Genomic DNA, 57,671 nt, shown 5'->3' on the forward strand with positions numbered 1-57,671 from the left:
AAAGGCACCAAGGCACAAAGAGACACAGAGGTTTTCGTCTATAACATAAAAATATAAGCACGGTCTTAAATTGTGCAACAGTCACATCGCGCTTGTGCTATCTAATAGTCTTAATAATGAGAGGATGAGATGATTTCATAATCGCAAGGACGCGTACTATAAAATAATTGTCCATTGTCAACTGTCAATTAAATAAATAGTAAAAGAAATTAATTGCCTTATACCAATCCAAAAAATTTACCCTGCCAATTTGTTTTTGTTATTTGACTGAATTGTATGACATAATTTTGTAGGTTTACCGCGATAAATTTCATATTATGGTATGTTATAAAAATAAGTTTTATTGATTAAACCGGATTCAAAATATGGGTTGGAGTAATTACATTCCAAATGACATTGCTTATCTTTATGAAATACATGACTACAAACACGCGGCGGCAATTTTATCTAAAGAATTTCCTAAAGAATTTGAGGAATTATGTAATGCACTAAGGGAATTCAGATTCACTGAAGATGACCTGAAAGCCGCCGGAGGCAGTGAAAGCAGAATTCCAAAATATTTCTCAAAGATTTTAAGAGGGCTGGGATGGCATGAGAAAAATTTAGGAGCGGAGCTGAATGTTTACGAAATTGGGAAAAAATCAGGCAAAAGTCTCAAAAGTTCTTTTAATCATGGGTCCCATAAAGTGGATTATCTGAAGGGAAGGGTGGCATTTGATTTGGAATGGAACAGTAAAGATCAGACCTTTGACAGGGACCTTTATGCTTTCAGGGCATTTTTTGAATACAATGCCATTAGTCTGGGGGTTCTTGTTACGAGAAGTAATGAGCTTGATCCTATATTTAAAAAGTTAGGAATATATCCGAAGTACGGAGCTAGTACAACACAAATGGGAAAGTTGATCCCTCGCTTGGAGGCGGGCAGAAATGGGGGCTGTCCGGTTTTGGTTTTTGGCATCACGCCGAGGTTAATCATAAAAAGTGTAATGGCATGAATCCATCAGATGATTTATTAAGATTTGCTCAGAATAGAAAGTTTTCAACAATACTGGCTGATCCACCCTGGCAGTTTCAGAACAGAACCGGTAAAATGGCGCCGGAGCATAAAAGACTGTCGCGGTATCCCACTATGACGCTGGAGGAAATCAAGGTATTACCTGTTGACGCTATAACGGAGGATACGGCGCATTTGTATCTTTGGGTACCTAATGCACTTTTGGCTGAGGGTTTGCAGGTCATGGAGTGTTGGGGGTTTAAGTATAAAACCAATCTCATCTGGTATAAGACCCGAAAGGACGGTGGGCCTGACAGACGTGGGGTGGGTTTTTATTTTCGCAATGTTACGGAAGTTATTTTGTTTGGGGTAAAAGGTAAAAATGCCAGAACGCTCCAACCCGGCAGAACACAGGAAAACATCATAGTACAGCGAAAAAGAGAACATAGCAGAAAGCCGGATGAGCAATATAATTTAATTGAAACCTGTAGCTGGGGCCCTTACCTGGAATTATTTGCACGTGGGAACAGACAAGGCTGGCATTGTTGGGGAAATCAGGCTGGTGATTATTACCCGGATTGGGAAACTTATAAAAACCATTCGCAAAACGGGAAGTCTACCGGCGATTCCGATAAAATGCCTGATGATAATTCGGCGCATCATCTCAGGCTAATGTCCCGGTAGATGCCCTAAAACCGGTTATGCTTCTTATATAACTTATTCCCAAACCGGTGTGAATGTCTGGCGCTGACGCCCAACGTTTTCGACAAAATTCTTTGTGTCTCTTGGTGTCTCCTTTTTCGATTTGCCATGGCACAATGGTGATACCTTGCAGGGAGAGGTTATTGTATTTTTTAACCAGATACCTTATCGAAGCGCCAACCCCACATCCCGTATCCAGTATGCCGGCCCTTTATCCGGATCCAGCTCAAGCCGGTTAAATACCTCCTGCGTCATCTGATTAAGCACCGGCTCCCTGTGGAAAGGGTTCATGCCCTTCCGGAAATACCCATAGTGCATGTTAAACGCTTTGCTCCAGGTTTCATAGTCTGGTCCGGCTTCACGGCACTAGGTATCGATTTGACTTTTTTGCTGTTTATCTATGCCGGCAACCCTCATTTCTGCAGGTGTACTATTTAATGTTTCCGTGGAATTTGTCATTTCCCAATTTCTGCGGGCTCTGCCATTACAATCAGGGTAATGGATGGTTTTAATTCCGGTACCACCCGTAGGGATATTTTTTCGTTTCATGATACGTGAATTTTAGATTTGATTTAAAAGCTTAAGGTGAGGTAAAAAGCCCCCTTTGCGGCCTTGTTACTTGTGGTATCTTTTGATTCTCAAATAAGACAGCACATAGTAAAACAAGGCTAAAAGCCATGGTATGACGGTAATCCATATGTGAAAAAAACATCGCTTATAAAGTCTATGAGTAATAAAGTAAGGAATAAGTAGATTGTAGAGGCGGTTAGGTGTATCGATATTAATGATTTAAATAGGGAAGAAGGTTGTTTCAGGTTTTTTATCCAGGTAATCAGCGACCCAAAAAATTGCCACGGGCCGATGAACAGTTGTGCATATAAGAGCTCAGTTAACGGCATTCCCGGATTCCCGATGATGCCTGCCAGCAGGAATATCGGGGCCAGCATAATCATGAATGTTTGAACAATGAAATCAATCTTTCTCATAGTTATATTATTTATGGAACTTTCAATAAATAATGAAAAAAATATCTAAAAAAAATTTTATTTCCTTTTCCGGGTGAAAAGTCCGAAAAACCAATGTTGGTCAGCCTTGACGAATATATCCAGTGTGGAGGCTGCTTTGTGGCTAAACTTTTCTATTTCCCTGGTAACTTTTTTAAATTCTTTTACTTCTTTCGATTGGTCTTCTTCCACCTTTGCTACCTGATCCAACATTTTCAGGACCGGGTCCAGTTCTCTTCTCTTCCTTTCACCGGCTACTTGCCTTGCCAATTCCCAGATGTCTTTTTCGGAAGTGAAAAAATCTTTTCTTTCGCCTGCCTTGTACACTTTGTGCACAATACCCCAATCAATTAACGCCCTGATGTTCATATTGGCATTACCCCTGGAGATATTTAATTGTTCCATAATATCTTCTGTTGACAACGGTTCGGGAGCGATTAGCAGTAATGCCTGAATCTGTGCCATGGCCTTATTGATCCCCCAACTGGTGCCATGGGCACCCCATGCCTGTATGAACTGTTCTCTTGCTTCAGGTAATTTCATGTGACAAAATTAAATATAATTCCTAAACTTTCAAAATTTTTTGAAAGAAATGTAAAAATACGCAAAAGCTGCGAGCTGCAAGGATACGGATAGGGTGTGGGTGAACGATGGCAACACCCACTGAGACATGGGGTAGGAATATTTAGCTTAAATTTAGTGCGGTAATAATAGCATCGATTTTTTGGTCCAACGCAGCCCATTCTTCATCAAAGGCTTCCTTGCTGCCCAACTTTTTATTAACACTAAAGTAAAATTTGATTTTTGGCTCCGTGCCTGAAGGCCTTGCAGAAACTTTACAACCATCTTCCGTGAAAAACTGCAGCACATTCGAGGCAGGAAAGTCCACTTTTGTTTCCTCGCCACTCAGTAAATCCCTGGCAGTGCCGCTTTGGTAGTCAATGGTTTTAACCAAAGTAGAGCCGTTTAACGACTTTGGTGGATTATTTCTTAAATCAAACATCATTTTTTCAATCTCTTCGGCTCCGCTTTTACCTTTCTTGGTGATTGAAATCAATTTTTCTTTATACAAGCCAAATTCAACATACATTTCCAGTAGAAAATCAAATATACTTTTGCCCTGATCTTTGACATAGGCGGCCATTTCGGCCAGCATAGCGCATGAGGCGATAGCATCTTTATCCCTGACAAAATCACTGATCAGATACCCATAGCTTTCTTCCCCGCCGCCTATAAACTCCATGTTACCTTCGAGCTTTTTGATAAGCGCCGCAATATATTTAAAGCCGGTGAGGGTATCGTAGCACTCGACGTCATAAGTTTTGGCAATTTCGTTGATCAGATCACTGGTTACTATGGTTTTGACAATGTATTGCCTGCCGTTTAACTTTTCGTGTTCTTTCCATTTTTTTAACAGATAATAGATTAAAAGGCAACCGGTTTGGTTCCCATTGAGCAGTTGAAAATCACCATGATTGTTTTTTACAGCTATTCCTACCCTGTCTGAGTCGGGGTCAGTCGCCATCACCAGATCAGCATCGATTTCCGCGGCCTCTTTCAGGGCAATACCCATGGCTTCGGCTTCTTCAGGATTGGGGTAAACAACCGTTGGGAAATTACCATCGGGAACAGACTGTGCTTTAACCACATGTACATTTTCAAAACCAAATTTTTCCAAAACATGAGGAACCATTGTGATCCCTGTGCCGTGGATGGGCGAAAAAACTATTTTCAGGTCTTTTTGCCTGCTGATTGCCTCCGGAGCGAGCGACAGGTTCTTTATAGCTGACAAATAGCGCTCGTCTAGTTCTTTTCCTATTACTTCTATTTTCCTTTCATCTTTGTCAAACTTCACCTCGTCGATATTCTTAATAGCTGCTACCTCATTCATTACATTTTTATCGTGTGGCGGTACCAACTGCGCACCGTCGTTCCAGTAGGCTTTGTAGCCATTGTATTCTTTGGGGTTATGAGAAGCCGTCAGGACTACACCACTTTGACAACCCAGGTGACGGATGGCATATGAAAGCTCCGGAGTTGGCCTTAAATCCTCAAAAAAGTAGACCTTGATACCGTTTGCTGAAAATACCGAGGCTGTAATTTCAGCAAAAAAACGGCTGTTGTTTCTGCTGTCATGCGCAATAGCCACCTTCAATGGTTGGGAAGGAAATGATTTTAAAAGGTAATTCGCCAGTCCCTGGGTCGCCATACCAACTGTATATTTGTTTATTCTGTTCGAGCCAACGCCCATTATTCCTCTTAGTCCTCCGGTGCCAAATTCCAGATCTTTGTAAAAGGAGTCCGTCAACTCCGTCTCATTTCCGGGAGATAATAAGTCTTTTATAGCCACCTTGGTGTCCTCATCAATATTGCTGTTAAGCCATTTTTCTGCCTTGTCGACGATCATTTGTTCCATTATTCCAATGATTAAGTTGTACGATTTTTGGGTTGATTCCCTGGCCTCCGGCTAATCAGGAATTGTGTACTTCAACCGGGTTTTTACCAGCCCTGATTATCAGATGTAATATTAAAAAAAAATAAGACACAGAATGCAAATTAACCAAAATTTCAATGACTATATTTATCTGCCCAGCATTCCACGCTTCCAAATATTCCACATCTCCAACATGCTATTCCTCCAATATTCCGTTTTCCCAACTTCCATTTCCCCTCTCCTTAAATCATCACCGCCGATCCCACCCCTTTATACCACCCCCAATTCCCTCACGAAATTTAAACCAGGTATTATTTTGATACATTTTAACTTGTATGTTATATTTAGTCTTTAGAGTTTTGCAAAATATGATATCAAATAACGTAAACTAATGGATATAAAAGCTTTAGATGAAGCGCTCATCTCAATTGTAGAAATGAAAAATCAACTGAGTACTATTGACTATAATGATGAGAGTTACGACCACATCGAGGAGGAATTACATCGATTAGAAGATGATTTTGGGGAAAAATTTGGGGATTATGTTGAAGATGCTTTGCATTATGTGCATGATGAGTTTTGCCCGGATAACGAAGTGCTTCTGCCTATTGCCTACCTGGCCAATAAATACATCGAAAGAGGAAAGAATCCCGATGGCTCAACAGCTTTTGATGTTGAAGTAAATGAAGGAGTTATCGTGGATGTTGATGACTTCCCGGGGCAGGAAACCAGGTTGGTATTGATACCAAATCCTACAAGAATAATTTTGCAGGTAGGCAAAGATCAGAGAGAGGAAGTGTGGAAGGCAGGTTAAAAAACGCCCTGGCTCAGATTTTGCCTTGTTTTTTATACATACCGACTAGCAGTTTGTATTTTTTGTACGTGCATTTGAACTCTTCATAACATATACGGAGTCCGAAGCCCCCGTCCAGAAAACCAAGCCTTATAATATACATAGAAAAAAATTTGGAGATTGGACTGAACAACATTTTCAGAACGGCGGTATTTTTGTGCAATCCATGCTTAAACTTATAGTTTGCAGCTATTTTAGCATAGTTTTCGGTTTGCCTTTTATGTTCTTCAAGGCTGTTTAAGGTGTCATGGTACAGATCACCCTGAAGGTGGAAAGTATAATCTTCATTATCTATTACCACCAGATCATGCGGGTTTTCACCGCCCCATCTGGCCTTTTCCTTATTAAAAAGCCTTATCCTCGAGTCGGGATACCAACCACTGTGGTTAATGTCTTTGCCCCTGTAAAAGTTACGGCGGTTCATAGAGTAGCCTTGATAAGTGAGTTGGTTTTTCACTTGTCGGATAGAAGATTGTAATTCCCTCGAAAGATGTTCATCGGCATCGAGGCTCAGCACATATTGGTATGTTGCCTGGGAAAGTGCGTACTGTTTTTGCTGTATATGGCCTTCAAACGGGTTCTTGATAAAGGTGATGGGGTATCTTTTGCAGATATTTTCAGTTTCATCATCAGAATAGGAGTCCACCACCACGATTTCATCTACTATGCCTGTCAAAGATTTGATACACTTTTCAATGTTTTTTTCTTCATTGTAGGTAATAATCGTGGCAGATATCTTTCCCTGAAGCGATCTGAGGAACGCATCTTCGGCTTCCTGCTCAGTTAAATCGAGCAAGCCATGCCGGCAATATTTTACTTGGTTAAGCCTTGTTTTTTCAGCCATATCCGCTTTCTCTGGCCATGATTCCTCAACGGCACCGTCCCGGAACAGTTGAAATTGTATCGCACTGAATTTAAGATTCATCTGTCCGATCTTGTTATTAATAAACCTTGCCGCCAATTCCGCCTCCCCCGACGTCTGTTCATTTATGTTTTCGTCATAGCCATTTACCTTCACAAAATCCTGCCGCCAATAGGCCGTTATCTTACCCTGCCGCCTGGCTATATCAAGATGAGGCCTTAATAAAAACAGTGTAATTGATTTGATATGTAATGCGTTGAGCCGTTTTTTAATATGGCTTGAAAAAGCAGATAATTGCCAGTGCTTGTTTGACAATATATCAGAAGAGAGGCGTTTATCGATAAAAGCGCTCTTTCCTGTTACAAAGCACATGGGCCTGGCAAATTGCAGATGATCCTTGATAAAACACGGGTGCAGGATGGTTCCGCTATCGATCTGTATAATATATTCCGACTGGGATTTTGCCACTGATTTATTTAGCATAGTTGCGCTCCGCCAGTTATCGGTGACCGACAAGACGTGAATCAATGAGGTGTTAAATCCGGATTTTAAGCTATCGATCAAAGTACCGGTGGTCATAGCCGATTCATAACCGACGATAATTATTTCGTCAGGCATTTGCTTTTGCTTCAGCAGGCTCAGGAGTGTAATTTCAAGTGCCTCCGGCCAGTTACAGGTGGTGATTATTAATGAAACGGATGGAAGCTTTTTCATATAATTCCTGGGCAAAAGGCTAAAATTAGTTTATTTCGTTTTCTGATTACCATTGTTTTCCGGAGTCTTGTTAATTGTGTAATCTCGTATATACTTTCATTAAATTAGCAGCTATTTTAATATCACTGAATTTTTGTACAAATTGAAATCCCCTTTCCACCATTTCTTCCTTTTTTGCGGCGTCTTCCCAGATCGCCGAGATGGCGGCTGACATTTGAGGCACATTGTATGGGTCTACATATATGCTTGCGGGGCCTCCCGACTCTGAAAAACAGCTTCCTGTTGAGGTTATTACCGGCACCTTGCTAAACAATGCTTCTATGATTGGAATGCCAAACCCTTCGAATACAGACGGGTAAGCAAACATGCTGGCGTTTTGATAAACTCCTGCCAGATCGTTCAAATCAATATTTTGCCTGTGAAGTACGTGTTCACTCATGTTGTTTTCCCTGACATATTTAAAAACGCTGTCAGCATACTTGGTTTTTTTACCGATTACCACCAACTTAATATCTTTAAACGGTTTTATAGCCTTTACTAATGAGAGCAGATTTTTTCGCTTTTCAATAGTTCCTACATTTAATATGTATTTTTCAGGTAGCGCGTGCTTATTTCTGATTCTCAGCAGTTCTTCTTCCGGCAGGGATTTCTGAAATACGGAATGGCAGCCCTGGTAAACCACCTCAATTTTTTCTTCTTCTATTCCAAAATATTTCACGATATCCGCTTTTGTTTGCTGGCTGATAGCAATAATTTTGTCGGCAACATGGCAGGCATGCTTAAATTTATACCGGTAAATGTTGCGATCGACCACCGGGTATAGTTCCGGGAACCTGATGAAAATCAGATCGTGTATGGTCACCACTGTTTTGACCGAAGACTTGTGAATGCCAAAAGGTAATTCATTGGTAAGGCCATGGTAAATTTGTACCTTGTTTTTGACAATAGCATTCACTATAGGTCCTATTCTCCAAAAAGAGGACATTTTCCTGTAAAAGGCCCCTTCAGGGTTGATCTCCTGTATGTTTGTCCGGTCTGAGAGAAATTTTTGGCCACTTGCAGGCTTTGGATTAAACAAAAAATAGGAGTTTTCAGGGTAATAACCAGACAGTATGCTAACTGTGTCTCTGCTGTAGTTACCTAGTCCTGTTTGATTATGAAAAATTCTTTTGGCATCAAAACCAATATTCATGTTCATGAAATTAACCGCAAAGCTAGTTAATAATTTCCTTTATGTTTTCAAAAAGTCCTGCAGCAATCATGAAGGGTTGGTGATAAAATATAAATATGGATTAAATTGATATTAGTTTTTTCAGGTTGTCGTTCTGAGAAGGTTCGAAAACTTCGAAAAGATCGAGTTTACTTAACAAAAATATTGATAAACCCCCTGTAATAGATCGTAAAATATTACATGTTGCAACACTTAATAAATTGTATTTTTCCAATAAACACTGTTTAAAAACCGGGAATTTCTGCCTTAGCCTGCACTCTTTATCGACAGAATACAATTTATATTACATTTAACCAGTATAGCAGACCCTTTATCTTTCTTGAAATATTACTATATTGAAGTTTTGAGAGGGATAAAAAAATTATTTTGGTTATGACTAAGTATAATTTGAGAAGAATAGTACCCTTATTGATATTGATGGTGGTTTATTGCTATAGTGCAAAGACTCAGCCTGTAATAGAGCATGTAAATTCAAAGGCTATGAAGAAGGCCATGGAAAGTGAATCAAATGTGGTGGTGCTGGATGTGAGGCAGCCTGGCGAAATGGTGGAAGGAAAAATTCCAGGTGCTGAAAACATAGATATCAAACAGGATGAGTTCTGGCTGAAGCTCAAAGCGTTGAGCAAAGAAAAAAAGTATTTTGTGTATAGCAGCGACGGCGGTCTTAGCACCAGCGCGGCAAGGGTGATGAAGCAAATGGGATTTCAAAACGTCTACAATTTGTTAGGAGGATTTGAAGCCTGGAAGTCAGCGGGATACTTTGTTGAATAACAAAACAGTTCAGGCATGCTTCTTATGAATAACAGTCGAATGTTCATGTATATTTGCTTTTATTAAATTTTCTAACACGATCGAAATTCCCCTGTTTTACTCGTTCCGCAACAGATCTGCCGGGATAAAAACCCCGATACCCATCGAAGTTTTATAACTAAAATCTGCCAGCCAGTTGTCCGTAAACAGATACGCGGTTGGAATAGTGATGATCACCGCAATAATGCTGGCTGAAAATGAAATACTTATACATAATGATCATTCACCGGTTTACAGGTTGTATGGGAGGCATAAATAATTCATATTTTACTAATTTCAGTGGTTTACTATTTAGGCTTAAATGTGCTACCTTTGACAAAACAATAAGGACCATACCATGATTTTAGTAGAAAAAACGGTAATCAGCGATGATATTAAAGACAATTTTTTTGTGTGCCATCTGGAAAAGTGCAAGGGCGCTTGTTGTGTGGAAGGTGATCTGGGAGCCCCGCTCGAAGATCATGAACTTGCCGTACTTGAGGATATTTATGAAGAGGTGAAGCCCTATATTTCTGAGGCAGGGAGACAGGCTATTGCCAGCCAGGGCACCTATGTATTGGATGATGAAAATGAATATTCTACCCCTACTATTAATGGCAGGGAGTGTGCGTATGCTGTTTACGATGAAAAGGGAATCCTGAAATGTGGTATTGAACTGGCTTACAGGGAAAAAAAGATTACTTTTCAAAAGCCTATTTCCTGTCATCTGTATCCGATCAGGATTACCCGGTATGATCAGTACGAAGCTATAAATTATAATCGTTGGCATATCTGTAGTGATGCCTGTACTTTGGGGGAAGCATTGCAGGTGCCTCTTTACAAATTTTTGAAAGAACCTTTGATAAGAAAATACGGTGAAGATTGGTACAGGGAGTTGGTGGAGGAAATTGAAACACTAAATCAGGATAAATCCTGAACCTGCCCGCTTTCAGGGCGTCTGTGTATTAATCTTTCAAATGCATTCTCAGTGCATTTTTGAGATCAATTCATTTTATTTGTAGCAAAATAGAATGTACATTGAAGAATAAATTTTTTCCGGTCTTTATTATAAGTGCCTTACTCGTCGGTGGTGGCCTCTATGCTTATAAGTACTTTCGCGATGCCCATGGGATTAATGCATGGATGCTGGTGCCTAATAGTGCTGTCATGGTGTACGAGTCTTCCAATACAGTGAAAGTCTGGAATGATTTGCAAAAAAAGGCCCCCTGGAGAAATCTCTTATCTATTCCCTGTTTTTACGATTTAAAAAAGGATTTCGAGTCTCTCGATAGTATTGGCGGGGGATCAGGACAACTGGATGAGTTGTTCAGAGGAAACCCTTTTTTGATTTCTATGCATGTAACCGGTGATGATGCGTTCGACTTCATGTATTATATAGAGCTGAAAGATCTCAAATCCAACGATCTGGCTAACAAAATCTTCAACAACTTCAAGAACAGGGAGGGAAATGTGTTTAGCGATAGGAAGTATAAAGGATTTAATATCAAAGAGATAAAGGCCGGAGAAGCGAATGGCTCCTTTACATTTGTTAACTATAAAAATTTTTTCATTGGCAGCTTTACACCTCATCTGGTCGAAGATGCCATTAGAAATATAACCGGAGAAAATCTGCATACATTTGAAAATCAGAACACCTCTTTGTTTAGCTTTTCCAAATTGGATAATGACGATGGCAACCTGTATGTTAACAGCAAGAAGATTACGGAGTTATATGGTGCTTTTGCCACTCAGAAAGTGGGGAATGAGTTAAGATTTTTTTCCGAGCAGGCTTTTTTGGATGTTAACATTACGGATAAGACGCTTTTGCTAAATGGCTTTAGTGAGGTGGATAAGGAGCCCAATACCACCTACCTGGGTACTTTTGCCGGGCAAAAGCCTGACAAGATTAAGTTACAGGCCTATCTGCCGAACCGCACGGCGATTTTGTTTCATTTATCCTTTAACGACGGAAAAACCTGGAAGGAAAACCTGATAAGATATTGGAGAAAAAGAGCGCCCATTCAGATGAAGAAATGGGATGATCTGGCGAACCAACATCAATTTGATGTAGATGCGTTTTTCACCTGGTTAGGTTATGAGATAGGCCTTGCCACACTCGAGTCGGTCGACCCGGAAGACCCGGAAAAAATACTGATTATCCAGGCATTGGATATCAATGAAGGGCTTAAACAATTTAATAAGCTAACTGAGAATTTATCTGTTGGCGGAGAAGATACGTTGTATGTAGAAAGCTATTCGGGAAATCAGATCAGACAAATACCTGTTGACAATTTTCCGGATTTATTATTAGGGCCACAATTTGGCGGGTTTAAAAACTGCTTTTATACAGCCATTGATAGCTACTTGATTATGGCCAACAATGTACAGGTACTTAAAGACCTGATGAATGACCGCGAAGAGGAGAATGTATGGTCGAAATCAATCAGACAAAACGCCTTTATAGAGAGCATATTAGAAGAAGCAAATGTTAATTTGATCATTAATACTTTAAGCGTATGGAATATCATGCAGGCAAATCTTCATCCGAAATGGCAAAGGTTTAGTCAAAAATATGCTTCTCAACTCAGGCAATTTGAAAATGTGGCCATACAGTTCAGTAACGTAGACAATAGATTCTTTACCAGCCTTTCGGTTGATTTTGTAGAGAAGAAACCGACAGACAACCAACCACAAAATTACATCCTGGTACAAAACGCATTTACAGAAGCGCCGATTGCAACAAAACCCTTTGTCGTGCGAAACCATATTAATAATAAAAGGGAAGTCCTGTTGCAGGACAAAATGAACTATCTGTACCTCATTGATGAAAGTGGCAAAACTTTATGGCGCGACTCTGTAGGGGATGCCATACAGGGGGTAGTTGCTCAAATTGACTATTACCATAATGGTAAATTGCAATATTATTTCATAACCGGAAATGCTTTGCATATCATCGATAGGTTAGGCAACTATGTTGAGGGATTTCCTGTGGAGGTGCCATCAGAGCTGGGTTTGTATCAGACATCTGTCGTCGATTATGATAAAAGCAAAAGGTACCGGTTTTTGGTTGCTGATAAGGAAGGGAATATATACATGTTTGACAAACAGGGCAAAAATCTGAACGGGTGGCAGCCCAGGAGGTTGAGCAACCGCCTGGCTACCGCGCCTTTTCACATAAGGGTGCGTGGCCGTGATTGCATTGTCGGTATTCAGGAAGATGGTGTGGTTAACATGATGAATCGCCGCGGGCAAATGTATCCGGGTTTTCCACTTGATTTAAAAGACAAAATAAACAATCCGCTGTTTATAGATGTGGGTACTGGCTTTTCCAAATCTTATTTTACAACGGCGACCAATAGCGGACAATTGGTAAGAATTAATCTGGAAGGTGCCATTATCGAACGCAAACAACTCCTCAGGCCTACTAAAGATGCCAGATTTAAGCTGGTCATCGATGCTCTCAACCGCAATTATGTCATAGGCAGACAAGAGCAAAACAGGGTAAGCATGCTTGACAGGAATGGTAAGGTAATTTTTGAAAAAGATTATGTGGCTTCCGGAGATATGAGGATGCAATATTATGATTTTAGCAGAGGGCAGCAGGTGTTTGCATTAACCGACAAAGACCAGGAGTTTACTTATTTATATGACATCGAAGGTAAGTTAATTAATTATCAGCCAATAGAAAGTGGATTTGACATTGGATTATTGTATTTTGAGTCACAGAAAAATTTCCGCGTATATAAAAACTACGAAAATAACTTTTCTATTCTGGATTATAAAAGATAATCATTTCATTGATAAACTAAACCGGACATGAAATTCAAGACTTTTTTCATCTTATATATTTTTTTGTATTCGTCACCTGCATTGGCCTTTTTCATTCAAGATCAGGACAATGATACGCCAGGTGTCGCAGCCGATTTATCCAGTCCGTTTGGTGCTATTTACACGCATTTTGAAAACCTGCAGGACTACAACTACCACCCTGAAATTGCCGCACAACCCTTTTTACGGGAAGGGGTTAGCCTGGCCGAAGCCCAGCAAATGGCCATCAAAGTAAAACATATTTTTGACGGTAAGGTCATCTATCTCGATGAAAATGATTTTCCTACAGACCCCTTATACCGGGATTCAATTAGCAGGAAACAAAAATACATCCTTTCAGGCCAGATACCCGAAATCTACGTTATCAGGGAAGAAGGCAGGTGGTTATACGCTCAAAAAACCATAGAAAGCATCGACAGAATTTACAAGAAAACCTATCCTTTGGGAACCGACAAATTGCTAACGTGGCTGCCTAAAATAGGGAATGATCGCTATCTGGGCTTGTATATCTGGCAATTGCTGGGATTGCTGATTATTACACTCATCTGTTTTGTTCTGCATAAAATCCTGACCTTTATTTTTGAAAAAATTCTTTTCAGGATACTGGTAAAACTAGGAAAAAGGGATGTGGTCAAAAAGGTGATTCATCCGGTAGCCAAGCCTACCAGTTTATTTTTTGTTTTCTGGCTGGCTACGCTCCTGATACCGGCTATGCAATTGCCTGTTAACACCTATTATAAATACATCCCGCTCATTCTGAAGGCGACTTTGCCAATTTTCGCTACGATGGTTTTTTACCGACTGGTTGATTTATTGTCAGAATATTTTAAGCGATTGGCAGAAAGAACCGAGACGACCTTGGACGACCAATTGGTACCTCTCGTGAGAAAAGCGCTGAAGACTTTTGTGGTAGTGATCGGTATTTTCTATACCCTTTACAACCTTAATGTAGATATTATTCCATTACTGACAGGATTATCTATCGGTGGATTGGCTTTTGCCCTGGCAGCTCAGGATACCATCAAAAATTTCTTTGGCTCGTTCATGATTTTTGTGGATAAACCTTTTCAAATAGGTGATTGGATCACTTCCGGCGATATCGACGGTTCGGTAGAGGAGGTGGGCTTCAGATCAACGCGCATACGCACTTTCAGAAATTCGGTAGTTTATGTACCGAATGCAAAATTGGCCGACAGCACCATTGACAACCATGGCTTACGTGTTTACCGTCGTTTTTATACCAAAATCGCCATTACCTATGATACGCCCCCTTCATTGATCCAGATATTTGTGGACGGCTTAGAAAAAATCATACAGGAGCATCCTGATACAAGAAAAGACTATTACAACGTGTATCTCAACGATATGGGGTCGCACTCACTGGATGTGATGTTTTATATGTTTTTTGATGTGCCTGATTGGCAAGCAGAATTAAAAGCCCGCCATGAGTTGATATTGTCTATCATCAGGCTGGCCGAGCATCTGGATGTGAGATTTGCCTTCCCTACACAAACGCTGCACATTGAGACTCAGCCTGGAAAGGAATCCCTGACGCCGGACTATATTGAAAGCGAAGAATCCATGAGGCAAAAAATGAAACATTTTTTTGTGCAAGACCAGGGAAATCAGACCTGAGCAGTAGTCGTCTAATTTTATGCTAAAAAATTTTTAGTAATCCTTGTTTTTGCTAAAATATTTGGCTATAATTATTGCCTAAACCAGATACTATAGTTAATTGAAAAGAGCAGGACATGCAGATTTACCGCTTCATCACGGACGCGTACCCATCTGGCTTGCACAGCGAATGAGTAAGCTGGCTGCGGCTATTGTCGAGGCCATTGTGGTCGAATATGGCAAATCTGAGGTAATGCGTCGTATGAGCGATCCATTATGGTTTCAATCTCTGGGTTGTGTGCTGGGAATGGATTGGCACTCCTCCGGAATAACTACTTCGGTAATGGGTGCCTTGAAAAAGGCGATTAATCCGATGTCTGGCGCCCTTGGAATTTATGTATGTGGTGGGAGGGGGAAGCATTCATTGCAAACACCGGCTGAGTTATTAACTGTGGCAGATAAGGCCGGATTGGATGGCAGGTATTTGGTAAAATGCAGTAAGTTAAGTGCCAAAATTGATAATACAGCTATTCAGGATGGGTTTCAGTTGTATTTACATTCTTTTTTGGTGACAGATGAAGGAGAGTGGGCTGTGGTACAGCAAGGTATGAATGATGGCAGCGGCTATGCAAGGAGATATCACTGGCATTCCGGCGTATTACATTCGTTTGTCGATGAACCGCACACCTGGATTTGCGGTAATAACCAGGGGAAGATTCTCAACTTTACAGATCATGGGGCAGCAGTAACCCGGGATAAAGTCATGGAAATTGTTCATGAATCCCCCAAAAGGATATTGCCGGAAATAAGGAAGGTTTACATGCCTTCGCACCATGATGTAAAATCACAGGATGTTAATTTAAAAAGACTGGGCAGTATACTGGCTTTTGCACATGACTATAACCCTGAAGACTTTGAGTCCCTTCTGTTACTTAAAGGAGTGGGTCCCCGTACGATGCAATCGCTCGCGCTGGTCAGCGAAGTGATTTACGGCACCCCTACCCGCTTTGATGATCCGGCAAGGTTCTCATTCGCCCATGGAGGTAAAGACGGGCATCCTTTTCCGGTACCGACTAAAGTTTACGATGAAACTATTCAAATTCTGAAAACCTCTGTGGAAAAAGCCAAAATTGGCTATTATGATAAACAAAGAGCCATCAAAAGCATTAACAGGATTGTCGAAAACATTGAGAGAGACTTTGAACCCAATACTAACTTCAATAGCGTAATCGCCAGGGAGCGGGCAGCGTCTTATCAATATGGCGGGATGACAGTTTTCGGAAAAGCGAAGCCACCCAAATCCGTCGCACCCCCGAAACCCAGGTTTAAGCAATTATCGCTGTTTTAGCTGGTTGTTATATCATTTTTCATTATGCAATGTCGGTCTGAATTATTTAAGCAAGGCGAAGAGCTCCGGGAGGGGTGCTCGGTTCTTGCACTATTTGTTTGAACATACGTAAGTATACTGCTAAAAGAATTGCACTTATTTTCTTGCACCAGCTTCCATACAAGCGTTACCTATTTTCATTTTAACTGTCATTTTCATTTTAACTGTCATTTTCATTTTAATTTTCCTTCCCCCGTTCTTTGCCTAGCCTGCCCGCATCCCTTAACGCTTTATGGATGATCCATTCCAGTTGTCCGTTCGTGCTACGGAATTCATCAGCTCCCCACTTTTCGACAGCCTTTAATATTTCAGGGTCTAAGCGCAACACAAACGGTTTTTTCTTGGCCATAGTTAGTAATCGATCTTTCTGTCCATTATCTCGCTCATAGCTTTTTTTAAGGCCTCCGGCTTTTGGGTGCCAATCAACCAGGTATGGCCGTCATGTAAAGTTAGCTCCAGACCATACTGTCCTTTTACAATCAACCCTGTAGAATTTTTAAAGAAATTTTTTCTATAGCCATAACCTCCGAAATCCTTTAAAGCATTAAGGCGTTTCATCTCATAACTGTTAATGTTATCCTTATGGATATATTTCCAGTTCCACACAAAAGGAAAATATTTATAATAAACGCTGTTGTCTTTAACTTCTATCTCCAGCTTTGCTCCGAAAATTATGATATTCACAAGTATCATACCTAGCAGTAAACATCCCCAAAAAATAATCAGTCCGGTATCCGACATTGGTTTATTACCCCAGGGCTCGCCTACTATAAACTGTGAATAAATTGAGCTAACCATTATGACAGCTACAATCAAATTCGTAGCGCCAATAATAAGGATAAGCCAGACCTGCGTAAATTTTTGCTTTTCTGAAAAAAGAATTCTGCTCATTGTTTTATCATTTAAACTAAGATGTGCTGTTATACTTGTTACTTTTATTCACGGAAATGTCTTTGCAGCATTAAATGGCCTATTATTCATTTCTTAATGGATGCGAAAAATAGGGTTTCTGCAAATTGCTTTTATTGATGCAAAGTTCCTGAATTGACAACAGGTGTCACGTCCTTGTCTGCACAAAGCACCACCATCAGGTTACTGACCATTGCTGCCTTTCTCTCTTCATCCAGTTCTACGACTTCCCTTTTTGACAGATCGTCCAGGGCCATTTCAACCATACTCACGGCACCTTCCACAATCTTATGCCTGGCTGCTACGATTGCAGTGGCTTGTTGCCTCCTGAGCATAGCACTTGCAATTTCCGAGGCATAGGCCAGGTATCCGATTCTTGCCTCTATTACATGAATGCCGGCAATGTCAAGCCGGGCCGTCAATTCCTTTTCAAGCGCTTCATTTACCTCCTTCATGCCTGAGCGTAAAGTAACTTCAGCCTGCTCATCGTCAAAATTGTCGTAGGGGTAACTTCCTGCCAGTTTTCTTACGGCGGCATCACTTTGTATGCGTACGAAGTTTTCATAATTATCAACTTCAAATGCCGCTTTAAAGGTATTTTTTACCTGCCATACCAATATGACGCCAATTAAAATCGGATTACCTACCTTGTCATTGACTTTTACCCTTTCACTGTCAAAGTTTCGTGCACGAAGTGAAATCTGCTTTTTGACGTAAAAGGGGTTTAACCAGAAAAAACCGTTCTTTTTTACTGTCCCTTTGTAATCTCCAAAAAGCAACAGTACCCTTGACCCATTGGGGTTTACATAAAAAAATCCAGGTGATAAGATAACCATCGCAAGAATAAAAATGGTAAATAAAGGATTTTTGGTGGCAATTATCCCAAAAATACCTGCTACCAATAAAACGAATAGCACCATTAACATGATGTAACCTGAAACAGGCGTGTTGATTTTTTCATTATTCATTGTGTACTTATTTAATTTGATATCAAAATGATATTAATATAATATACGAAAAATGGCCTGACAGGGTTACACCGGTAAAAAAAAGATGGTAAATCAAACTTTGAGAAGTGTTTGGATCAATGAAAGAATAGGTTTATTTTAGCGGGCCGTTTTAAAAAAGGTGAAATCTATGATTTTACTAAGGGATTATTTTAAAGTTTAGCAAAGGATTAAAGCGCTAGAGAATTAAATTATAATTAAATTAGAAAATCATGATGAGTGAAGACAAAGAGGAGGAACTTGAGGGAACCAGTATTCCAGTTTCAAGAATTCTCAAGGTTTCTGCTATTTTAGCCGCCGTATTACTGGCATCTTATTTTGTGTTTTTCCAACTTTTTTAATGGGTCATATTTGGAAATCACTTTTACCAAAGAATCTATCGATAAAGCACCAAACGGTGCTTTATTTGTTTTAGTCCTGAAAGGACACAGACACTATTCACCCTGAAAGAATCACCATGCCGGTGTCAAAAGGCAGAAGAAAAAATTTTCTTATCATCACAACCAGGATACTTTCGATAATAAAGACAACATAAAGGTTTTATTTCGCTTTGCACTATTTCATTATTTTTCAAAAAACTGCGTTATATTAAAGCATTGCGAAATGCATAAAAAAAACGTTTGGTGAATCTGATAACATAAATAACATGAAAGCGTCGAATTTGGATTTTGATCAGGTCAAAAGATATCTGAACGGTCAGATGGATGAGGAGGAGCGGCGGCAGTTTGAAGACCGGATTAACCACGATCCTGAATTGGCGCGGCAGGTGGACCTTGACCAGGTATTGCTGGAGGGTATCCAATTGCACTACCGGGGGCAGCTAAAAGAAAAACTACAAAGCCTGGATCGGAATGATTACAGTCGTGTAAAGCCGGTATTTCCGTTTTTCAAAGCCGTGACTATTGCAGCCGGCATCATCATGCTCATGGTGGTTGGCTTTTTTATTTTTGAGCGTAAGCCTGATACCGAGGCACTATATGCCAGCTATTTTAAACCCTACTACAAGGTGATCAGCGATATAAAAAGGGGGGAAGTTGTTCTCTCCGGCATAGAAGATCCGTTTCAATTATATGAAGCAGGACAATACCGGAAGGCTAATGAGTTATTTGAAAACCTGTTATTGGAAAATCCGGATGATTATCGACTGCTCTTCTATCATGGTCTGGCCTATCTGAATTCCGGATTTACATCTGGGGCCATCGACAATTTGTCCCAAGTGGCGGACAAAGATGATTTTTTGTTATCAGCAACAGCCAGGTGGTATTTGGGATTAGCCTATTTGAAAGAAAACCGTATGGGTCAGGCCATTGACGCCTTCAATTTCCTGGTCGAAAAAGATGCTGATTATGCTGCCAGAGCCGGTGAGATTCTTAAGGAACTTGAGTAGGCTGTCTAGCCCATATGATATTTAAAATTTCAGCCTTTGATTACACATGTAATAATCTGACATATCCGATTTTTGCGGTGCCACCACATTTATTTACCTTGGGGTTCTTTCTCAGGGGATTCGGGCTTTTATAAATTACAAACTAATTTACACTAAAACGCTTGATTCTTATGAAAAGGAAAAAGACGAATTTAAACAGATTTATCCTCAAACTTTTAATGTTTTTATTGTTTCTGATCGGCCTCAATTTTTGGTCCGAGGCGGCTAAGCTATTCTAATAACCAAGTTTATTTTTCACTCTGTTTAATACTTCCCTTCCTATTTTCCTGGCTTTGTTCTCCCCGGCTTCGAGCTTCTGGTTTAATTGATCTGGATTTTGTATGTAATGGTTAAAGACTTCACGTTCTTTTTTAAACTTGTTGACCATTAATTCAAACAATTCCTGTTTGGCATGTCCATACCCGTAATTACCCTTTAAATACTTTTCTCTCATGGCCGCTATTTGTGACGCTTCAGCCAGTAAACTATACAACGCGAAAACATTGCAGGTATCCGGGTTTTTGGGCTCCTCCAGAGGCGTGCTGTCCGTTACTATAGACATAACCTGTTTTCTTAACTGCTTGTCAGGCAAAAAGATATCGATAATGTTGCCATAAGATTTACTCATTTTTTCGCCATCGGTGCCCGGAATGGTCATTACATTTTCGTCCACAATCACATCGGGAACTACAAAGGTTTCTCCATACCTGTTATTAAAGATGGTGGCTATGTCCCTGGTGATTTCCAGGTGCTGTTTTTGGTCTTTTCCTACCGGTACAAAATCTGCGTCATACATGATAATATCACAAGCCATCAAAACGGGATAGGTAAACAAACCGGCATTTACATCGGCCAGCTTATCCGCTTTATCCTTAAATGAATGGGCATTAGCAAGCATGGGAAATGGGGTAAAACAGTTTAGATACCATGCCAGCTCACATACTTCAGGAATTTTGGATTGACGATAAAACAGGTTTTTTTCGGTATCAAAGCCAAAGGCCAACCACGCGGCAGCAATGGCGTTAACATTTTCAATCCTGACCGCGGGCTCTTTGATGGTGGTTAGTGAATGTAAATCCGCAATAAAAAAAAAGGACTCGTTGTCATCCTTTTTGGAGAGGGCAATTGCAGGAATGATTGCCCCTAAAAGATTGCCCAGATGTGGTCTTCCGGAACTTTGTATGCCGGTAAGTATTCTCGCCATTGAATTTTCTAAATTTTTGACAAAGAAAGAAATATTTTCTTAATCACACTAAATCAAAATCATTTAAGTTAAATATTCACAGAAACAACTTTCCTTTCCTATTACCATTGAAATTGTTTAATTTTAATTAACCTGACTATGATTAGCCAGTAATAATCAAACCCTTAAGATGATGAAATCAACAGATGTTTCCCGGTTTTATGCTTCAATCGTCATTTTTACTTTTCTTTTGACCTATAATTTCATCCCGGCCACAGGTTTCGCACAACAAAATGACCTTGGTAACATTGATTTTCCAACCAGTGGAAAAACAGAGGCCCAAAAAGACTTTATCATGGGTATGCTGCTGTTGCATAGCTTTGAATACGATGATGCTGTTGAACACTTTCGCGCTGCACAGCGGAAAGATCCCGGTTTTGTAATGGCTTATTGGGGTGAAGCTATGACCCATAACCATCCGATATGGTTTCAGCAGGAAAAGAGTAAGGCCCTGAGGGCTTTAAACAAAATAGCACCTGCACCTGCCGCGAGAATAAAGCAATGTAAATTGCCCATTGAAAAGGAATTTATCAGGGCGGCTGATATTTTGTATGGTGAAGGAACAAAAAAGGAAAGAGATTTGAAATACAGTGATTTTTTAGCGGACTTGTATGAAAAATATCCGGACAATCACGAAGTGGCCTGCTTTTATGCCTTGTCTTTAATGGGAAGCAGGCATAATGGAAGGCACATTCCTACTTATCTGAAGGCCGCAACTGTGACCGAAAAAGTATTAAAGGAAAACCCCAGGCATCCGGGTGCTTTACATTATACAATTCATGCCTATGATGAACCCACACATGCGCATTTGGGTTTAGAGGCGGCAAATACTTATGCCCAGGTAGCCCCGGGCTCGGAGCATGCACTGCATATGCCTTCACATATATTTGTAGCCTTGGGTATGTGGGATAGGGTAGTAGCCTCCAATGAAGCGTCGTGGGAGGCCGGAGAGGAGAGGTTCAGGCGGAAAAACCTCCGCCATGCACAAAGGGCTTACCATTCTTTACTATGGTTAACTTACGGTTATTTACAGCAGGGAAGGTTTGAAGAGGCCAAAAAGATGGTGGATATCATCGAGGATGATGCAAAACACCACACATCCGGAAGGGCGAAGGTGCATCTTAATCAAATGAGGGCTGCTTATCTGGTCAATTCAAGGCGATGGGACGGGGAGGTGGCGGATATAAAAGTAAACCTCGGAAATGTGGGGCTGGTGAACCGGTCGCTCAACGCTTTTATTGACGGCATGGTTGCTTTGCAAAGGAATGATTTGGCAAAGGCCAAAAAAATGGTGGAGGAAATAGCAAGATTGAGGAATAAAAATACGCCTAAATCGCTTGACGCCAACCTGTCTATGTGTTATGCCCCCGGCACCATGCCTAAAAAGACACAGGAAGCAAGGATATCGCTGATACTGGAGAATGAACTACAGGCATCTCTTCTAATAAATCAGGGGAGAAAACAGGAAGCTGAGATCATTCTGAAAGAAACGGTCGAGTTGGAGGAAGGCACATCGTTTAGTTTTGGCCCACCGGTTATAGCCAAGCCTTCGGCTGAGTTGTATGGTGAGTTTTTGTTGGCTGAAAATCGCCCGGAAGAAGCGCTGGCACAATTTGAAAAGGTTTTCAAAAGGGCACCGAAAAGGACCTTATCCCTGAAAGGTTATGCAGAGGCCGCAGCAAGATCAAATGATCCGGTAAAAGCCGCTGAGGCCAGGGATCTGCTTAATCAAATCGTGAAAACCGAAAATTAATCATTTCCACAGATCAGAAAGGCATTGGGCCGGCAATCCCTGAAAGGGTGATTTCTGATTTAAATACTTGTAAAATAGGCCAAAATTTTTCATTTTGATGTTTAAAAAACTAGTACCCATCAATGCTTTTAATCCATGAAAAGGCTTGTAGCTTGGCCGGTTCCCCTTTTGCACGTATCCTGTTGGCCTCCCTGATCATTGAAAAGTCTCCCTTGTATGAAGGCTGTCGTTTTTGAAAGATATGGCCCTCCGGCGGTGTTAAAGTATAAGGTAGTGGGAGAACCGGTATTTACAGATGATCAATTGCTCATACAAGTAAAAGCGTGTTCAGTTAATCCTGTGGATTTTAAAATCAGAAGGGGCGACCTGAAGATGCTTTCCGGTAAAAAGTTTCCTAAAGTCAATGGCAGTGATTTTTCCGGTGTGGTGGTAAAGGCAGGAAAAAATGTCAAAAGATTTCAACCTGGTGATGAAGTCTACGGATCGCTCAACGCACTCAGGGGTGGCGCCTATGCTGAGATGGTGGTAGCAGATGAGGAGCTGGTTAGTTTGAAACCCGAAGGCATGAGTTTTATTGAAGCGGCGTGCCTTCCCATAGCGGCCCTGACCGCCCTTAAATCCTTAAAGGACCTGGGGGGAATCAAAGCGGGACAGCATGTATTAATCAATGGCTGCACCGGAGGAGTGGGATCGATGGCTACCCAGATGGCCAAAAAATACTTTGATGCAAAAGTAACCGGTGTTTGCAGTACCGGTAATATTGATCTGGCTAAAGAATTGGGTGCGGATCAGGTGATTGATTATAAAAAAGACGATTTATGGTCTGCAGACGAATTATTCGATATTTTTTTTGATGTATCTGCTACTGCCACCTATCCGCAGGCAAAAAAACTTCTGAAGCCCAAAGGAACCTATATTTTTACCTTACCAGGTTTGCAATCCATGTTTGTTTGGCCCCTGTTAAGCCTTTTCAGTTTCAGGAAATCAAAAGTTATCTTGTTAAAAAAACAACGGGAAGACTGGGAGTTGTTAAATGATATCATTGACCTTGGGTATTTAAAGGTCGTGGTAGATAAAGTTTTCCCCATAGAAGAAATTGAAGCCGCCCATGAATATGCCGAGTCGGGTAAGGTCAGGGGTAAGATAGCGATTATTGTGTCAAAATACTCCCGCTTAGCCTAAGTAACTCTATCTCTGCCAGTTTTGCGACTAGCTGGGCATCCAGCAGCCTGTTTTGGCTGTCCACGGCATTTCTTTGTGCCTCGCGTAGTTCCAGGGAGGTTCCTGCGCCTAACTCATACCTGTCTAGTGCAATTCCTTCATTTTCCAGTGCGATTTCCACATTTGACTTTTCCAGATCTATCAGTTGCAGGTTGTTGGCATAGTTGACATAGGCTTTATTTACTTCACCCTGAAGCGAAAGTTCCAGTGCATCCCTTTCCAGTTGGGTGATTTCCTGGCGGACCTTGGCATTTTGAATTTCTCTTTTGCGGTTAAAGCCGTCAAAAATGTTCCATGAGGCAGAGACCCCATAGGTGATACCACTGGTGGAAGAGGATCGGAGCTGCCCTGCATCATTATTGGAAGTGCCCCGGTCGTATGAAAATTCCAGATTGACCGTTGGGTAACGTTCTGCCAGCAACTCTTTATATTCCAGAAATGCTACATTTTGTTCGCTAATAGCGCTCAAAAGTGAAGGGTTTAACCGGCTTACTTTCTGCAACAAGGGGTCTGGTTGCAAGTCAGGGTTTATATCAATGCGCCCGTTGACACTAAAAGGCGTGCTGCTCTCCCGGCCTAACAATACGTTTAAGTCGATTTTGACATTATTTAAAAGCTCTTCCTGTCTCAAAACGTTAGAGCGATCGGTATTATAATCTACCTTTGCAGCCAGGTAATCCAGTTTTGATCCCTTGCCCACCTCGTAGCGGGATTGGGCAAAGAAAAGCCTTGCCTGGGATATTTCCACCGTCTCTTTCAACACTGACAACCTGTCCTGCTCAAATACGGTCCGGTAATAAGCATTGTAAATAGCCGCAATTGTATTTTCAACAGTTACTTTTTTGTCAAGTAGTCCCTGACTTTCAAGTTCGATGAGCCTTTCCCTGGTCATAAACATGCCAAATCCGTCAAATACTGTCCAATTAAAACCGGCCGAAGTATTAAAACGGTCTGATTGGGCCCCTCTGTCAGAGAGGGGAAATATGCCTTCGGGGCCCTGAATCTCCAGGTCGACATCCTGAACCTGAAATATTTTATCCGCGGTGAGATCCACAGTTGGCAAAAAACCTGCATTCCCCAGGGTATTATTGTTCTTATTTACAAGCTGGTCTTTTTCTGCAATTTTTATATCGAAGTTATTTTCCAGTCCGATAGCCACTGCCTCCCTCAGCCCCAGAATTTCCTGGGCAGAGAGATTTGAAATCAGGAAGCTGGTGAGAAGAAGTACGACTAGTTTTTTACTCATTCTTATTTAGTTAGAACCTCGCTACTCTTTTTTCTTTACTACTGATAAAGGAATAAATAGCCGGAATCACATAAAGGGTGAGAATTGTTGAAAAAATCAATCCACCGATCACTGCCAAACCCATAGAAACCCTGCTTTCTGCCCCGGCGCCCAGGGCGAGGGCAATAGGTAATATTCCAAGGATGGTAGACAAGCTTGTCATCAATATGGGCCGGAATCTTGCTTCGGCCGCGTTAATGATAGCATCCATCAACGCCTCTCCATGGGCTTTTCTCTGGTTGGCAAATTCTACGATTAATATGCCGTTTTTGGTAACCAAACCGATCAACATGATAATGCCAATCTGGCTAAAAATATTTAATGTTTCCTGGAAAAGGTATAAAGTGAGCAACGCTCCGACAATGGCAAGCGGAACAGTAAACATGATAATTAAAGGGTCCTTAAAGCTTTCAAATTGTGCGGAAAGTGACAAATAAATCAGTATCAGTGCAAATATAAAGGCAAATAGCAGGCTCGATCTGCTTTCCTTGAATTCATTTGAAGTTCCTCCGAGAGCCGTGGAATAGCTGTCGTCCAGTACCTCATCGGCAATTTGTTCCATGACTTCTATGCCTTGGCCCAGCGTATTTCCCGGTGCCAGGCTGGCTGAAACCGTGGCTGACACAAATCTGTTGTACCGGTACAACTGAGGCGGATTGATCTGTTCTTTCATTTTCACCAGATTATCCAGTTGAATGAGCTCACCTGACTGGCTTCTGACATATACTGATTGTAAATCCAGCGGTTCACTGCGGTTTTCTCTGGTCACCTGGCCGATCACCTGATACTGCTTGCCATTCATGATGAAATAATCAAAGCGTTGACCGCTAAATGCCAGTTGAAGGGTTTGGGCGATGTCCAGCACAGAAACACCCAATGTTCTGGCTTTTTCCCGGTCGATTTCCAGGTTAATCTCAGGTTTATTAAATTTCAGATCAAGGTCAACGAAGTTGAAAGCAGGCTCCCGGTAAGCCCTTTCCATAAATTCCGGTAAAGCTTCTTTTAACTTTTCCAGGTTATGCGCCTGTATGATAAATTGTAGTGGCAAACGGTTGCTTCCTCCTCCTCTGCCTCCGATAGTTTCCGGCTGAATAACAAAAGCCCGGGCTTTCGTATTGCTCTGTATCATAGGGCTTAAGGCTTGTACGATCGCCTGTTGTGATCTTTCTCTTTCATCCGCAGGCTTTAGAATGGTGAAAACAAAGGCCGAATTTACCGAACTTGAAGCCCCAAAACCCGGTGAAGTTACTGATCCCACAAAATTCTTTTCCGGTACTTTGTCCAGGGTGGTTTTTACGATTTCATCTACATAATTATCCATGTATTCAAAAGTGACACCTTCAGGCCCGGTGGCAAATATCCTGAAACTGTTGCGGTCTTCCTTTGGTGCCAGTTCAGATGGTATGACAGGAAAGATGACATACCCCAGTACTACAGTCATAGCCATAATCACAAAAGCCAGCCATCGCTGTTTCATAAAGGCTTCTAACGAACGATTATAGTGTTTATTCAACCATATATAAAATGGCTCGGTGATCGTATAAAATTTCGGTTTTTTCTTTCGAAGCTTTAAAAGTTTGGTGCTGAGCATCGGGGTCATCGTTAAAGCAACAAATGAAGAAATGACCACTGCCCCTGCTACTACCACACCGAATTCCCTGAAGAGCCTTCCCGTTAACCCTTGCAAAAAAATGAGGGGTAAGAAAACCGCCACCAGGGAAACTGTCGTTGAGATTACCGCAAAAAAGATTTCCTGTGTACCCTTAATACCTGCCTGTCTTGGGTCCTCACCGGCTTCGATCCTTTTGTAGATGTTTTCCAAGACTACAATCGTATCGTCTACAACCAGTCCGATGGCCAGTATGATTCCAAGTAAGGTGAGCACATTGATGGAAAATCCCATGAGGTACATAAAGAAAAATGAACCGATCAATGAGATAGGTATCGTTACCACCGGAATCACTGTTGTACGCCAGTCCCTTAAAAACAAGAAAATAATAATCACCACCAGGCAAAATGCTGTGATAATGGTTTGCTGGACTTCGGTGATGGACATTTTAATGTATTCTGTGCTGTCAAAAACAATAGCAGCCTCTACGTCTTCCGGCAGGTCTTGTTTGATGGCTTCGAATCTTTTGTAAAACTCATCCGCAATGTCAATATGATTGGAACCGGGCTGAGCAATGACAATAGGCATCACCATGGGTATCCCATCTCTTTTCAGAATGGTTCGTTGGTTTTCAGGAGACAATTCCGCATGACCGACATCCTGAAATTTAACGATATTGAATGCATCTTCCTTGATTATCAGGCTATTAAATTCTTCCGGCGTGTTGAGCCGTCCGTTGGTTCGTACGGTAAGCTCCGTATTTGCGCCTTCTACACGACCTGTAGGTAATTCTATATTGTTGTTGTTAACGGCATTCAGCACGTCGAGCGGAGTGAGTTGATAGGCAGCCAGTTTTAAGGGGTCCATCCACAAGCGCATGGAATATTTTTTAGCTCCCCACACCCGGGACTCGCTAACGCCGGCAATGGTTTGCAGGCGTTCTTTGATGACATTTTCAGCCAGCAAAGTAAGATCCAGGAGGGAGCGGGTGTCACTCCTCAGACTTGTAATAATGATTGGAAAAGAGTCTGCATCGGCTTTGGAAACGATGGGCGGATCGGTATCAGGGGGCAAATTTCTTTGTGCGCGTGAAACCCTGTCTCTCACATCATTGGCGGCAGCCTCGAGGTCAATACCTAACTCAAATTCAACGGTTATCGTGCTCCGGCCATCACGGCTTACAGAGGTAAGGGATTTAATACCGGCAATGCCGTTGATAGACTCTTCCAGGGGCTCGGTGATTTGTGACTCAATAATGTCGGCGTTGGCGCCGGTGTAGCTGGTAGCCACGGTAATGATCGGTGGGTCTACACTGGGATATTCACGAACCCCTAAAAAGTTAAAACCGACCAACCCAAATATAACAATGACAATAGACATGACTATTGCCAACACCGGCCTTTGAATACTGATAGAAGTTAAACTCATTAGTTAATTGGTTAAAGTAACAGATACATCTGCACCGGGTCTTAATTGTAAAACGCCCGATGTAATCAGTGTATCAGACGGCGTAAGCCCGCTGATCACTTCCACCTCGCGCTCTGTGCGAAGACCGATTTCTATTTTTTGGGTTGCTGCTTTTCCCGCTTTTTTGACATACACCCTGTGACCTCCGAGTTCCGGAATAACTGCCTCTGAGGGGATCATAATCGCATGCTCAAAAGAGTCAAAAACCAATTCTATCCTTGCGAACTGTCCGGGAAGCAGTAAGTTGTTTTTGTTGGGACTTACCGCCCTCATTCTGAGTGTTCGTGTATTTGGGTCAACCTGCGGTTCAATAGCATATATCCTTCCTATCTGATATTCATCCAATGCCTCGGTAATAAACCTGATTTTATCATTGACCTTTACCCGGCTGCTGTACTTGCCAGGAATTGAAAAGTCGACTTTTGCAGGGTCGTTGCTGAACAGGGAGGCAATGGGTTGGGTAGGCGTAATATAACTTCCTTCACTGACAAACCTTAAGCCGATGATCCCGCTAAATGGTGCCCTGAGTTTGGTTTTGGCCAGTTGAGCCTCTACCAGTTTAAGGTCAGCACCTGCTGTCTTCAATTCGGTCAATGCCACATCGTATTCTTCCTGACTTATGGCTTCCCTGGCCAGAAGCTGGCTTTGGCGGTATTCGCTCTCTGACAACAATTTTTGTTGATACTGCAGTCTTTCCAATTGAGCAACTAATTCATCATCATTAATGCTAACCAGCAAATCCCCTTTTTTAACGCTGCCACCCTCCTTAAAATAAATAGCTTCTATTCTACCTGAAATTTCACTTTTTAATTCTACTGATTCATTGGGAGAAATGGAACCTGTAACATTTATTTTGTCGTCAACTTTCTTGGTTTCAACTATAACCGCTGAAACCGGTATTTTGCTAGCAAATGGTGACCCTGATGAGCGCTGCTCCGCCTCCGGCTTTTTAGATCCAAACAGTGTCGGGCTAATGAAGTAAACAAAGATCCCAATAATGGCAATGATGGAAAGCCATTTTATACTTTTTTTCATTTAACGACGTGATTTTTTATCCATTCAGTATGTAAATCTATACAATTATGATATTAATCAGGGCGATAAGGCAAAGAAATCAACGATAATATCACAACGCCAACCATTTCCAACAAACGATGTATTTTGATAAGGGTTTTAAACTTTTCACAGTTTTAGGTAAAAAAATTAGTATTATCGCAATTCTTCAAAATTCCTTCGGAATTATCTGTTAAGTCAGGAAAACAAGGACATAATTTTTTGATGGAATCAATAGTACCCCATAATACCTGTTAATATCGATGTTTACATATACTTGCTGTAAAAAACCCTTCTGTAGCTACTACGGGAACTGCTAATCAAGGTTTTCAGCCTGACCATTAAGCCACCCGGGAACTGTTTTTCCTGGTTAAGGACTTGTCTCTTTTTTACGGCTGTCAATAATGACCGCATCGATGGATTTTTCTTTTACCATTCGATTGAAGACCGGAATATCCTTTTCAAATACCGTTTTTAGTTTTTCCAATTCAATATTGATTTTTTGGGTGACTTCGTTCTTGAAGGCTACATCCTGATCAGTCGGTTTAAAGTCCCCTCTACCTGACAAAGAGTTGAGATGGCCAAGTTTATTATTTAAGCGGATAGGAAAGTTTAGTGGATCCTGCTGGCTTTGGTTTTTAGTCTGATACAGTGATTCCTCAATTTCCTTCATTTTCTCCAGAATCTCTTTCGACAGGTCGGTAAGGTCTTTCACAGACTCATCGTCTTTCATTCTGTCTACTACGAGGTTGATCTGCTTGCGGACCTCCCTGATATCTTTAATTGCCAGATTGGTTTCACTAAGTTTTTCCCTTATTGAAATCAAAAAGTCAAACTGAGCCTTCAGGTCTGCCGGCGTGGCGTTTGCCCTGGGATCTGCCAGAATTTCGAAATCAGCTTCATTGGATTGGTTATTGACGGTAAGCTTTACCTTGTAATTGCCCGGTAAGGCCCTGGGTCCTGCCAGGGAAGCCCACCATAAGATCATACCTTCGAACTTTTCAGCATCAGGATACCGCATGTTCCAGATAAAACGGTTCATGTTTTTCTTTACCTCGAGCTTCCCCACTTCCGAATCCTCTTTAGCGACTGATGAAAATTTCCTGATTAACTTTCCATCTGCCTGGAAGAACTCCAGGGTGATTGTGTCACTTTTTGTAGTATCTTTTAAATAGTAATGTACCATAACACCTCCCGGATGATTTTGGCCGGATCTTTTCAGGTTATCTGATTGCCACCCTTCAAGGCGATAGCTGGGCATAGGTTTGAAGAGATAGAAGTTGCTGGTGGCTATATTTTGATTGAGCTGATGAAGTGGGGTGAGGTCATCGATGATCCAAAAACTTCTGCCTTGTGTTGCGGCAATCAGGTTGTCGTTTTTAATGGCCAGATCGGTAATAGGAACTATAGGTAAATTCAATTGAAACGGACTCCAGGACAGTCCATCGTCAAACGAAATATACATTCCGCTTTCTGTACCTGCATACAAAAGCCCTTTTCTTTTTGGATCGGCCCTGAGTACCCTGGTAAAATGATCGTTTGCAATACCTCCGGTTATTTTAGTCCAGGTTTTTCCATAATCTTTGGATTTGTACAGGTAAGGTGAGTAATCTCCCAATTTGTAGCGTGTTCCCGCTATGTAAACAGCGCCTTTTTCAAAAGGATCAATTTCTATGCTGTTGATCATAGTCCACTTCGGCATATCGGGAGGCGTCACATGCTGCCAGTTTTTACCGCCATCCTTACTCACATGGATTAACCCGTCATCAGAGCCGGTCCAAAGCAAATCCTTTTCCAGCCGAGATTCGGCTGCCGCGAAAATTGTGCAATAGTATTCCACACCCGTGTTATCTTTGGTGATCGGGCCTCCTGAGGGGCCTAATTTAGTAGAGTCGTTAGTGGTCAGATCAGGACTGATAGTTTCCCATGACTGGCCTTCATTATAGCTTACGTGTAAGTGATTGCTTGCTGTGTACAGCTTATTTGGATCATGGGGTGAAAAGAATATGGGAAAATTCCATTGAAATCGGTATTTCATTGCCCCGGCGCCATGTCCCATAGGATTATCCGGCCAAACATTAATGGCCCTGATTTCCTTGGTACGGTGGTTGACTCTGGTCAGATAGCCCCCGTAGCTACCTCCGTACACTATATCATTATTCCTGGGATCGATGGCGAGATGGGCGCTTTCGCCACCGGCTGTAGGTTCCCAGTGCCTTTCCCCTATGTCTCCGCCATTGGTACGGTGTAGTATCCGTACAGTAGAGTTATCCTGCTGGGCGCCATAGATACGGTAGGGAAAATGGTTGTCGGTGGTGACCCTGTAGAACTGAGCGGTAGGTTGGTTATGATAGGTTGACCAGTTCTCGCCCCCATCGTAAGTTACCTGGGCGCCCCCATCGTCACCAATAATCATTCGATCACTGTTTTCCGGGGCAATCCACAAATCGTGGTGGTCACCGTGCGGAGCGACAAATGACTGAAAAGTTTTACCGCCATCTTTTGACCGGTGATATTGGACATTCACCACATATACCTTGTCTTCGTCTTCGGTGTCGGCATAGATGCGGGTGTAATACCACGCCCGTTGACGCAGGCTTCTTTCATTGTTTAGTTTTTGCCAGGTTTCACCGCCGTCTTCCGAGCGATAGACGCCCCCGTCCTTGTTTTCTATGATGGCCCATACCCGGTTGCTGTTTTGAGGAGAGACAGCAATCCCTGAAATGCCCCAGATTCCACCGGGTAAACCTTTGTTTTTTGTGATATCTTTCCATGTTTCACCGCCATCCGTACTTTTCCACAATGCGCTGCCTTCGCCCCCGCTTTCGAGGCTGTAGGGCGTGCGCCGGATGCGCCAGGTACTTGCGTACATAATTCTCGGATTGTTGGGATCCGGGATCAGGTCGACCGCGCCGGCATCTTTATTGGCGAACAGTACCCGTTTCCAGGTGTTGCCACCATCTTCACTTTTGTAAACTCCTCTTATTTCCGAAGACTTATATAGGTCCCCTAAAACCGCAGCGTATACGATATCCGGATTTTTGGGGTGTATCCTTACCCTGGAAATATGGCGGGATTCGACCAGGCCAATTTGTTTCCACGTATTGCCTGCATCTACGGACTTCCACATGCCATAACCATATGAGACATTCCCCCTGACTGTTTTTTCCCCTCCGCCTGCATAAATAACGTTGTTGTCGGATTCGCTTACTGCCACGGCACCTATAGATCCACCAAAATACTCATCCGAAATATTTTCCCAGGTGGATCCGCCATCTGCCGTTTTCCATACACCGCCCCCGGTAGCGCCCATGTAAAAAAGATTAGGTTTGCCGGGCACCCCCGTTACAGCCGCCGACCTGCCGCCCCGGTATGGACCGATTGAGCGCCATTCCAATCCCTTAAAAATCTCCAGGTTGTAGGAAATGGTTTTGGGTTGATTTTTCTTCTTTTTTTGTGCTAAGCCCGGTATGGAAAAAGCACATAAAACAAAAATTGTTAATGCAAAACTGATTAAACGCTTTAAAGTGGGTTTAAGTAGTGTCATTTGTGTACTGTATTTAGGGTTAATTTGTTATCGAATGTAACGAATTTGCCGCTTTATTAAAACTTTAGATTTTTAAACCTTATTATTTATCGGTAGTCCGGAGGGAGTTGTCTTCGATAAGACCCGAATTGTCAAAACTATTTCTTATCTTTCAGGCTTATGATGACCCAAATCAATTGCACAATGAAAACAATCAAGTTGATGCTTTTGTCCTTATTGGTATTACCTGCAGTAAATGGTCAGGTGCCCGGTAAGAAGCGTATTGATCAATCAATTACACTTTCCGAGTCAGAATTCCACTTGCGTTTTCTCGCCTCTGATGAATTAAAGGGGCGTGATACCGGCTCTTCCGGGATCGATGTTGCTGCCAGGTATATAGCTGAAAAATTCAGACTTTATGGTCTTACGCCCCTGCCCGGTGCTGATGACGGCTATTTTCAAACGGTGAAATTGCAGGAGACCTATCCACCGGAAAAAGGTCAGTTGGTACTGGGTGATGATCGGTTTGAACAGGGTAAGGAGTTATTGGTCTTAAGAGGTTCAGGCATAAAACTCGATACCGAAGTTGTATTTGCCAATTATGGGTTGGAGGCCGATTTGGAAGGCCTCGACCTGAAAGATAAAATCCTGGTAGTTAAGGCTGGCTCAGCAGAAGCCACTAATCCCAGGCAGTTTTTTGGTTTGATAGGCACTAAACAGCAATTAGCCAAATCCATGGGTGCGGCTGCGGTAGTGGAGTTATATAATTCACCTGCCATTCCCTGGCCCATGTTGTTAAACTACTTGAATCAACCGCAATTGGGGGTTGACAAAGACGAAAAGGAACAGAAGGAATTGCCTTACATTTGGTTACAGGATTCACAGAATGACCAATTGGTGGCCTTTAAGGAAAATAAAATTTCAAAAGCTTCTTTGGAAATCTCAGATTTGGTTAAAAAGCCTATACCCGCTAGAAATGTATTAGGTATGATAGAGGGGACAGATGAAAAGTTAAAAAATGAGTTTTTGTTGCTCTCGGCACACTATGATCACGTGGGTGTGGGCCAGAGTAGTGATCCGAATGATTCGATATTTAATGGTGCCCGGGATAATGCCATTGGTACAGTTGCGGTGCTGAGTGCCGCCAAGACTTTGGCAGCTAATCCCCCTAAAAGGTCAGTGATTTTTGCTGCCTGGACTGCAGAAGAAAAGGGGCTATTGGGTAGCGCTTATTACGCAGAAAACCCTCTTGTTCCATTGGATCAAACCATTTACAACCTGAATATTGACGGTGCGGGATATAATGATACCACTGTTATTACAGTGATTGGATTGGAACGCACAAGTGCAGAACAACACATCAAAGAAGCGGCACAAAACTATGGACTTACTGCCATAGCTGACCCCGCTCCCGAACAGGGTTTATTTGACCGTTCTGACAATGTCAGCTTTGCCAAAAAAGGTATTCCCGCACCTACCTATAGCACCGGCTTTACTTCTTTCGATGAAGAAATCATGAAATATTATCACCAGGTTACCGATGAACCGGAAGGGTTGCATTTTAACTATTTGCTAAGTTACTTTAGAGCTTATGTCCTCACGGCCTCCAAAATCGCCAATGACAAAAAACGTCCTTTTTGGATAGAAGGTGACAAGTACGAGGTAGCCGGCAAGGAATTGTACGGAAAGTAATTCTCTATTCCATCATTCCACCCTCACCGAGCTGCCCTGCAAAAAACCATCACCCAATGGCCTGCTCCAAATCTCCGATCAAATCGTCAGCATCTTCGACACCGACACTCAACCGGATCAAGGAGTCCTTCAATCCCACCTTTTCCCTCTCTTCTTTGGGAATGCTGGCGTGTGTCATAGTAGCCGGATGTCCGCAAAGCGATTCCACACCGCCCAATGATTCAGCCAGGATAAAATATTTGAATCTTTCCAGAATCCTGAACGCTGATTCAAGCTTGTCGTCTTTTAAACAAAATGATATCATGCCTCCAAAATCCCTCATTTGTTGCCTGGCAATTTGATGGTTCAGGTGTGATGGGAATCCCGGCCAATAAACTTCCCCTACCTTCGGATGGTTTTGTAAGAATTCAGCCACTTTTCGACCGTTTTCACAGTGTCTCTGCATTCTTAAATGAAGGGTTTTTATTCCCCTTAAGACCAAAAAACAGTCCTGGGGGCCAGGTACTCCTCCGGTTGAGTTTTGTATGAAAGCCAACCGCTCAAGCAACGCATCATCGTTTAACACAAGGGCACCCATGACAACATCAGAATGACCCCCTATGTATTTTGTCACTGAATGCATCACTATGTCAGCCCCGAAATCCAGCGGGTTTTGTAAATAGGGACTGGCAAAAGTGTTATCAACACCAAAGAGAATACCATGTTTCTTGGCAATTTCATTGGCCCCCTTCAGGTCAATGATGTGCATCATGGGGTTGGTGGGCGTTTCTGCCCATATCAACCGGGTATTTTCGTTGATGTAGTTTTCAATATTTTTAATTTCAGTCATGTCGATGAAATGAAATTTGATGCCATATCCTGCAAAAACCTTTGTGAAAATCCGGTAACTTCCTCCATACAGATCGTTGGCGCTGATCACTTCGTCGCCTGGTTTTAACAATTTGATAATACAATCGATAGCAGCCATACCTGAGGAAAAGCATAACCCGTGTTTTCCATTTTCCAGGGCGGCCAGGTTTTTTTGCAGGGCATCGCGGGTAGGATTATGGGTTCTTGAGTATTCATAACCTTTGTGGTCACCCGGTGAGGCTTGGGCATAGGTAGAAGTCTGAAAAATAGGCGTCATGACCGCCCCGGTTGTAGGGTCCGCTGATATCCCTGCATGAATCACCTTAGTTCCGAATTTCATAATTTAGCATTTATCATTGTTAATTTATCAGGCCAAAAATAGAACAAAGCCCGGTATAAAAATATGTATGGAGAAAAAAAATAAAGTGATAACAGCCTGCGCTACTCTGATAGCTGGAATAATGGCTTAGCACTGGCAGTATTTCCTGACTTCCGGATGATATCCTTATGACTATCGATAAATTTATTATACTCGGTAGCAATGATATCATAATCCACTCTTCTGTAAATTACCCGGTTATCTGTCTCTAAAATGTCATTGATTAACTCCTCCATGAGGGGATAGTCCTCAAAATTAGGATGACCTTGGGCAAAGACTATTACTTTGTTCACTATTTCTGCGGTAGCTTTATCGTAATCGTTAATTTTGTCTGATTCAGACATAGAGCTTTGGTTATATCTGGTAGCTTTCAGGCTTTCTATGCCGGCAGACAAAGAATCATAAACCGCCTTGTCATAAATCCTGGTAAAGGCAACCTCGTCGATTAATCTTTTCAGGTATGCAATTTTTTGATCATCTTCCTCAATCATTACCTGCCAGGTTTTGCTCGTACTATCTTCTAATTGAACCAATACCATTTTGACGGAATCGATATCGGCGACAGAAGTTTTGGTCTTAGTGGTTTTATTACCACAACTGCAGAAAAGCAATACAAGAATGAAAGCAAAAACGGTGGTGGTGTTTATTATCTTTTTCATGGTTTTTAATTCTTCAACCCAAATTTAATAAAATGTCAATCATAATTCTTTCAGGTACCCTTAAATACAGGGCTATTGTAGTCCCATACCGGGGAATTTTTTTCCCAAAATGAAACAATATTCTAATTGTTTTCTTTCACAAAACTGTGTTTAAAGGGCCTGGACAAGTCTTCTTAAAACTGGCACAACAGTTGGTATGCTGTAGGTAAAATTGATTGTCATGGAACATAACACAATAAAAAAGATCTTAATAGGCTTGTTTTTTTGTGTGATTTTGTTTGCTTTGAGCTTTTTGGTGGAAGAGAAGTCCAAAACGGCAAGTCCTACCAAAGAAAATCCTGAAACCCCAATGGCGCCAGAGAGTACTGAAACACATAAGTAGCTGTAAGGTCAATGTTGCCGGGTACCGGCCCGGTGTCAGGTCTTAATGCCATCGATCAGCATCCTTGAAAGCTGCCGGCCGATCTCTTCAGGTGACATTTTACCTCCAGGTTTATACCAATGCGGTATCCAGTTCAGGGAAGATAAAATAGTGAGTACCACAAATTTTTCATCAATGGGGAGAAATTCTTTCCTTTTAATACCTGCTTTTAAAATTTCGATGAAACGTTTTTCATATCGGTGTCGCTGATCTACAAAATTGCTGTAATGAGGCTCACTCAGGTGTTTCCATTCGTTGATAAATACCAAGGTAGCTGCAGTGTCATGGGCGATCACCTCGGTATGGGCCACGATATACTTTTCCAGCTTTTCAGCCATTGAATTCATAGGCTCATTGTCAATTGCATTGATGGCCATAAAAAATTCGTCGGCCATCCGGAAACAGATGTTTCTAAGAATTTCCTCTTTGGACTTGATATGTGAATAAAGACTGGCAGCTTCAATCCCAACTTCATTGGCTAAATCCCTCATAGAGCTGGCAGTGTATCCTTTTTCCTTGAAAAGTTGCGTCGCGGTCAATTCCAACTGACGCTTTCTGGAAATCTTTTCCTGTTTAGACATTCGGCAAAGATAAGATGCTAACAGGCGTTAGCAAATAAAATTTTGTATATTCATCAAATAATCTTAAACCCTTGCCTGTAATGCTTAAAATATGTACAGGGTTTTTGTAACAAATGGTGTATATTCGTTTCAGAAAAGCACTGTTAAATATGGAGGAAGGCAAAAAGTTTAGAAGTATTACTGACTATTTCAACATGCTTAACATGATCTATTATGTTCTGGTGGCGATTCCATTGATCTTGTTTTTAATTGTGTATCTCGACCAGAAGGAAATACTGTCAGATAATGGCTTTCTGCGATCAGAACAAATGTATTTTAAACTGGCTTTGGCGCTGATTGTTCCGCTCGAAGTGATAGCCGGGGAGTTGATTTTTAAAAACCGGATGGAGAGGGACTTCAGTGAGCTTTTTTTGCAAACAAAGCTGCATCACTATTTTCAAGCCTCATTAATCCGTTATGCGGCCTACTTTACTGCATCGCTGATAGCCGTAGTTGCCCTGTACTTTTTTGTGGAAGGTTTATTGGTAGGGTTGTATATGATTGTACTTTTCAGTTTTTCTCTGATCCGCCCTACTAAGAAACGTATAGTCGGCATCGGAATTTTCACGGATGAGGAAATCAGGACCATTAATAAGGAGGACATTATTCCTTGACACTGGCAATCGCGTTGTGACTTGAAAAAAATGGATAGCACCAGTTGGCTGTAGCTGTTGCCCGACGCAAGAATACATCCGAATTCTCATCTCCTTAAACCTCCGTGTCTCTTTGTGTCTTAGTGTCTCCTGGTTCACCATTTTTCACCACGGAGGCACAAAGAGACACGGAGAATTTTGTCGAAAATGTTGTGCAACAGCTACGAGACGCTCGCGCTATCGGGTGTAAGGTTATCTAAATTTGAGGTTCTATTCCACAATCACACCATGACCCTGTGAGGCTATAAGATAAAGCCGAAGCTGATAGCGTTCAATTCAGCCGGCCCTCTGTTATCGTTAAACAAATCATTCAGATCATAATTGATGAAAAAATCCATGCCTTTAAATCCGATCTGTCCTCTTACACCATAGCGAAAATTGTTGAGGTTGAAATTGCCACGGTCTTTATCCTTTTCCGTGTCGCCATCCTGTTTGAATTTGTATTTGGTATGACTTCCTAACCTGTAGCCGGCATATCCACCGATACCGATCCTAACCCCCTGTTTTTTGTATTTTGAAATGGATATGCTGCCACTTTCATATTTTTTTACCTTCCGGATACCATGACTGAAGTCCAGCAGGGGAACCACACTCACGGTCAGGTATGAGGCAGTCAGCTTGCTTTTAAGACCATTGATGCCGGCAGGTGGTTCCAGATATTCCGTACCATTTTCTGTTTTGAGTATTTGTATATCCTCATTATCCAGTTTGAAATTATACCAGTGCAGGGTACCACCCCACTCAAGAAACAGGGGCCCACGGCCAATAGCAGTTTTTTGAATGGAACTAAACCCAATATACCAGGAGCCCCAGGGCTTCACTGAGTAGTTGGCACTACCTTCAGGAAAATCACCGTTTTCCAAATAATTATTTACCCCTATTTCGATGTTGAATTCCTGCGTGGTTCTGCGGCGCCTCACATCTTCAGTGGTTGTGGATACCTTTAATCCTTCGTGTTCTATGTCTTCAAAAGTTTCTTCTATTTCCTCTATGTCGTCCACATCGAGTTCGACACGGTAGTTTCCCAATTTAATGGTGGCTTTGTTATCGCCATCCTTTCTTATGGTGGTTTCTTCATATCCTTCATCCCTGTTGTTGATCACAATGGTGGTATCTTTCAGGTATTTTTCACCATCCTCGTCTTCCAGTTGCAGGTATGTGATGTTTTTGGAGGAGTCAATGGACAGGCTGATATCTCTCAACATGGCATTCAGGTCATATTGCCTCAAATTATCCAGATCACTTTTATCCTTTATGTAAATAAGAATCTTTGTATTGTTATTGAAATTGATAATAATTGAGTCTTGCGGTCGTTTCTCCGTGGTCTGATTTACTGCCAACAGTTCACCGCAGGTCACTACGAGTAATAGCATGTTTATGCCCAGGGTGTTAATGATGGTTTTCATGACTGCTATTTTATTTTGAATTTTTGACATTTTTCTTTTTGTTGAAATGAAAGGCCAGTAGTTCATCTTTTTTCTCTCTAAGGGTTGATAGGCCCACTTCTCCTGCTTTGATGTCTTTGGCCAGACTAATGACCTTTTTTAAGGCGAATTTTTTTACCTTACTCAACTCCTCATTTGAGGCTACAGGTTCTTGCAAGATTTCACTTTCGTCTTTTTTGAAAGTGATGGTTACATTGGGTAAATCATTTTTTTCAATAGCGCCGTCATTTTCATGGCGTTTGTCCAGTGCGGCGATCGATGCCAAATCCCGGGTTTCGTGATCGGAAAATGATCTGGGGGTTATGGGTTTTACGGCCTCTATATCGGCTGTTCTTACCTCGCCAGTGAATTTGCCGGTGGCCAATATTTCAAGGGATTCGCCGGTCTGTACCTTCAATAGCTTTGTTTCCGGATCATCCGCTTTGATTTCCTTAACTTTTTTAGTGGCTCTGATTGGTTCTTTTAGTGCCAGTGATTGGCTTCCGGGTTTAACTGTTGTTGGTTTGTCGCCATTTTCATGGTAGGTTTTTTTATTTTGAGATGGTGTTGCAGGTATTTCGGCCTTGCCGGTAACCAATTCTTCCTGCCCTGGCAACACTGCATTGTTTCTGTTAACGACTCCTGGCGTCACTTTCTCCTGCTTATCCGCGATTGGGATCCCGGATCCGGCATTTTTCATTTGGTATATGAAAAATATGGAAACTAAAAATAATATGACAATGGCGGCAACACGCCAATAAATTAGTAAGACTTTTTTTCGATCGCTATCCAGATTTCCCTTTAGTTTAGTCCAGGCTTCGGGTCTGGTTGCCACCTTATGATCGTGCAACTTTGCCCTGAACATGTTATCCAATGTACTCTTATTCATGGTTAATAGCGTTATTATTTAATATTTTCTCACACGCTGTCAATTTACTTTGAAGCAAGGCCCTTGCCCTGCTTAATTGCGATTTAGAGGTATTTATACTTATATCCAGCATTTCTGCAATCTCTTTATGCGAATATCCCTCGATGGCGTATAAATTGAAAATGGTTTTATAGCCAGCGGGGAGCTCTTCCACCAGTTTCATCAGATCATCCGCCTCCAACCGGTCGCTTAACCAGCCATAATTGGGCTCATAGTTAACTGTCTGGATATCCACTTCCAGATACATGCTTTTATTTTTCCTGATAAAAGCCAATGATTCATTGACCATGATTTTTCTCATCCAACCTTCAAAGCTTCCTTTCCCCAAAAACTGTTTAATGTGGGAGAAAACTTTCATGAAGCCTGAAATCATGATATCTTCTGCCTGAGCGGGGTCCCCGACATATCTTAAACAAATTGAAAACATCAGGGATGAATAACGATTGTACAGATCCCGCTGGGCCTTCTGACTATTGTTAATACATCCGTGAATTAAATCTTCAATAGGTTTTGATTTGTTGATTGCCAATCTCATTGCGATTAATTTCGACTCCAAGATGCTCATCAACCCGTAAAGGTTGCATGAGAGGTAATTAAAATGAAAATTAAAAATGGGTTTTTAGGCGATTGATATTTTCATTGGACTTTCATTTTAATTTTTATTTTCACTAATACACGGCTTTGTAGTCGATTTTTAGTTTAATTTCAGTGATTTTGTTCCTGTTGACCACTACTGGATTGACGTTGTATTTACCGTCAAACAAGTTGGCGTAAAGGCCTTGTTCTTCTTTTACAAAAACGGAATATTCACCTATTGGTAATGGTATGCTGAAATTGCCTGAAGCGTCTGAATAGGACTTTTTAACAGGGGTTCCTTTAACTTTGATGAAAAATCCATCCTGGGATTCGGTTTCTTTTACGTTAACCAGTTTATAGACATGGATCTCTCTGACCACCGGTTTGCCTTGGCGGGTGTTGGCATCGGGCTGATCAATAGAGGGCATTAAATTACCTTCCAGCCAAATCACCTGTCCCGAGATACCTTGCTTTATCTGTTTTGGCAGCTTTTGAGTGGGTGGATTAGTGCAGGTGGCTGTCAAAAAACAGGCCAATAAGACAATGGTCATTTTCATATAGTACAACATGGGTGTACAAAGATATGAAAATAAAGGTAATCATTCCCGCACCGCTTTGCTGCTCCCTGTGTTTCTGGTGTTTACATTGGCGTTACCTTTGTATTGTACTGCGCTGGCACCCCCGGAATCGATATCCAGATTTTCCGAAGCATATACTTTGCTATTGGAAGCACCCGAAGTTTCCAGCTCGACATTGGCAGCCCGGTAATCATAAGCATTTAATCTCGCCGCACCCGAAATATCTGCTATTACCTCCGAACCTGATCCCACAAGGTTTAACCGGGATGATCCGCTCATGTCCAGGGAAAGCCTTTGAGCCGAAATATTAACGTCGGCTTCGGCACTGCCACCCAGTCTGAGGTCGAAGTCTTCCTCGGTGAATCCGCTGACTATCGTGCTGGTACTACCTCCCAAATAAATAGTTTGAAGTTCAGGAATTTGTATCTCAGCCTTAACCCTTCTACGATTCCCGTCAAAATAACGGTCCCTGTCCATGGATATCTCCAACGCTGATCCCATTTTATGTGCATCCACTCTTCTTAACTCCCGCTGTGGGCCTGTAAACTTAATGTCATAGTCATCCGACTTTACGATCTCGACTTCAAAGTTATCGCTCACCACTATTTCACTAAAGTCCCGATAGTCGAAAGTTAACTCGTCTTCTTCAAAATCCCTTTTCCTGGAGTTACGCTGGTATCCACCCTCTTCGCAAGTCAGGCAGATCAATCCTTCATCATCAGAAATCATCCAGGTATTGTCACCCAGATCACTGATATTGTATCCATTATAATACAAAGTACTTCTTAGAATATACCTGAGGTCATATTCCATTATAAACGGCGTGTTGTAAGGTATATACAGGGTCATGTTCAATTCCTGTGCCCGGAACTCGGCGTTGCGTTTGAATTGTATGTTCGAGTCAAAAATCAGGGTAGAATCCCGTTGTAGCACACGATATTCGACCATTTTTGCATTTTCAATGGCATCTTGCCTTGATCTGCCACGGGCCTCGAAGTTTTTCACCAGCCGGTACAGCGAGTCAGAATGCCCCCGGATCTTAAGATAAGTCACATCATATTCATCAAACCCTACATCCTGCAGAGCGAGTATGGCAGTTCGGCCCTGCAGGTTGAAGGTTTCCGTCTCTCGGTATTCACCGTCGGTGCGAAAGTTTTTTACAATCATCGGAATCGTAGTGCCAATGGCAAACAAGCTCAATACCCATATACCGAATAACGACCAGCCGGTGGAAACATTAAGCACCCTCTTTTTGGCTACAATCATGGCCCCCAAAAGTGCCAGGGCCAGTGATGGTATTAAAACAGCCACATAAGCCGAAATGACTGTGAAAGGTGGAAAGCTGGCTTTTATCAGGTCAACAGGTATATCATTGCTCAGATAAAAATAATCCCCGCCTGCCATAATACCCAGTATTACGCTCATGGCTATGGAGAAGCCTGCAATCAGACCAATGGCAGTCAGAAGGATAACTATACCTGCAAATACCCGGATGATTTCTACCAGAAATAACATGATGGGGCCAAATACTCTCCCCAGTCCGGTAAATATCGCGGCGATTAAGCGAAACGGGAAAAGTAAAATTTTCACAAAGATATTTTCCTCTTCCTCTTTTTCTACATTAAGGCTTTTTTTTACGCTTGATTCAATATTGGAGAGTGTTACAGGCTCGCCCTGCATTTGAATTTTATCCGTAATAGATACTGCCTCAGGCGTAATTATCCATAAGACAATGTACAAGATCAATCCGGTGCCACCTATGAGGGTAGTGATGACAAATAAAACCCGGATCAGGGTAATATCAGTACCAAAATAGGCTGCGAGGCCGCTGGCTACACCACCCAAAACCCTTTCTTCCGAACTTCTGAACATTTTTTTCAGGCTTTTGTCTTCCTCTAACTGTCCGGAGGCAGGGACAACGATCCACATAATAATATAAGCGATGAGAATGGTACCGCTTATGGGGGCCCATATGACCAGGTTAAAAAACAGGACGATAAAAATCAACCTTACCCAAAGTGGATCGATACCAAAGTAATGCGCTAATCCGGCAGCCACACCACCGATCAATCTTCTGTTGGTGTCCCTGTATAGCTTTTTAGACTTTCCGTCAGTGTCGCTTGTCTGTTCTCCGGCGGTGGAGGTGAAGGTGGTCCCTTGATTATCCCAGTCCCCTGTGGGTGTTGGTTCCAGGTCGGCCTGCTGGTCTTCTGCGGCCTCAAAATCTGAAATACTTCCCATGGTGGCTATCAGGCTCTCGACATCTTCCATGGTGACTACCTGGTTGCCATCTGTTAATCTGGACAGAAATATTTCAGCGATCCTGTTTTCAATATCTTCAATGATTTCCTTGCTGTCTTCGAAGGAGGCAAAATATTTGTTGATGGATTCGAGATAATTTTTTAGTTGGTCGTAACCGTCTTCTTCTATATGAAAAATGATGCCGCTTATGTTAATGCTTATATTTTTTTTCATGACAGCATTTATTTTGATTATTTTTTGTTTTTTGAAATAATTTGGTTTGTTGAGGACATTAGCTCTTCCCAGGTTTCTTCTAATTTCGCTAAAAAAAGCTTTCCATCGTCTGTTAATTTGTAATATTTTCTGGGAGGACCGGAGGTGGATTCAACCCACTTGTATTCTAGCAAACCCGCCTTTCTAAGCCTGGTCAGCAGTGGATAAAGCGTCCCTTCTACCACGATTATTTTTGCCGATGTCAACTCCTCCAACATATCAGACGCATAAACCTCACCCCGGGAGATTATATGGAGGATACAAAATTCCAGAATACCCTTCCGCATTTGTACCTGTGTATTTTCAACATTCATGTTTCATTTCTTTTATCACCTAACTTCGGTATAATATACGGGAAAGTACTATGTATAGCCAAGTACTAAGTAAAAAAAACTAGCTTGCCTAATACATTCTTTAAAAAATTATATAAAACAATTGAAAAATATAAATCAAGTGTATGAACTCTTTCCCCGGTGCCGGAGGTTCGCTAAAAAATCGACCCATAAGCCTGAGAGGCTCGCACAATGTGATGTGGGTTTTGATAGGTCGGGCAAAATAAAATCTGATTATCCATATGAACAGACTTTATTAAACAACCCCTGAATAGGTGTGTAAGCACGGAATTTGACAATTCGAGACAAAAAGCCCGCACATGTGGCCTCTAATCTATGTAAAGTGGCAATATAAGTTGCCTTGACTCATCCTGTCACGCGGACCTTTTCAGATGTTTTGGGGGTTAACCTTTCCACCTCACCTTTGAGCGCTTCGATTACTTTTTGAGATTCGGTTTCTTTCCTGCTCAGTTCTTCTTGGGTGGCAGCGAGTTCTTCCATATTTTGCCTCATTTCTTCTTCTTGTGCCCTTAATTCCTCAGATTGCTCTTGTGCTTCACGTAAAAGCCGGTTAGTTCTTTCATTAATGCGGTTGCTTTGAATGTAGGAGGCTACATTTTCTCCTAATTTTTGGATGAATTCTATCTGGTGATCTTCATATTTTTGAAAGGCAGCGATTTCTATTACCCCTTCAATAAGGTCATTTACCTTGAGCGGCATAATTAAAAGCGCGGAAGGTGTAGACTCGCCCAATCCCGAAGTGATATTGATATAATCTTGAGGAATTTTGGTCATGTGAATATACGCTCCTTCCAGATAGGCCTGACCAATCAGCCCCTGTCCTTCTTCATATTCCTCCTCCAGATACTTCTTCCTGGAATAGGCATAGCAGGACTGTAATCTTATTTTTGCACCGTCTGCCCCGGTTTCATTTTTGTCTACAATAAACAAACCACCCTGATTGGATTTGGTATAATTCACGATCATGGCAATGATATTGTCAAATATATCTTCGCTGTTTTTGTTGCTTCTTAATATTTCTGAAATGTTGGCGATTCCCTGCGTCGCCCAATTTCTTCTTTTTTCCTCTTCCTGCGCTGCTTCGACTTTTTTCAGGTTTTCTTCTAACTGTTTCTGAGAATTTTGCAGTACTGTATTCTGATCGTTCATGCTTTCAATCAGCGACTCGCTTTTCTTTACTGCTTGACGGTTTAAAAAAGCCAACCCTAATAATGTGCCAAATGCGATGATCACGCTCAGAGCATAAGTCATGTTACTTATCCAACCGGTTCTCAGCAATTCGATGTAGGTATGAGCCATATCCGCGTTGGCTGTCCCAATATTCAGCCACTGCTTTAACAATGCAAAGGCAACGATGGGAAGTGAGCAGATAAAAGAGGTAACGGTCAGGAAGTATTTTTCTTTAATGTCAATCATGAGAAAGGGCACTAGAATGAACCCCATACCAATCAGAAATAGTCCCCCTATGGCTTCATCATCAGGGCCACACAGGTAAGCATTGTAGGTGATTACTTCCCATACAGGTAAAACGGAAATAAAAAACCTGGAATACAATATACCTCCATATTTATTGGCTAGTAGGACACCCAAACCGGTTACAATGCCTGCCATAGGTATAAAGGTTAACGGCGGATAATAGATTTGAGAGAATATAACAAAAGGTAACGCTGCCGCAAAGGTTAAAAGCAAGGTTACAATATTAATCGTTTTTACTCTCCCTCTTAAAAACTCCGGAACTTCCTCACTCAAACCAGCCTCGATGAAGTTTTTCAATACAAATTCTTTCATAAACCCTTCTCTTTCATGCAACAAATCCTTCTACAACTGTTAAATTTAACATCAGACCTTCAATTACCTTACTTGACTCGCTGAAATTACTGTGGCAAAATACCGCGTAAATCGATAATAAAATAATCAGAAAATTCCAATAATTGTTTACGTAAGTTTTGTTCCCTAATCTTAGGGATTGCGGTGCATAGCTGTATCAAATTTTTGATTCGGTCACTTTTCAGCTTGCGATATCGAAATTGTCGAATTTTAAAGATGTGCCAATTCCTGATTCGAAGCATAATTTCGTTTTTTTCGGAAGCACCACAGAACAAATGTTACCTTTTATTTCAAAGGAAATTGCTTTATACTGGGCGAAATTTTTAAAGGTAAAAATTGTGTAAGCCCCGGATATATTTACGTTATCGATTTCATATATCTCAAAAGATGCCATCAGGCCCGTTTTTAGCACTTTTGAAATGGCTTCTTTGGCCGTCCACAGTTGCAGATAGGTAATATACTCATGGCTGGGTAATTCTTTTACCAGTGTTTTTTCCGAATGGCTTAGTGGGGAGGCCATATGCTCTTTTTTGTTATGTTGAATTTTTTCAATATCTATGGCCATCGGGTGAATTTCTGAGGTAATAATACATGCTGAGCAATTATCACTATGCGAAATGCTTATGGCAGGGTGTATTACGGAGGGATAAGTAATCACGGGTTGATTAAAAACACCTGATTCGATGTGGATTTTAGTTAGGTTTGTTTCTTTTAGATGGGTTGACAATAACTCTTTCGATAATTTTCTGCTTTGCAGGAATTGACGTCTTTTTTTTTCATCGTGGCACTGGTTCAGGAATTTTAATTCGTTTTTATGCAGAAAACTCTCTTTCTGATCGAACAGTAGATCGGCAGGCATTGAGGAAAGACCGAGAATTGCTTCGCTTTGCCAGTTTTTACGTTTTAACAAAATGTTAATAATACAGGTATTCTCCATCTAATCCTAATCCACGACCTGAGAACCAGGATAGGATCCCCCCTGAGGATCCTATCCTATGGTTCCTGAAAATAAATTCCCTTTTCTAATATAAAACGCTATTACTTTAAATTTTAACAGCCATTCGCTTTTTGTACCGATCAATTGCTTCTTCTAACCTTTTGAATACTAATTCTTTATTTCTGCTGAGGAACCAATGGTCACCCTCCACCATTTCAAGTTCAAAAGCATGGTTGGTTTGGGCTTTCCAGCTTGCTACCTCTTTGATTGTTACCACTTCATCCTTATCAGCCGCAAAGGCCGTGACCGGAAAATCCAGTAAACCTTTGTCCTGATAAGGATAGCTCATAATCAAGGGCATATCCCTTTTCATAACGGGCAATATACTTTTTAAAAAGTCAACATCTTCGATATAATTCAATAACCCGAGCAGTTTTTCTGTCGAATTAGCAGCAACAGCGGTTTCGGTAATGGTTTCAGTTTTTTTCCATGCCTGTGTTAAATGTGGTGCACAAGTGCCTGTGACAAACAAATGTTGAGGTTGGACACCATAGTGTTCTTTGATAAAATGGATTAACTCAAACCCGATAATTCCACCAAAGCTGTGACCGAGCACAATGAATGGCTTATCCAAAAATGGTTTCATGGCCGTTGCCATCTCAGGGACTAGTGTTTCGACCCTTTCAAATGGGGCTTCTTCTGACCGGTTTTCCCTGCCGGGCAATTGATAAGCGAGCACTTCGGTATTGGCTGGCGGATTATAAAGGAAATGCCCGAACATCGAGGCCCCGGCACCAACAGGATGTATGCAGAAAATGCGGAAGTTGATTTCATCGCCGTCCTTATGCCGGCTTTTCATAAACCACTTGCCCACATATTCAATTCCTTCGGGTGCTTCCATCTTTCCGTTGCCATTATTATCAGCATTTTTACCTTGGTTATTTTCACTGGTGAGGTCTGTTAATAACTGGCCTGCTAGTTGGTGTATGCTAGGGCCTTTGGCAATTCTCATCAGCGGATAATTCAGCCCCAGGGTTTGCTGTATCCAGTTACGAAGCTGGTTAAGCATCAATGAGTCGAGTCCCATACCGGTTATGGGTTTATCCACCGTAACTTTTTCCGTTGACACACCCAGAATTTTTGCCAGCGAAGCAACGATATTGTTGGTGAGCAATGACTCTTTTTCTTCATTGTCTGCTCCCCTGATTTTGTCTACCAGAGAGCCCTTATCTTGTTGTCCTTTATTTTTCAGCAAAATTTCGTTTATGATGTCGCTGAACCTCGAATCTTTTGATAAATGGGGAAAAGAATCCTTGAATCTTAACCAATCCAGGTTGGCCGCCATTCTCTGAACAGGATTTTGCATCATTATGGTCCCGATCTTTTCAGTTACCTCTTTCAGGGTAAGCGGTATCCAGCCCTGGTTAAATAACACTTTAATTAAATTGCCCCCTTCACCGGATTTCGTCATCCCGGCATAATCATCCAATACGCCCAGGTTAATGGATGAGCCGACCATTCCCTGGGATTGCCGATATAATGCAAGTCTGTCCAGAAAATTATTGGCCGATGAGTAGTTGGCCTGTCCGGGCCATCCGATGACAGATGAAACCGAGGATAACATAATAAAAAAGTCCAGTTCATCACCCTGCGTACCCATATGTAAATTCCAGGCCCCTTTAACCTTGGGATTAAATACGCGCATAAATTGCTTGATGTCGGTATTTGGGATCGTGGCGTCATCCAAAACGGCAGCGCTGTGGATGATTCCTTTTAATGGGGGCATGGATTCCCTGATAATATTTAGCGTGAGCTGAATTTCCTTTTGATTGGCAACATCTGTCTTCATCAGGTGAACGTTTACACCGTTGGCTTGCATAGCGTCTACGATTTCATAGTCCCGATCGTATTTGCAACCACTCCGGCTTAACAAGGCGAGGTGCCTGGCACCATTATCGGCCAGCCATTTTGCCAGGATCAACCCAAATCCACTGGCCCCTCCGGTAATCAGGTAAGTGGCATTGGCTTCGATGGTAAGCTCTGTAGGAGGGGATAAGGATATAATGGATCGGTCCATGGTTATTACCCGTTTCATCTGTCGGGAGCCAGGGGCACTCTCTCCCGGGAATTTTGTAAATTGATGCACAGGGTGGACAGGTACGGCCTTACTCAACTGATCTTCATGAAGGGACCATTGCCCCACGGTATTCAGCAAATCTTTACATATCTCAGGCTTATGCTGCAATATGGTATCCAGGCTGATATGATGAAAAGAAATGTTTAATTCACCGGGTACGGAAAGTTTGATATTTGAAATCTGGTCTGCTTCCGGGTTTAAATCTACAATTCTGGCAAACGGCCTCAGGTTTTTTCTGACCATTTCCGGTACATCGCCGTTGGCAATCACTAGTTTTATTCCCTTTCCATGGGTTAGTGCCAATAGTTTTTCTGCAGGGTTATCTTCATGAGGGTTGACAAACAAAACCGGCTCCATCAACTTTTGGAATGATTTATCCTGGTACTGTTGACCGATTGTGATGGCTTTAATACCCAAATTACGAGCCACCTCAATCGCAGCCAATGCTGTTATAGAGAGAGGTGACCGGATAAAAACAAAGTCATCTTTTTTTAATTCACCCAGGTATTTCAGCCCATAAAGGGCGGAGAACAATGGTTTATATAATTTGACTGCATCAGCGAATGACCAACCTGCCGGTTTAGGTATTACCAAATCTTCCCGCGCCCTGATAACTCCACCAATTACATTTTTTCCAAACACCATAACCTCATCTCCCTCCTTGAGCCGTTTTACATTTTTTCCGGTTTTTGTCACTACGCCGGCAAATTCGTTTCCGGTCAATAGAAAACCTGGTTGATCGGTTAGCTGTGTATCGTTGACCCCGGCTGCCAATACGGAGACCTCAAGTTCATGATCCCGGAGCACGGGGCGGCTGATCTTTCTGAAAAACACATCAGCCAGACTTTTATTACTGCTTGTTTCCAGGACAAATGCGGTATTGCGTGCATTGATTTCCTTTTGCGCCTGGTTTTCAGCATAACCCTGATCAACAGCGATGAGCTTTCTTGTGTATTGCCGGTCATTTCTCAGTGCGATTTCGGAAAAATTTATGTCACCACCACCTTTTGCGACGAGATGATTATACAGATTCCCGATTTCCTGATCATCAGGAAATTCGCTGAGGTCAATGATAGAAACTTTGGTGAATGGGTATTCATTGAGCATTACCCGGCCTAACCCATATACAGCGGACTGGTTGACGTTGACCTTGTCGTTGGGTAATACCTTTTCGGTAGCCTGAACTACGACTGTCAGTGCCGGCTCACTTTCCGACCTGATAACAGCCTGTAGAAAACACAACATGGCACCAGTGAGCGATTTTTGCTGGTTCTCCAACTGAGTATCTGATAGGTATGGATTGAATTGGGTATCCATCGGCCAGAGATAGGCTATTTTTTCAACCTTGTTATTTTGATTGACCTCCAGGAACAACCTGTCCAAATCTTCCGGACTATCAGGGTTAATTTCGTAATGGCAATCATCAACTTTTTTAAAGTCTTTTGCTTTGGTAACCCACAAGGCTGATTGATTGCTATCTCTGAAGCGGGCTACAATTTTTTTGCCTAACTCCCCCTGGCTAAGGAATATTAATGGCGGTGCGGTTATCGATTCGTCCGGAGGGTCTGGTTGCCCCACATTTTCATGCCAGATATAATCATAAAAGCCGTCATAAACACCAATATTTCTTTCCCCTCGCGAACCTTCTATATAAGTACATTCCAGTCCTTGCAGCTCCGCGATTACCATGCCTTTTGCATCTAGTATGGCGTAATCGGCTCTCAATGTATCGGGTGAGGCTTCCTTTACCTTTACATAACACCAGACTTTTTCCGGCACCTGCTGATAAATTTTATACTTCCGCAAAAATGCCGGTAAATATATACCTGCCTGATCCCCATCTGTTGCCCAGTGGGCTGCATACTCGAGTATATGCAGGCAAGAATCCAGTAACGCGGGATGAAAATGATACTTATCGATACCATATTGCAGATTTTCATGTAAAGCTACCTCACCCAGCAAAGACATATCAGAGGACCATAACTTTTGCACTCCGCGAAATGTTTCCCCGTAATGCAAACCATTTTGTTTTAGTTCCAGGTAAAAGCCGGAAACGGAAACAGGATTACTGACTTCACTTTTTATTTTGTCAATATCGAGTTGTTTTATGCCGGGGCTTTCATTTTCAAAAACCATTTTACCTTTAGCATTCATTATCCAGTTTGATCCCTCTGTATCCTGCTTGCTGAAAATTCTGAATCGATGGTCATGTGAAGAAATTTCAAGTTTGGTTTCAGAAGCAGCGTCTTCGTCAGGAATAAATAAGGCTTTGTCAAAAACAATGTTTTCTACATGTGAAAAGCTTTCAGGAAACGAAGACCGGCCTGCTGCTGTAGCCACTTCCAGGTGCCCTGTGCCAGGAAAAACCATTGCCCCGTCAACCTGGTGGTCTTTCAGATACGGGTGTGCCCCGGCACTCAACGGCAGGCTCCACAGTATTTGACCGGGATCAGAGATCATTTGCGTGTTTTCCGGCAAAAACGGATGGTTGTCTTCGCCTAGCCTTTTGCGTTGATGCGTTTTGGTTTCAAACCAATAGGACCGGTGCTGCCAGGGGTAGGCCGGTAACTTCACAAATTTCGCCTCTTTTGAAAACAAATGGTCAGTTTTGACCGTGAAGTTCCGGGTAAACAGTGCAGCCAGTGATCCCATAGAGACTATATCCTCGTCCTCGCCCCTTCGCATTGAAGGAACAATCACCGGGTTGTGGATTTTGTTTTCTTTTAACAGTTCCAAAGCGCCATTGGTTAAGACCGGGTGTGGTGCGATCTCAATAAATGTGTTGTATCCATCATTAATCATAGACTGCAAAGCATCGGTGAAAAATACAGGCTCTCTGACATTTTTGTACCAATAATCACTATTCAGGTGTTTGCCATCTTCCTGTTTTCCAGTTACCGTAGAATAAAGTGGCACCTTGGCTTCAGTTGGCTGAAGGTGCTGCAGGGAAGCAATTAACTCATCTTTTAACGATTCCATATGATGACTGTGAAAAGGCACATTCACCCTGAGGAAACGATGGAATATATCCCGATGGTCCAAATCTTCAGCAATTGAATCCAAAGGTTCGGCATCGCCCGAAAGTGTGACTATATTTGGACCGTTGATAGCGGCCACCGATACGATTTCAGTATGGCCATTGATTAAATCTTTTGCTTTGTTGTAAGGTAATCCTACAGCCAACATTTTTCCCTTATCGGAGGCCTTATTCTGGCCTCTGCTTCTGTGATAAATCACCTCGACCGCCTGTTCGAGCGAAAGCGCCCCGGCCGTGTACGCGGCTGCCACTTCACCAATGGAATGACCCACACAACCCGCTGGTATCACTCCCCTTGACTTCCACAATTCCGCCAAAGCAATCTGGATGGCCATAATGGCTGGTTGGGCAATGTTGGTTTCCCCGATCCTTGAATTGGTTTCATCTTTATGCATTTCCTCAAGCAGCGACCAATCGGCCATTTTTGAAAATAATGTATCTGTTTTCAGTATTATCTCCCTGAACAATGGGGAGGTATGCATTAACTGTTGCCCCATTGCGAACCATTGCGGTCCCTGACCGGAAAAAATAAATCCGATTTTATGGTTCTTGGAGAGGTTTATCTGGCCGGTATGCATACCAGGCCTTTCTTCACCCCTCAAAAACGCACCGAGCTTGCCAATCAGGTCTTCCTTTGTTTTTACAGCCATAGCCAGCCGGTAAGGATGCCACGACCGTCTGCACATCGATGAAAAGCAAATGTCTTCTAAAGAATCTCCTGATTTTTCTATGAAATCAATGTAGTTCTTCACATGCTCCTTAAGTGCCTTGCTACTGCGTGCGGTGACAGCAAACAGATGGATTACAGAATCCTGGGCCTGACCATTGTGCCTGGAAACTTCGGCAGCGGGCCTGTAACCTTGCATCACAACATGGGCATTGGTTCCACCCGCACCGAATGAGTTTACACCAACAATGGCCGGTTGACCATTTTCCGGCAGTTCTTGTAATTCCGTTGATACTTTAAGCTTATAATCTGCAAATGGAATATTTGGATTAGGTTTCAAAAAATGCAGATTTTTTGGTATTTGTTTGTGCTTTAGAATCAGGCTTAACTTAATCAATCCGGCTACTCCTGCCGCTGCCTCCAGATGGCCAACGTTAGTCTTTACAGAACCGATGATACACTCATTGCCTTCTTTCCGCCCTTTGCCAATGACATTGCCAAATGCGTTGGTTTCAATGGGATCTCCTACCGGGGTCCCGGTTCCGTGTGCTTCTACATAAGCAACCGAGGCCGGATTCACACCGGCATTGGCATAAGCGTTTTCCAGCATGTCCGTTTGGGAAGAAAGGCTGGGAACAGTAAACCCGCTTTCAGTGTATCCATCCTGATTCACGGCAGTACCTAAGATAGTTCCATAAATCTGATCGCCGTCGGCTATAGCCTGTGAGAGTGGCTTCAGGATAACAATTCCACAGCCCTCGCTTCTGACATAACCGTTGGCTCTGCTATCAAAAGATTTACAATAACCGTCAGGAGATAAAAAATTACCCTTTGACATCATAATGGATGTTTCAGGCCGTAGAATCATGTTTACACCACCTGCTATAGCCTGCTTGCTTTCGCCGGTCCATATACTTTGACATGCCATATGCACTGCTACCAGGGACGAAGAGCAGGCGGTGTCTATCGTTACACTCGGCCCCTTTAAATTAAATGTGTAGGATAGTCTGTTGGCAATGGCCGTCAAAATTACGCCCATGGAGACATGCGGACTGAGATGATCTTTTTGTTCGCTGGCTGCCTGTATGTCCCAGTAGTCATTGGTAAAGACACCTACATAAACAGCCGTTTTAGAGCCGGAAATATCCTCCGGTTTTATGCCAGCATCTTCGAAAGCTTCATAGGTAACTTCCAGTAAAAGCCTTTGCTGTGGATCGATCCTCTCTGCGGTTTTAGGGTATATACCGAAAAATTCTGCATCGAATTTATCTATTTCATCGAGAAATCCACCTTTTTTCGTTTTTATTTTTCCCGCCTTATCCGGGTCAGGATCATAAAATGCGTTTACACTCCAGCGGTTGGCAGGAACATCGGTAATAGCATCTATACCCTTCTTCAAACCCTGCCAGAATTGACTCGGCCCATATATGCTACCCGGGAATCTGCAGCCTATTCCAACCAAAGCAATAGGTTCCCTCGATTTCAGTTTTTCCGATTCTTTCTTTGCACTTTTCATAAAATAAAGTTTTAAGAATTACATAATATACTTTATTCCCCATCAGGTAATGAGGTAAATTCATGGTCATACCATTAACCTGCATCATTTACAGGCAATAAGCACGTTGAATGTAATTGGTCTTTTAATAGGAAGGATAATAACTATCAAAGGATCCTTTCTCTGTCGTTTTTAACTGGATAAGAAGAGTTCAGTCTTTCCGATTACTTAAACTAAATTGTTAACACTTTAATAAATTAATAATAATATCGATGTTTAAGTTAAAATAATCTCACACTATTCGCATGCTTAAGTTAGTGTTTAATAGTTAGGGAAATCGTACATCATACGTTAAGATACTTACATGAGTAAGATTTTTGACAAAAAATAACTGTTTATATTGAGAATAGCCAAATTAACTATCGCCACGAATTTTCAGACATGTATTTTTAGGGTTTAAATGAAGTTTAGTTTAAATATGTTTTTACGATATCACTTAAATAATGTCGTAAGAGTAAACAAAGCTCAATTTTTTTCATGTACTTATTTTTTGAATACTATTGATTTTTGCTTTATTATCCGGAAAAAATAAAAAAATAAGTAAGCTTGTACTAAACCAAGATTAAGGGATACTAGAAGAGATTCTTATATTATTGATAGTATTTTCAATGAAAAAAGGCACATCTGGATTCAGTCAGGCGTTTATGCTTGGAATAGTTCAAATTTAAATAATTGTTAATTTTTTCACAGTAATCCAAGTTTTCTTCATGAAAATGGCTATTTTGATTTAATTTACTCAATATTGTGCTGGTATGATTGACATGTTCGATTTTTTTTACTACAAAAAATTTAAATTGTTAATTTTTCATTTTAAAGAATGAATATTTCGATAGTTGTAAGGATTGGCGTCCACGCTTTGGACCGTATCTGTTGATTATCAGGGAGAAATAGCATTTTTCTAATAGTTGATCTATTCACAGATCGTATTTGTTGGCTATGGAATAACGATCATACTAAACGTTAAAAAATTGATAATCAATTGGCTACGTTGATTTAGTCATACTATGACTGCAAATTTATAGTATGGCTAAATAATAATCAGGGGGTAGTCAGGCGGTAATTGCATTATGAAATATCAAGGATCGCGAAATTTTCCCATACTCTAAAAAATAGCTTTGAATTTATCTTTTTCATTACCTTGTATTTTATTAACCGAATTATTACTGGAATTGAAATTAAAATATTAATAATTTAGGTTTTTATTGAGCAGTTGAATGAAGAAGGTATTAATTCATCTGACCGTTTTTATTGTAACAATCCAAATTGTTTATTCTCAGGCGGTTAGTCCAAAATTTAGTAATGAATTTCTCTCTATAGGCGTCGGTGCCAGGGGTTTGGGAATGTCAGGGACACAGGTGGCCAATGTTAAGGATGTGACATCGGGTTACTGGAATCCTGCCGGCTTATCAGGTATTGAAAGCAAATACGAATTTGCGTTGATGCATGCCGAATACTTTGCGGGAATTGCCAAGTATGACTACGCAGCATTTGCTACTGCCATCGACACTTCAAGTCATCTGGCTATTTCGGTGATTCGCTTTGCAGTGGACGATATACCGGATACCAGGTTTTTATATAATGCCAATGGGGCTATTGATTATAATAATATCCGGTTTTTCTCCTCCGCGGACTATGCTTTCATATTTTCCTATGCCAGGGAAATGGGTTTTCTGCCCGGCCTTAATATGGGAGCCAATTTCAAAGTAGTTCATAGAAACGCCGGTGACTTTGCCAATGCCTGGGGCTTTGGCCTGGATGTGGGAGCCCAATTGGAGAGAAACGGGTGGCAGTTCGGGGTCATGTTAAGGGATATAACCGGAACCTTCAATGCCTGGAGCCATAATTCAGAGCTGGTTTTTGATATTTTTACCCAAACCGGCAATGAGATTCCCGAGAACTCAATTGAGATTACGCTGCCAAAGGCCATTTTAGGTGTATCGAGGTATTTTCAGATCAAAGAAAAATTTGGCCTGCTGGCATCCACCGACCTGGTATTTTCATTTGACGGACGAAGAAATGTTATCTTAAAATCGGATTTTGCTTCTATGGACCTCAATGCAGGAATGGAACTGAACTACCGTGAAATCGTCTATTTCCGATTAGGGGTAGGCAATATTCAGGAAGTAAAAGATTTTGATGAATCCACCTATACCAGCTTTCAACCTAATTCCGGGCTTGGTGTTAAAATTAACAATGTGATGATAGATTATGCTTTAACCGATATCGGGGATCAGTCTGAGTCGTTATACTCGCACGTATTTTCTTTAAAAGTGGGTTTGAATTAACATGGGGTTAAGATACTTCTTGATGGGGATGGTTGTCGATAGTTTGAAATTTTGGCGTATGTATAACTTTACCTTAGGTTTTCAGACAAGGTTTTCGCTGTGTATGATTTCAATTTCGGCTTTGTTCTTTTGGGCAAACAACCTGCAAGCACAAATCTATGGTAATGAGTGGATCGACTTTAATCAAACGTATTATAAATTGACGGTTGCCGAAAATGGGATTTACCGGTTAACTTTCAACAATCTGGTAGATGCCGGATTTCCTGTTAACGCAGTTGATCCGAGACGAATTCAGATTTTTCACAGGGGTGTGGAACAGGCCATCAGGATCGAGGGGCAGGAGGATGCTAATTTTGACGCCGGTGATTTTATAGAATTTTATGGTCAGGCAAATGATGGTACACTTGACACAGAACTTTATTTAGCACCCGGAGATCAACCACATACTTTTTACAACCTGTTTTCAGACGCTTCGGCCTATTTTTTAACCTGGAAGCTTAGCCCGGCCAAGGGCAAAAGGATGCCCTTTTTTTCAGAGAATAACGTAAGTGGTATTCCAGCCGAAACAGATCATAGCAATGAAATTCTGGACGTATACACGGATCAATATTCAAGAGGGAGGACATATCCCGAAGGTGGAAACAACAGCAAAACCTGGTTGGCACAATT

44 protein-coding genes (1 of these 44 running past the window's edge) are annotated in these 57,671 nt (G+C 41.8%); 17 read left to right on the forward strand and 27 right to left on the reverse strand.

What is annotated here, in order from left to right:
* Positions 1-365: 365 nt before the first annotated feature.
* Complete coding sequence (locus AC04NP_RS22285) at positions 366-995, forward strand: BglII/BstYI family type II restriction endonuclease (protein ID WP_482862164.1); 630 nt, start codon at positions 366-368, stop codon at positions 993-995.
* Positions 992-1,678, forward strand: coding sequence for an MT-A70 family methyltransferase (locus tag AC04NP_RS22290; protein WP_482862165.1), 687 nt, complete (start codon positions 992-994; stop codon positions 1,676-1,678). The genes AC04NP_RS22285 and AC04NP_RS22290 overlap by 4 nt, the downstream gene beginning before the upstream one ends.
* A gap of 183 nt (positions 1,679-1,861) precedes the next feature.
* Here AC04NP_RS22290 and AC04NP_RS22295 read toward each other — a convergent pair whose 3' ends face one another.
* The 5 genes from AC04NP_RS22295 to AC04NP_RS22315 form a co-directional block, all read right to left on the reverse strand.
* The gene (locus AC04NP_RS22295) at positions 1,862-2,014 is read right to left on the reverse strand and encodes a hypothetical protein (protein ID WP_482862166.1); all 153 of its coding nucleotides are present in this window, start codon (positions 2,012-2,014) and stop codon (positions 1,862-1,864) included.
* A gap of 48 nt (positions 2,015-2,062) precedes the next feature.
* A complete protein-coding gene (locus AC04NP_RS22300; RefSeq protein WP_482862167.1) occupies positions 2,063-2,245 on the reverse strand; it encodes a hypothetical protein in 183 nt (60 codons plus the stop codon).
* 119 nt (positions 2,246-2,364) lie between these two features.
* Positions 2,365-2,682, reverse strand: a complete 318-nt coding sequence (locus tag AC04NP_RS22305; RefSeq protein ID WP_482862168.1) for a hypothetical protein — start codon at positions 2,680-2,682, stop codon at positions 2,365-2,367.
* 57 nt (positions 2,683-2,739) lie between these two features.
* A complete protein-coding gene (locus AC04NP_RS22310; RefSeq protein ID WP_482862169.1) occupies positions 2,740-3,243 on the reverse strand; it encodes a GbsR/MarR family transcriptional regulator in 504 nt (167 codons plus the stop codon).
* A 142-nt stretch (positions 3,244-3,385) separates the two neighbouring features.
* The gene (locus AC04NP_RS22315; protein WP_482862170.1) at positions 3,386-5,116 is read right to left on the reverse strand and encodes a phospho-sugar mutase; all 1,731 of its coding nucleotides are present in this window, start codon (positions 5,114-5,116) and stop codon (positions 3,386-3,388) included.
* A gap of 409 nt (positions 5,117-5,525) precedes the next feature.
* Between AC04NP_RS22315 and AC04NP_RS22320 the strand changes: the two genes are divergently transcribed.
* The gene (locus AC04NP_RS22320) at positions 5,526-5,948 is read left to right on the forward strand and encodes a hypothetical protein (protein WP_482862171.1); all 423 of its coding nucleotides are present in this window, start codon (positions 5,526-5,528) and stop codon (positions 5,946-5,948) included.
* 13 nt (positions 5,949-5,961) lie between these two features.
* Here the strand turns inward: AC04NP_RS22320 and AC04NP_RS22325 are convergent, their stop codons facing one another.
* Positions 5,962-7,563 carry a glycosyltransferase family 2 protein gene (locus AC04NP_RS22325; RefSeq protein WP_482862172.1) on the reverse strand — a complete coding sequence of 534 codons (1,602 nt, stop codon included), beginning with the start codon at positions 7,561-7,563 and terminating at the stop codon, positions 5,962-5,964.
* Positions 7,564-7,633: 70 nt separating this feature from the next.
* A complete protein-coding gene (locus AC04NP_RS22330; RefSeq protein WP_482862173.1) occupies positions 7,634-8,755 on the reverse strand; it encodes a glycosyltransferase family 4 protein in 1,122 nt (373 codons plus the stop codon).
* A 411-nt stretch (positions 8,756-9,166) separates the two neighbouring features.
* Between AC04NP_RS22330 and AC04NP_RS22335 the strand changes: the two genes are divergently transcribed.
* From AC04NP_RS22335 to AC04NP_RS22355, 5 genes are all read left to right on the forward strand, one after another.
* Entirely contained in the window at positions 9,167-9,565 is a 399-nt protein-coding gene (locus AC04NP_RS22335) for a rhodanese-like domain-containing protein (protein ID WP_482862174.1), read from the forward strand.
* 376 nt (positions 9,566-9,941) lie between these two features.
* Positions 9,942-10,520 (forward strand): DUF3109 family protein, encoded by a 579-nt coding sequence (locus AC04NP_RS22340; RefSeq protein ID WP_482862175.1) that lies wholly within the window; start codon positions 9,942-9,944, stop codon positions 10,518-10,520.
* Positions 10,521-10,621: 101 nt separating this feature from the next.
* Complete coding sequence (locus tag AC04NP_RS22345; RefSeq protein ID WP_482862176.1) at positions 10,622-13,372, forward strand: hypothetical protein; 2,751 nt, start codon at positions 10,622-10,624, stop codon at positions 13,370-13,372.
* 27 nt (positions 13,373-13,399) lie between these two features.
* Positions 13,400-15,046 (forward strand): mechanosensitive ion channel family protein, encoded by a 1,647-nt coding sequence (locus AC04NP_RS22350; protein ID WP_482862177.1) that lies wholly within the window; start codon positions 13,400-13,402, stop codon positions 15,044-15,046.
* Positions 15,047-15,146: 100 nt separating this feature from the next.
* The gene (locus tag AC04NP_RS22355) at positions 15,147-16,373 is read left to right on the forward strand and encodes a DUF763 domain-containing protein (protein WP_482862178.1); all 1,227 of its coding nucleotides are present in this window, start codon (positions 15,147-15,149) and stop codon (positions 16,371-16,373) included.
* Positions 16,374-16,590: 217 nt separating this feature from the next.
* Here AC04NP_RS22355 and AC04NP_RS22360 read toward each other — a convergent pair whose 3' ends face one another.
* The 3 genes from AC04NP_RS22360 to AC04NP_RS22370 form a co-directional block, all read right to left on the reverse strand.
* A complete protein-coding gene (locus AC04NP_RS22360) occupies positions 16,591-16,761 on the reverse strand; it encodes a type II toxin-antitoxin system antitoxin (protein WP_482862179.1) in 171 nt (56 codons plus the stop codon).
* Positions 16,762-16,763: 2 nt separating this feature from the next.
* Entirely contained in the window at positions 16,764-17,303 is a 540-nt protein-coding gene (locus AC04NP_RS22365) for a hypothetical protein (RefSeq protein ID WP_482862180.1), read from the reverse strand.
* A 131-nt stretch (positions 17,304-17,434) separates the two neighbouring features.
* Complete coding sequence (locus tag AC04NP_RS22370; RefSeq protein ID WP_482862181.1) at positions 17,435-18,289, reverse strand: SPFH domain-containing protein; 855 nt, start codon at positions 18,287-18,289, stop codon at positions 17,435-17,437.
* A 251-nt stretch (positions 18,290-18,540) separates the two neighbouring features.
* Between AC04NP_RS22370 and AC04NP_RS22375 the strand changes: the two genes are divergently transcribed.
* Positions 18,541-18,669, forward strand: a complete 129-nt coding sequence (locus AC04NP_RS22375; protein WP_482862182.1) for a hypothetical protein — start codon at positions 18,541-18,543, stop codon at positions 18,667-18,669.
* Between the two features lie 305 nt (positions 18,670-18,974).
* Entirely contained in the window at positions 18,975-19,715 is a 741-nt protein-coding gene (locus tag AC04NP_RS22380) for a tetratricopeptide repeat protein (protein ID WP_482862183.1), read from the forward strand.
* Between the two features lie 274 nt (positions 19,716-19,989).
* Here the strand turns inward: AC04NP_RS22380 and trpS are convergent, their stop codons facing one another.
* Positions 19,990-20,958, reverse strand: coding sequence for a tryptophan--tRNA ligase (trpS, locus tag AC04NP_RS22385; protein WP_482862184.1), 969 nt, complete (start codon positions 20,956-20,958; stop codon positions 19,990-19,992).
* A 169-nt stretch (positions 20,959-21,127) separates the two neighbouring features.
* Here trpS and AC04NP_RS22390 point away from each other — a divergent pair, with 169 nt between their 5' ends.
* Both AC04NP_RS22390 and AC04NP_RS22395 read left to right on the forward strand, forming a co-directional pair.
* Complete coding sequence (locus AC04NP_RS22390; protein WP_482862185.1) at positions 21,128-22,750, forward strand: hypothetical protein; 1,623 nt, start codon at positions 21,128-21,130, stop codon at positions 22,748-22,750.
* Between the two features lie 216 nt (positions 22,751-22,966).
* Positions 22,967-23,932: an NAD(P)-dependent alcohol dehydrogenase gene (locus tag AC04NP_RS22395; RefSeq protein ID WP_482862186.1), complete on the forward strand. Its 966-nt coding sequence runs from the start codon at positions 22,967-22,969 to the stop codon at positions 23,930-23,932.
* On the opposite strand, the gene AC04NP_RS22400 is transcribed toward AC04NP_RS22395, so the two are convergent.
* From AC04NP_RS22400 to AC04NP_RS22415, 4 genes are all read right to left on the reverse strand, one after another.
* Entirely contained in the window at positions 23,901-25,217 is a 1,317-nt protein-coding gene (locus AC04NP_RS22400) for a TolC family protein (protein WP_482862187.1), read from the reverse strand. The two genes, AC04NP_RS22395 and AC04NP_RS22400, sit on opposite strands and share 32 nt — an antisense overlap.
* A gap of 10 nt (positions 25,218-25,227) precedes the next feature.
* A complete protein-coding gene (locus AC04NP_RS22405) occupies positions 25,228-28,293 on the reverse strand; it encodes an efflux RND transporter permease subunit (RefSeq protein WP_482862188.1) in 3,066 nt (1,021 codons plus the stop codon).
* A 3-nt stretch (positions 28,294-28,296) separates the two neighbouring features.
* A complete protein-coding gene (locus AC04NP_RS22410) occupies positions 28,297-29,367 on the reverse strand; it encodes an efflux RND transporter periplasmic adaptor subunit (RefSeq protein ID WP_482862189.1) in 1,071 nt (356 codons plus the stop codon).
* A gap of 388 nt (positions 29,368-29,755) precedes the next feature.
* Positions 29,756-32,932, reverse strand: coding sequence for a VPS10 domain-containing protein (locus AC04NP_RS22415; RefSeq protein ID WP_482862190.1), 3,177 nt, complete (start codon positions 32,930-32,932; stop codon positions 29,756-29,758).
* A gap of 183 nt (positions 32,933-33,115) precedes the next feature.
* On the opposite strand from AC04NP_RS22415, the gene AC04NP_RS22420 reads away from it, so the two are divergent.
* The gene (locus AC04NP_RS22420; protein WP_482862191.1) at positions 33,116-34,603 is read left to right on the forward strand and encodes a M28 family peptidase; all 1,488 of its coding nucleotides are present in this window, start codon (positions 33,116-33,118) and stop codon (positions 34,601-34,603) included.
* A gap of 49 nt (positions 34,604-34,652) precedes the next feature.
* Here AC04NP_RS22420 and AC04NP_RS22425 read toward each other — a convergent pair whose 3' ends face one another.
* Together AC04NP_RS22425 and AC04NP_RS22430 are read right to left on the reverse strand one after the other, a co-directional pair.
* Complete coding sequence (locus tag AC04NP_RS22425; protein ID WP_482862192.1) at positions 34,653-35,792, reverse strand: cystathionine gamma-synthase; 1,140 nt, start codon at positions 35,790-35,792, stop codon at positions 34,653-34,655.
* A gap of 101 nt (positions 35,793-35,893) precedes the next feature.
* Positions 35,894-36,490, reverse strand: coding sequence for a hypothetical protein (locus tag AC04NP_RS22430; protein WP_482862193.1), 597 nt, complete (start codon positions 36,488-36,490; stop codon positions 35,894-35,896).
* 220 nt (positions 36,491-36,710) lie between these two features.
* On the opposite strand from AC04NP_RS22430, the gene AC04NP_RS22435 reads away from it, so the two are divergent.
* Positions 36,711-36,872 (forward strand): hypothetical protein, encoded by a 162-nt coding sequence (locus AC04NP_RS22435; RefSeq protein ID WP_482862194.1) that lies wholly within the window; start codon positions 36,711-36,713, stop codon positions 36,870-36,872.
* Positions 36,873-36,907: 35 nt separating this feature from the next.
* Here the strand turns inward: AC04NP_RS22435 and AC04NP_RS22440 are convergent, their stop codons facing one another.
* Positions 36,908-37,492, reverse strand: a complete 585-nt coding sequence (locus tag AC04NP_RS22440; protein WP_482862195.1) for a TetR/AcrR family transcriptional regulator — start codon at positions 37,490-37,492, stop codon at positions 36,908-36,910.
* 149 nt (positions 37,493-37,641) lie between these two features.
* Between AC04NP_RS22440 and AC04NP_RS22445 the strand changes: the two genes are divergently transcribed.
* Positions 37,642-38,145 carry a hypothetical protein gene (locus AC04NP_RS22445; RefSeq protein ID WP_482862196.1) on the forward strand — a complete coding sequence of 168 codons (504 nt, stop codon included), beginning with the start codon at positions 37,642-37,644 and terminating at the stop codon, positions 38,143-38,145.
* A 281-nt stretch (positions 38,146-38,426) separates the two neighbouring features.
* Here AC04NP_RS22445 and AC04NP_RS22450 read toward each other — a convergent pair whose 3' ends face one another.
* From AC04NP_RS22450 to AC04NP_RS22490, 9 genes are all read right to left on the reverse strand, one after another.
* Positions 38,427-39,590 (reverse strand): hypothetical protein, encoded by a 1,164-nt coding sequence (locus tag AC04NP_RS22450; RefSeq protein WP_482862197.1) that lies wholly within the window; start codon positions 39,588-39,590, stop codon positions 38,427-38,429.
* A 10-nt stretch (positions 39,591-39,600) separates the two neighbouring features.
* Positions 39,601-40,497: a hypothetical protein gene (locus AC04NP_RS22455; protein ID WP_482862198.1), complete on the reverse strand. Its 897-nt coding sequence runs from the start codon at positions 40,495-40,497 to the stop codon at positions 39,601-39,603.
* Positions 40,490-41,071, reverse strand: coding sequence for an RNA polymerase sigma factor (locus tag AC04NP_RS22460; RefSeq protein ID WP_482862199.1), 582 nt, complete (start codon positions 41,069-41,071; stop codon positions 40,490-40,492). The genes AC04NP_RS22455 and AC04NP_RS22460 overlap by 8 nt, the downstream gene beginning before the upstream one ends.
* Before the next feature lie 133 nt (positions 41,072-41,204).
* On the reverse strand, positions 41,205-41,669 hold the full coding sequence (locus tag AC04NP_RS22465; protein WP_482862200.1) for a carboxypeptidase regulatory-like domain-containing protein: 465 nt from the start codon (positions 41,667-41,669) through the stop codon (positions 41,205-41,207).
* Between the two features lie 42 nt (positions 41,670-41,711).
* Complete coding sequence (locus AC04NP_RS22470; protein WP_482862201.1) at positions 41,712-44,165, reverse strand: PspC domain-containing protein; 2,454 nt, start codon at positions 44,163-44,165, stop codon at positions 41,712-41,714.
* A 17-nt stretch (positions 44,166-44,182) separates the two neighbouring features.
* Entirely contained in the window at positions 44,183-44,518 is a 336-nt protein-coding gene (locus AC04NP_RS22475) for a PadR family transcriptional regulator (protein WP_482862202.1), read from the reverse strand.
* A 384-nt stretch (positions 44,519-44,902) separates the two neighbouring features.
* On the reverse strand, positions 44,903-46,345 hold the full coding sequence (locus AC04NP_RS22480; protein ID WP_482862203.1) for a GAF domain-containing protein: 1,443 nt from the start codon (positions 46,343-46,345) through the stop codon (positions 44,903-44,905).
* A 220-nt stretch (positions 46,346-46,565) separates the two neighbouring features.
* Positions 46,566-47,321: a 4'-phosphopantetheinyl transferase family protein gene (locus AC04NP_RS22485; protein ID WP_482862204.1), complete on the reverse strand. Its 756-nt coding sequence runs from the start codon at positions 47,319-47,321 to the stop codon at positions 46,566-46,568.
* A 106-nt stretch (positions 47,322-47,427) separates the two neighbouring features.
* Entirely contained in the window at positions 47,428-54,678 is a 7,251-nt protein-coding gene (locus AC04NP_RS22490) for an SDR family NAD(P)-dependent oxidoreductase (protein ID WP_482862205.1), read from the reverse strand.
* Between the two features lie 1,253 nt (positions 54,679-55,931).
* Here AC04NP_RS22490 and AC04NP_RS22495 point away from each other — a divergent pair.
* The gene (locus tag AC04NP_RS22495; RefSeq protein WP_482862206.1) at positions 55,932-57,002 is read left to right on the forward strand and encodes a putative type IX sorting system protein PorV2; all 1,071 of its coding nucleotides are present in this window, start codon (positions 55,932-55,934) and stop codon (positions 57,000-57,002) included.
* A gap of 58 nt (positions 57,003-57,060) precedes the next feature.
* Positions 57,061-57,671, forward strand: the start of a protein-coding gene (gene porU2 / locus AC04NP_RS22500; RefSeq protein WP_482862207.1) for a putative type IX secretion system sortase PorU2. 4,504 nt of this gene lie beyond the right edge of the window; the window shows 611 of its 5,115 coding nt (coding positions 1-611); its start codon is at positions 57,061-57,063; its stop codon lies beyond the right edge, outside the window.

Source organism: Agaribacillus sp. DX54 (assembly GCF_056858335.1).

Excerpts from the sequence above, each read along its gene's own strand:
- AC04NP_RS22285 (WP_482862164.1), top strand. The coding sequence starts at position 366 with ATGGGTTGGAGTAATTACATTCCAAATGACATTGCTTATCTTTATGAA.
- AC04NP_RS22290 (WP_482862165.1), top strand. The coding sequence starts at position 992 with ATGAATCCATCAGATGATTTATTAAGATTTGCTCAGAATAGAAAGTTT.
- AC04NP_RS22295 (WP_482862166.1), bottom strand. The coding sequence starts at position 2,014 with ATGCACTATGGGTATTTCCGGAAGGGCATGAACCCTTTCCACAGGGAG.
- AC04NP_RS22300 (WP_482862167.1), bottom strand. The coding sequence starts at position 2,245 with ATGAAACGAAAAAATATCCCTACGGGTGGTACCGGAATTAAAACCATC.
- AC04NP_RS22305 (WP_482862168.1), bottom strand. The coding sequence starts at position 2,682 with ATGAGAAAGATTGATTTCATTGTTCAAACATTCATGATTATGCTGGCC.
- AC04NP_RS22310 (WP_482862169.1), bottom strand. The coding sequence starts at position 3,243 with ATGAAATTACCTGAAGCAAGAGAACAGTTCATACAGGCATGGGGTGCC.
- AC04NP_RS22315 (WP_482862170.1), bottom strand. The coding sequence starts at position 5,116 with ATGGAACAAATGATCGTCGACAAGGCAGAAAAATGGCTTAACAGCAAT.
- AC04NP_RS22320 (WP_482862171.1), top strand. The coding sequence starts at position 5,526 with ATGGATATAAAAGCTTTAGATGAAGCGCTCATCTCAATTGTAGAAATG.
- AC04NP_RS22325 (WP_482862172.1), bottom strand. The coding sequence starts at position 7,563 with ATGAAAAAGCTTCCATCCGTTTCATTAATAATCACCACCTGTAACTGG.
- AC04NP_RS22330 (WP_482862173.1), bottom strand. The coding sequence starts at position 8,755 with ATGAATATTGGTTTTGATGCCAAAAGAATTTTTCATAATCAAACAGGA.
- AC04NP_RS22335 (WP_482862174.1), top strand. The coding sequence starts at position 9,167 with ATGACTAAGTATAATTTGAGAAGAATAGTACCCTTATTGATATTGATG.
- AC04NP_RS22340 (WP_482862175.1), top strand. The coding sequence starts at position 9,942 with ATGATTTTAGTAGAAAAAACGGTAATCAGCGATGATATTAAAGACAAT.
- AC04NP_RS22350 (WP_482862177.1), top strand. The coding sequence starts at position 13,400 with ATGAAATTCAAGACTTTTTTCATCTTATATATTTTTTTGTATTCGTCA.
- AC04NP_RS22360 (WP_482862179.1), bottom strand. The coding sequence starts at position 16,761 with ATGGCCAAGAAAAAACCGTTTGTGTTGCGCTTAGACCCTGAAATATTA.
- AC04NP_RS22365 (WP_482862180.1), bottom strand. The coding sequence starts at position 17,303 with ATGAGCAGAATTCTTTTTTCAGAAAAGCAAAAATTTACGCAGGTCTGG.
- AC04NP_RS22370 (WP_482862181.1), bottom strand. The coding sequence starts at position 18,289 with ATGAATAATGAAAAAATCAACACGCCTGTTTCAGGTTACATCATGTTA.
- AC04NP_RS22375 (WP_482862182.1), top strand. The coding sequence starts at position 18,541 with ATGATGAGTGAAGACAAAGAGGAGGAACTTGAGGGAACCAGTATTCCA.
- AC04NP_RS22380 (WP_482862183.1), top strand. The coding sequence starts at position 18,975 with ATGAAAGCGTCGAATTTGGATTTTGATCAGGTCAAAAGATATCTGAAC.
- trpS (WP_482862184.1), bottom strand. The coding sequence starts at position 20,958 with ATGGCGAGAATACTTACCGGCATACAAAGTTCCGGAAGACCACATCTG.
- AC04NP_RS22390 (WP_482862185.1), top strand. The coding sequence starts at position 21,128 with ATGATGAAATCAACAGATGTTTCCCGGTTTTATGCTTCAATCGTCATT.
- AC04NP_RS22395 (WP_482862186.1), top strand. The coding sequence starts at position 22,967 with ATGAAGGCTGTCGTTTTTGAAAGATATGGCCCTCCGGCGGTGTTAAAG.
- AC04NP_RS22400 (WP_482862187.1), bottom strand. The coding sequence starts at position 25,217 with ATGAGTAAAAAACTAGTCGTACTTCTTCTCACCAGCTTCCTGATTTCA.
- AC04NP_RS22405 (WP_482862188.1), bottom strand. The coding sequence starts at position 28,293 with ATGAGTTTAACTTCTATCAGTATTCAAAGGCCGGTGTTGGCAATAGTC.
- AC04NP_RS22410 (WP_482862189.1), bottom strand. The coding sequence starts at position 29,367 with ATGAAAAAAAGTATAAAATGGCTTTCCATCATTGCCATTATTGGGATC.
- AC04NP_RS22415 (WP_482862190.1), bottom strand. The coding sequence starts at position 32,932 with ATGACACTACTTAAACCCACTTTAAAGCGTTTAATCAGTTTTGCATTA.
- AC04NP_RS22420 (WP_482862191.1), top strand. The coding sequence starts at position 33,116 with ATGAAAACAATCAAGTTGATGCTTTTGTCCTTATTGGTATTACCTGCA.
- AC04NP_RS22425 (WP_482862192.1), bottom strand. The coding sequence starts at position 35,792 with ATGAAATTCGGAACTAAGGTGATTCATGCAGGGATATCAGCGGACCCT.
- AC04NP_RS22430 (WP_482862193.1), bottom strand. The coding sequence starts at position 36,490 with ATGAAAAAGATAATAAACACCACCACCGTTTTTGCTTTCATTCTTGTA.
- AC04NP_RS22435 (WP_482862194.1), top strand. The coding sequence starts at position 36,711 with ATGGAACATAACACAATAAAAAAGATCTTAATAGGCTTGTTTTTTTGT.
- AC04NP_RS22440 (WP_482862195.1), bottom strand. The coding sequence starts at position 37,492 with ATGTCTAAACAGGAAAAGATTTCCAGAAAGCGTCAGTTGGAATTGACC.
- AC04NP_RS22445 (WP_482862196.1), top strand. The coding sequence starts at position 37,642 with ATGGAGGAAGGCAAAAAGTTTAGAAGTATTACTGACTATTTCAACATG.
- AC04NP_RS22450 (WP_482862197.1), bottom strand. The coding sequence starts at position 39,590 with ATGAAAACCATCATTAACACCCTGGGCATAAACATGCTATTACTCGTA.
- AC04NP_RS22455 (WP_482862198.1), bottom strand. The coding sequence starts at position 40,497 with ATGAATAAGAGTACATTGGATAACATGTTCAGGGCAAAGTTGCACGAT.
- AC04NP_RS22460 (WP_482862199.1), bottom strand. The coding sequence starts at position 41,071 with ATGAGATTGGCAATCAACAAATCAAAACCTATTGAAGATTTAATTCAC.
- AC04NP_RS22465 (WP_482862200.1), bottom strand. The coding sequence starts at position 41,669 with ATGAAAATGACCATTGTCTTATTGGCCTGTTTTTTGACAGCCACCTGC.
- AC04NP_RS22470 (WP_482862201.1), bottom strand. The coding sequence starts at position 44,165 with ATGAAAAAAAATATAAGCATTAACATAAGCGGCATCATTTTTCATATA.
- AC04NP_RS22475 (WP_482862202.1), bottom strand. The coding sequence starts at position 44,518 with ATGAATGTTGAAAATACACAGGTACAAATGCGGAAGGGTATTCTGGAA.
- AC04NP_RS22480 (WP_482862203.1), bottom strand. The coding sequence starts at position 46,345 with ATGAAAGAATTTGTATTGAAAAACTTCATCGAGGCTGGTTTGAGTGAG.
- AC04NP_RS22485 (WP_482862204.1), bottom strand. The coding sequence starts at position 47,321 with ATGGAGAATACCTGTATTATTAACATTTTGTTAAAACGTAAAAACTGG.
- AC04NP_RS22490 (WP_482862205.1), bottom strand. The coding sequence starts at position 54,678 with ATGAAAAGTGCAAAGAAAGAATCGGAAAAACTGAAATCGAGGGAACCT.
- AC04NP_RS22495 (WP_482862206.1), top strand. The coding sequence starts at position 55,932 with ATGAAGAAGGTATTAATTCATCTGACCGTTTTTATTGTAACAATCCAA.